The organism is Agromyces allii (assembly GCF_009749385.1).
Classification (GTDB): domain Bacteria; phylum Actinomycetota; class Actinomycetes; order Actinomycetales; family Microbacteriaceae; genus Agromyces; species Agromyces allii.
Map to the genome: position 1 here is coordinate 1 of NZ_WBIN01000005.1, position 56,978 is coordinate 56,978.

Here is a 56,978-nt window from a genome sequence, read left to right on the forward strand (position 1 = left end):
GCCCCCCCCCGGCGCCCCCGCCCCCCCCCCCCCCCCCCGCGGGGGCCGCCCCCCGCCGCGGCGTTCGTGCGTTTCGGCGTCCGCGCGTTGCGGCGCCCGGCGCCGGGCGCCCGGCTACGCGACCGCGGCCGCCGCCTGCTCGCCGACGGGCCGCGGCACCGAGTCGAGGAGCAGCCGCGTGTACGGATGCCGCGGGGCGTCGAGCAGTTCGGACGTGGCCCCGCGCTCGACGATCTCGCCCTGCCGCATGACGAGCGTCTGCTCGCAGACCCGGCGCACGACCGCGAGGTCGTGGCTGATGAAGAGCACCGTGAGCCCGCGCTCGCGACGCAGCGCGGCGACGAGGTCGAGCACCTGCGCCTGCACCGAGACGTCGAGCGCGCTCGTCGCCTCGTCCATGACGAGCACGTCGGGCTCGATCGCGAGCGCCCGGGCGATGGCGACGCGCTGTCGCTGACCGCCCGAGAGGGTGCGCGGTCGGGCGTCGGCGTGCGCGGCCGTGAGTCCGACCTGCTCCAGCAGCTCGATCGCGCGGCCGCGGGCCGCGGCCGTTCGGCGCCCGGTGTGCAGGCGCAGCGCGTCGGAGATCGCCCGACCGGCGGTGATGCGCGGGTCCAGCGACAGGTACGGGTCCTGGAAGACCATCTGCACGCTCTTCGCATGCGCGAGCCGCTCGACGCGGTTGCCCGGTACGGCCGTGCGCTCGCGGCCGTCGATCACCAGCTCGCCCGAGTCGCTCTGCTCGAGCCCCACGATCATGCGGGCGAGCGTGGACTTGCCCGAACCTGACTCCCCCACGACCGCGAGCGCCTCGCCGGCGGCGAGGTCGAACGTGGCCTCCGCGACGGCGACGACCGACGGCTTGCCCCTGCGGTGGTACGTCTTCGAGAGTCCGCGCGCCGAGAGCAGCGGGGCGGTGGACGACGCCGCTCCCGACGGATGGGGCGCGGCCGCGGCATCCGTCGCCGAAGGCTCGTCGTCGACGGCGGGCACGGCCGGCCGCGGCGCCGCGAGCGTCGGCGTGGCCGCGACGAGCTTGCGCGTGTACGCCGCCTGCGGGTCGGTGAAGACGCGGAGCGCCGGTCCGTGCTCCTCGACGCGTCCGGCGCTCATCACGACGACCCGGTCGCAGATCGAGGCCGCGAGGTTGAGGTCGTGCGTGATGAAGAGCATGCCCATGCCACGTCGTTCGCGCTGCTCGACGAGCACGCGGATGATCTCGGCCTGCGTCGTGACATCCAGCGCCGTCGTCGGCTCGTCGCACACGAGGAGCTTCGGCGAGCTCGTGAGCGCGCCCGCGATCATGACGCGTTGCAGCATGCCGCCCGAGAACTCGTGCGGGTACTGCTTCAGGTGCTCGGCAGGTCGCGGCAGCCGCACGGCCTCGAGCAGTTCGAGGGCGCGCTCGTCGGCCGCGGTCCGCGAGAGCCCCTCGCACCGGCGCAGCGTCTCGGTCATGTGGTCGCCGATCGTGCGCATCGGGTTGATGCCCGCTCGCGGATCCTGGAAGATCATCGCCGCGGCGTGCCGGCGGAGGTCGAGCACCTCGCCCTTGGACGCACCGATCACCTCCCGCCCGTCGAGCACGACCCGTCCGCCGAGCTGCGACCGGTCGGGCGTGAGGCCGAGCACCGTGCGGGCGGTGAGCGACTTGCCGGAGCCCGACTCGCCCACCAGGCCGACCGTCTCTCCCGCCGCCACGGCGAGCGAGATGCCGTGCAGGAGTCGCCCGCCGTCGGCGAGGTCGAGGGTCAGGTCGTGGATGTCCAGCAGGCTCGCAGGGCCGGCTTCGGGCAGATTCATGTGCGACTCGTTCTTCATGGGAGGTCGGCGCCTCCGATGCGGTCGGAGAGCTCTTCTCCGATGATGTTCACGGCGACGACCACGATCACGACGGCGACCGCCGGCACGATCGCGGGCAGGAAGTGCCCGCCGACGATGCCGGCCTGCGCCTCGTTGATCATCGCGCCCCAGTCGGGCGTGGGCGGTTGCACGCCGAGCCCGAGGAACGACAGGCCCGCGAGCTCGGCGAGCACGTAGCCGAAGTTGAGGGTGGACTGGGCGCCGACGATCGGCATCACGTTCGGCAGCACCCGGCGCAGCGCGATGAACGCGCCGCCGAAGCCCGCGACCCGATAGGCCGCGACATAGGGCCGCGTACGCTCGGCCTTCACGAGCGCGCGCGTGAGCCGCGCGACGAACGGCGCGTACGCGATGCTCATCGCGATGACCGGGGCGATGAGGCCCTTGCCGAACAGGGCGACCGCGAGGATCGCGAGCAGCAGCGACGGGAACGCGAACAGCACGTCGAACACGCGCCCGAGCACGGCGTCGTACCAACCTCCGCGCCACCCGGCCAGGAGGCCGAGCAGCATGCCGATGATCGTCGAGCCGATCACGACGAGCAGCGGGCCGAGCAGCGCGGTGCGCGCGCCGTACACGAGCCGGCTCAACAGGTCGCGTCCGAGTCCGTCGGTGCCGAGCCAGTGCGCGGCGCTCGGCCCGGCGTTGACCGCGGAGAAGTCCAGCGCATCGGGCGGATACGGGGCGACGAACGGCGCGAACAGCGCCGCGAGGGTCATCGTCGCCAGCACGAGCACCGCGACGACGAAGGTGCGGCTGCCGATGCGGGGGCGCGGAGCGCGGAGCGCCTTCAGCGTGAGCGTGGGGGTCGGGATCATCTGGCAGCAGCTCCTGCGGCGGATCGGGGATCGATCACGGGTTCGAGGATGTCGATGATCGCGTTGACCACGACGAAGGCGGTCACGACGAGCATCACGATCGCCTGCACGACCGGGAAGTCGAGGCGGTCGACCGATTGCACGAGCAGCGAGCCGATGCCCGCGAGTCCGAACGCGGCCTCGACGATCGTGCTCGCCACGAGCAGGCCGGCGACGAGCACGCCGCTGACCGTGAGGATCGGGCCGAGCGCGTTGCGGAAGACGTGCCGCCGGATCACGGTGCCGCGCTTCAGACCGCGACTCGTCGCGACCTCGACGTGCTCGCGGCCGAGCTGCTCGACCATCGAGGACCTCGTCACCTTGCCCACGAGCACGACGAACACGATCGCGAGCGCGATCGAGGGCAGCACCAGGTGGTAGACGGTGTCGCCGAACCCCTCGCCGGTGCCGAACGTCGGGAACCAGCCCGACTGCACGGCGAAGACGGAGATCAGCACGATCGACCCGACGAACGACGGGATCGCGCTCAGCACGGTCAAGCCGACGAGCGTGACCCGATCGAGTGCCCGGCCCTTGTTCAGCGCTGCGACGATACCGGCGGTGAGGCCGACGATCGCGATCAGCAGGCCCGACATCACGACGAGCATGAGGGTCACCGGCAGTCGCTCGCCGACCACGGTCGCGACATCCTGCCGGTACTGCAACGACCGGCCGAAATCGCCGTGCAGAGCGCCCGCGACCCAGTTCAGGTACTGCTGCCACGGCGGCAGGTCGAGCCCGAACTGCGCGGTGACCTGGGCGATCGCCTCGGGGCTCGGCTTGCGCCCGCGGAGCAGGAACGTGACCGGGTCGCCCGGCACGAGGAACCGGGAGAAGAACACGAGCAGCGACGCGAGGAACAGCGTCAGCAGCAGGCCGCCGAGCTTGCCGGCGACGCGGCGGACGCCCGCGGCCGAGAACCGGCCGCCGCCCCCGGGGCCCGCGGCCGCCGCGCGTTGCGCGGCGACCGCGACCGTCGAGCTATCGAGCGCCAATTTCCGCCGCCCAGGGGTAGTAGAGGTAGGCGATCGACGGGGCGACGCCCGTGATGCGCTCACCCTGGTAGACCGTCGTCGGACCGGTGAACAGCGGCAGCCACGGCAGCTGCTCGTTGGCGATCCGCTGCAGCTCGGCCGACTTCTGCGCCCGCGCCTCGGCGTCGTCGATGCCGACGGCCTCGTTCGCGATCGCGTCGAACTCGGGGTCGCTCCAGTTGCCGTAGTTGCTGAACTCCCCCGTGCGGAGCACGGCGTACATCTCGAGCGGGTCTGGGCTCGAGAGGTACCAGATCGTGTAGAACAGGTCGATGCCCTCGCGTGCGCTCGGGTCGGAGAACAGCGCGGTGTACGCGTTGGGCGTGACGGTCTCGATCTCGGCGTCGAGCCCGATCGACTTGGCGGCGGCCACCGTCGCCTGCGAGATGACCGCGAAGTCGTTGCTGATCGGCGCGGTCGCGATGACGATCTTCTGGCCGGTGGCGCCCGCCTCCTCGACGAGCTTCTTGGCGGCCTCGACGTCGTACGGGTACTCCTCGAGCCCGTCGAACGCCGCGGCGCGAGTGGCCTCCGATGCCTCGCCCCAGACCGACTCGGTGGTCAGGGCGTTCGAGACCTCGCCGTAGCCCTTGGCCGCGGCTTCGAGGATGCCGTCGCGGTTGAGCGCCATGAGCAGCGCCTTGCGCACGCGGACGTCGCCGAGCGGGCCCTCGAGGTTCGAGACGATGAGGTCGGATGCCGCGGTGCTGAGGCCGAACGAGACCTCGCCCGACGTGGCCTGCAGCTGGGCGATGCCGTCGACCGGCAGCATCCAGCCGCCGTCGACGTCGCCCGACGTCATGGCGTTCACGCGTGCGGTCGCGTCGTTGAGGAAGACGAACTCCACCTCGCCCGACTTCGCCTTCAGCGCGTCGTCCCAGTAGTCGTCGTAGCGCGTCAGCGTGATCGACTCGCCCGACTTCCACTCGGTGAGCTCGAACGGACCGGTGCAGTTCACGAGCCCGGTCGAGTTGCCGTAGTCGGCGCCCTTCTCCTCGAGCGTCGCCGCCGACTCGACGACGCCGGCCGAGCCGCCCATGCCCAGGTTGAACTGGCTGTCGGGGATCGCGGTCGTGACGGTCACCTCGCGGTCGCCGGTCTGCTCGATCGAGGTCACGTTCTGGTAGACGGAGTACCACGACGAGCCGACCGCAGGGTCGAGGTGGCGGCTCATCGACGCGACGACGTCGGCCGCCGTGAGCGGGGTTCCGTCGTGGAAGGTCACGCCGTCGCGGATCGTGTACACCCAGGTCGTGGGCGTGGGGCGCTCGAAGGACTCCGCCAGGCCCGGGGTGAGCGTGTAGTCGGGGTTCAGTCGCAGCAGCGACTCGCAGACGTTCGCGAGCACCTGGTTGTCGGCGTAGTCGAACGCGTAGGCGTAGTCGAGCGAGTACGGCTCGGCGTAGCTCGCCCAGCTGAACGAGTCGATGTCGCCCGACGGCGCGGCCGTGCGCGCCGTGAGCTCCCATTCGGGTGCCGTCTGCGACGTCGCGGGTTCGGGCGTGCAGCCGGTGAGCGCGAGCGCACCGGCGGAGAGCGCGGCGACGAGCAGGACGCCGCGTCGACCGGCGCGGGATCGGATGATGGTCATGCGGGGCTCCTCAGGTGGTTCTCGGTGCGGACGTAGACGGGTTCGCCGGCGATCCACGTGGAGGCGACCGCGGCGCGGTGCAGCTCGTCGTCGGCGAGGGTGAAGGGGTCGGGCTCGATGACGACGACGTTCGCGAGGTATCCCTCGCGCACATGCCCGGTGTCGTGATCGCGGTGGTTCACGTAGGCGCTGCCCGACGTGTATGCGGCCATCGCCGTGGCGAGGTCGAGACGCTGGTGCGCGCCGCCGAGCGGCTCGGCGTCGATGCCAGGGGCGACGCGTGTGACCGCGATGTGGATCGCGGCGAGCGGGTCGGCCGACGACACGGGCCAGTCGCTGCCCGCCGCGAGCCTGGCGCCGCCGCGCTGGAGGTCGCCGAACGGATACTGCCGCGACTCGGCGCCGTCCTGGAGGAACGGCAGGGTCAGGATGTCGATCTGGTCCTCGTGCGTCGCCCAGAGCGCCTGCAGGTTCGCGACGGCGTCGAGCTCGGCGAACCTGGCCGCGTCGGCCTCGGCGACGACCTGGAGGTGCGCGAGGTGGTGTCGGCCGTCGCTCGGGCCGTTCTCGGCGCGCGCGGCCTCGACCGCGTCGAGCGCCTCGCGCACGGCGCGGTCGCCGAGGGCGTGGAAGTGCACCTGCATGCCCGCGGCATCCAACTGCGTGACGGCGCCCTGGAGCACCTGCGGGTCGATGAACGAGATGCCGCTGTTGTCGGTGTCGTGACCGTGGGCATCGCGGTAGGGGGCGAGCATCGCGGCGGTCTGGTTCTCGGCGACGCCGTCGACCATCATCTTCACGGTGCCGAGCGACAGACGCTCCTGGTGGCCGCGCGCGGCGATCTCGTCGCGGAGGCCCACCATGCGGTCGACCTGGTCGAGTCCGCCCGAGCGCTCCCACCACTGGGCACCGACGACGTGCACCAGGAGGGTGCCCTCGTCGACCGCGCGGAGGTACGCCGCGAGCGGGTCGGTGATGCCCGCCGCGGCACCCGCGACGAGCGCGTCCTGCCACCCGGTGATGCCGAGCGAGATGAGCTGTTCCTGTGCGCGCAGCAGGCCGCGGTACGAGAGGTCGTCGCTGCCGACCGGGCGCACCTCGGCGAACAGGTCGCCGGCCCCCTCGTGGAAGGTGCCGGCCGGGCTGCCGTCGGCTTCGCGCTCGATACGGCCGTCAGCCGGGTCGGGCATCGTCGCGTCGAGTCCGGCGAGCCGGATCGCGGCCGTGTTCGCCCAGGCGCTGTGGTGGTCGCGGCTCATGAGGAACACGGGCCGGTCGGGCACGACGGCGTCGAGCAGCCCCCTCAGGGGTGCTCCCCCGGCGAAGTGGTCCATCGACCATCCGCCGCCGAGGATCCACGGCTCGTCGGGGTTCGCCGCCGCGTACGCGGCCACTCGAGCGACGGCGTCCGCGGCATCCGCCGATCCGGAGAGGTCGCACTGCAGGAGTTCGACGCCGCCGCCGACCGGGTGGATGTGCGCATCCTGGAACCCGGGGGCGAGCAGTGCGCCGTCGAGGTCGACGACACGGGTGTCAGGGCCGATCAGGTCTGCGGTCTCGTGCTCGGGCACGACCGCGACGATGCGGTCCCCCGAGACGCCGACGGCGTGGGCGGTGAGCGGCGAGCCGGTTCCGGTGAACACGGCCCCGCCGGTGAAGAGGACGTCGACAGCCACATCCGCCTCCATTCTTCGTTGGTGTGGTGGCGACAGTAGTTGGCCCGCAACCTGACGTCAACAGTGTTGACATCACTGTTGACCAATCCGTTACACTGACGAAACGACGCGCAGCAGGCCCTCGAAGCCGCGGCCGCGACCCGTGGCAGGATGGTGCCACCCACGCGAACAGAAGGCAGGTGCCATGACGAGCACGACGGGCGCCGCTGCGGCTGCAGCCGCGACTCGGGGCGCCGCGAAGGTGCGCCTCGACCGCGAGAGCATCGTGGCCGCCGGACTCGACCTCGCGGCGAGCACGGGCGCGACGAGCATCTCCGTACGCGAGCTCGGCACCAGGCTCGGCGCCGACCCGACCGCGATCTACCGGCACTTCCGCAACAAGGAAGCCCTCATGCAGGCGCTGCTCGACGAGCTGAACGCGCGCGCCGTCGCCGCCGTCAGCGCCGACCCTGCCGACTGGCGTTCACGCCTCCGCCAACTCTCGGCGGCGACCCTCGACCTGTTCACGGCCCACCCGGCGATCGCGGTCGAGGCCGTGGTGCTCACGACCCACGGGCCCGGCGAGCTCGACGCCGTCGAGCTCATGCTCGACGCGTTCGCGCACGCCGGCCTCACCGACGACGAACTCGTGCGCCACTACGCCCTGCTCGCCTCGAACGTGCTCGCGACCGCCGCCGGCATCGCCCGCAGCCGAAGCGAACGAGGCACGACCGACGACGGCCGGAGCCCCTGGTTCGACGGGCCCATCCTCGCGGACCCCCGCACGCACCCGCGCATCGCCGAGCTCGGCGTCGAGCTCGCCGGGCTCGAGGACCGCGACCTGTTCCTCCTCGGCGTCGAGGCGGTCATCGCCTCGGCGGAGCGCACGGCCGAGGGCGTCGCGATCACGACCCCGGGGTCCGCCTCGGCCTGAACCGAACGGCCGCCGGTCGGCACGTCCACCGCCGTCGGCTTCGAGGGTCGGCATCGACGGTCGCCGTCCGCGTCGAATGGGACGGTGATGCTCGGGATCAGCCTCGCGCGTGGATCCACGATCGATCGATGAGCGACGCGAGCACGTCGAGGTCGATGTTCGCGAGCCGGCCGATCCAGATGCAGTCGACGCCGAGCTTGACCTTGCCCAGTCGCTCGACGAGCTCCTCGCCGCCCGGCAGTTGCAGCCCGTAGAGCGACACGTTCGCCTTGCGCGGCGAGAAGCCCACGATCGGCCAGTCGCCCTGGCGGCCCGTGGCGTAGGTGTAGTGCTGCAGGCCGTAGCCGACGATCGTCGGCCCCCACATCACCGCGTCGGTGTCGGTGACCCGGTCGAACAGCTCGCGCAGCACGAGCGCGTCTTCGCGACGGCCCGCGGGTTCGACCGCGTCGAGGAACTCGGCGACGGACGCGCCGGTCGGAACGGTCTTCGTCTCGGCCATGGCTCAGGGTACCGCCGGGTCGCGGCATCCGTCTGCCCCGACCCGGCGATCCCCTGGGAACGCCCTCCTGCTACTCGCGGATGGCCGCGCCCGTGCGCTCGCCCGCCAGGGCTGCGCCGGCGAGCTTCGCCTCGCTCGCCTCGGCCGCGGTCAGCGTGCGGTCGGCGGCGCGGAAGCGCAGCGCGAACGTGAGGCTCTTCGAGCCTGCCGGCACGCCCTGGCCGCGGTAGTCGTCGACGAGGTGCAGCGCCTCGAGCAGCTCGCCGGCGCCCTCGACGACGGATGCCGCGACGACCGCAGCGGGAACGTCGGCGTCGACCACGAGCGAGAGGTCCTGCGTCGCGGCCGGGAACGTGCCGATCGCGCGCGCCTCGGGCTGTACGGTCGCGAGGTCGATGACGGCGTCGAGGTCGAGCTCGAACACCGCGACCACGCGGGGCAGGTCGGCCTCTTCGGCGATCGCGGGCAGCAGTTCGCCCGCGAACCCGACGGCGCGTCCTTCGACCCGCAGTTCGGCCGTGCGCCCCGGGTGCAGCGCGTGGTGGGCCCCCTGCACGATCTCGAACTCCGCACCGACGGCGAGGCCGATGCGGCGAACAGCGTCGAGCGCGTCGACGATGCCCGCAGGCACGGCGGCCTGACCCGGCTGCTTCGTCACGGTCTCGCCCACGAAGAGCGCGGCGACGTGGCGGGGCTGCGGCGGGATGCCGTCGTTCAGCTCGGCGACGGTCTCGTCGTCGGGCAGCGAGGCGCCGACGGGCAGGTCGCGCGTGCCGTACTCGCGACCGAGCTCCGGCAGGAACACGAGCCCCTGCTCGAACAGGCCGAGGTCGACGAGTCCGCGCGAACGGTTGCGCTTGGCGGCCGCGATGAGGCCGGGCAGCAGCGATCGGCGCAGCACCGGATTCGTCGCGTCGAGCGCGTTCGCCAGGCGCACGGAGGCGACGGGCGAACCGTCGGCACTGCCGTACTGCAGGTTGTCGGCCTCGTTCGCGAAGGGGAACGAGAGCACCTCGGTCGCTCCGCCGACGGCGAGCGCGTCGGACACCCGGCGCCGGATGCGCTGCGAGCGCGTGAGTCCTCGCCCGGGCGGGGCGACGGGCAGCACCGACGGGATGCGCTCGTAGCCGCCGAGGCGTGCGACCTCTTCGACGAGCTCTTCGCGGCCGGTCAGGTCGGGGCGCCACGACGGCGGCACCACCGAGAAGCCGTCGTCGACGCCGTCGTGACCGCCGAGGTCGGCGACGGTCGCGCCGATCTTCTCGAGCGCGGAACGCACCTCGGCGTCGTCGTAGTCGACGCCCGTGACGCGGGTCACGAAGCCGCGCGGCAGCACGATCGCCTGGCGCGCGGGCACGTCGGCGATGACCGACACGCCCTCGGCGGTGCCCCCGGCGAGTTCGACCATGAGCTGGGCGACGCGCGCAGAGGCGGCGGCCGCGATCTCGGGGTCGACGCCGCGCTCGTTGCGCTTGGACGCCTCGCTCGGCAGCTTGTGCCGACGTGCGGAGCGCGCGATCGACACGGGGTCGAAGTTCGCGGCCTCGATGAGCACGTTCGTGGTCGTGTCGGAGATCTCGGTCTCGGCGCCGCCCATGACGCCCGCGATGCCGATGCCGCCGCGGTCGTCGGTGATCAGGAGGTCTTCGGCGTGGAGCGTGCGCTCCTTCTCGTCGAGCGTGGTGATCTTCTCGCCGGAAGCCGCCCGGCGCACGACGATGCCGCCCTGCAGCTTGTCGAGGTCGTAGGCGTGCGTCGGCTGGCCGAACTCGAGCATGACGTAGTTCGTGATGTCGACGAGCAGCGAGAGCGAACGGATGCCGGCGAGCTTCAGTCGCGCGATCATCCACGCGGGCGTCGGGCGGGTCGGGTCGACCCCGCGCACGATCTGCGTCGTGAAGACGCCGACCGCGGCGCGGCCGCGGATCGGTGCGTCGTCGCGGATCTCGACCGGGAACGGCGACGCCGCGGCATCCGGAGCGGGCACGACCAGCGCGGGGTCGCGGAACGCCGCACCCGTCGCGTGCGAGTACTCGCGGGCCACGCCGCGGATCGAGAACGCGTAGCCGCGGTCGGGCGTCACGTTCAGCTCGACCGCCGTGTCGTCGAGACCGAGGAGCTCGATCGCGTCGGTGCCGACGGGTGCGTCGATGCCGAGCGTCGAGAGGCGCAGGATGCCGTCGTGGTCTTCGCCGAGGCCCAGCTCGCGGGCCGACGCGATCATGCCGTCGGACACGTGGCCGTAGGTCTTGCGCGCCGCGATGGGGAACGGGCCGGGCAGCACCGCGCCGGGCAGGGTCACCACGACCTTGTCGCCGACGAAGAAGTTGCGGGCGCCGCAGACGATGCCGTGCACGGCCTCCCCGCCGTCGGCCGCGGTCTCACCGTCGGGCGCGACGCGCACCTGGCACCAGCGGATGGTCTTGCCGTTGGACTGCGGCTCCTCGACGAACTCGAGCACCTCGCCCACGACGATGGGTCCGACGAGGTCGAACGTGTGCACGCCCTCCTCCTCGAGTCCGAGCTCGACCAGGGCGGCGTGCACCTGCTCGGGCGTCGTTCCGGGAACGAGCTCGACGTACTCGGCGAGCCAACTCAGCGGCACTCGCATGTCTTCAGACCACCATTCCGAACTGCTGGGAGAACCGGATGTCTCCCTCGACCATCTCGCGCATGTCCTGCACGCCGTTGCGGAGCATGAGGCCCCGCTCGATGCCCATGCCGAACGCGAACCCCGTGTAGACCTCGGGGTCGATGCCCGCCGAGCGGAGCACGTTCGGGTGCACCATGCCGCACCCGCCCCACTCGATCCAGCGGGGGCCCGACTTGAACGTCGGGTGCCAGAAGTCGAGTTCGGCCGACGGCTCGGTGAACGGGAAGTAGCTGGGGCGGAGTCGCACCTTGGCCTCGTCGCCGAAGATCGACTTCACGAAGTGGTCGAGCGTGCCCTTGAGGTGGGCCATCGTCAGGCCCTTGTCGACCGCGAGCCCCTCGAACTGCATGAAGACCGGCAGGTGCGTGGCGTCGAACTCGTCGGTGCGGTACACGCGGCCCGGCGCGAGCACGTAGATCGGCACCTCGCGGTCGAGCATCGAGCGCACCTGCACGGGGCTCGTGTGCGTGCGCATCACGAGGTGCTCCTCGGGCGGGTCGACGAAGAAGGTGTCCTGCATCGCGCGCGCCGGGTGATCGGCGTCGAAGTTCAGCGCGTCGAAGTTGAACCACTCGCTCTCGACCTCGGGACCCTCGGCGATCTCCCAGCCCATGCCCGTGAAGACGTCGCACACGCGGTCTTCGAGCAGGGCCAGCGGATGCCGCGAGCCGGCGGTGTAGCGCGACGGCAGCGCCGTGACATCCACCGCCTCGGCCTCGAGCGCGGCCGCCGCCTCGGCGGCGACGATCTCGCTCTCGCGGGCGGCGAAGGCCTGGTTGACGCGACCACGGGCCCCGCCGACGAGCTTGCCGAGTACGGCCTTCTGGTCGTTGGGGACGTTGCGGAGTTCTGCGTTCAGCTGGGCGAGTTCGCTCTTCTCGCCGGTGTGCTCGGCGCGGACGGCCTTCAGCGCGGCGGAATCGCCGGCCGAGGCGATCGCGGCGAGCGCCGCGGCGACGGCGGACTCGACGGACTGCTCGGTGATTTCACGGGGCTCGGACACAAGGAACGAGTCTAGTCGTCCCGGCTAGCGTGGGCTGCGGTCTTCGATGGCCGCTGCGTTCGCGTCGGCGACGAGCAGCGCCTGACTCGGATCTTCGGGGGCCGGCCCGCCCTTCGCCGGGTGGTACCGGCGGTCGGTGCGCTTGGCGAGCCAGCGCGCGAACCACGACAGCGTCAGGTTCATCGCGAGGTAGAGCACGAAGGCGATGCACCACAGCGTGAACAGGTAGCGGTTGCCGTAGTAGCTGCCGAGGTTGTTGAGCGTGACGCGCAGCAGCTCGGGGTAGCCGACGATGTACGCGAGCGAGGTGTCCTTCAGCAGCACCACGAGCTGCGCGACGATGATCGGCAGCATCTGGCGGAACGCCTGCGGGAACTCCACGAGCATCTTCGACTGCAGCGGTCGCATGCCGAGGCTGAGCGCCGCCTCGCGCTGGCCCCTCGGCAGGGCGACGAGTCCGGCGCGGAGCGCCTCGCCGATGAGCGCTCCGTTGTACACCGCGAGCGCCGAGACGACGGCCCAGTACTGCCCGGTTCCGGCGACGAGCAGGATGAAGAGCATCATGAGCAGCACGGGCATGCCGCGGAAGAACTCGATGACGACGGCCGTGGGGATGCGGATCCAGGCGATCGGCGAGCTCCGCAGGAGCGAGAGCACCACGCCGAGGGCGATCGCGAGCACGGCCGCGACGATGGCGGCGCGCAGGGTTCCCCACACGCCGACCGTGAAGATGAAGCCCCACATCTCGGGGTCGGTGACGATGTCCCAGCGGGTCGGGTCGAACATGCCGGGCAGCGTGACGCCGCCGGACTCGCGCGGGGCGTTCAGCGTCGCGAACACCCACCCGAGGCCCGCGACCACGACGATCGCCGTGACGACGGAGAAGATGCGGGACAGGCGCCTGGCCTTGGGGCCGGGGGCGTCGAAGAGCACGACGGCACCGCTCATCGCTGCACCACCCACTTCCGCTCGAGTCGGGTCGCGAGGAAGCCGAGCGGCACCGTCACGAGGAGGTAGAAGAACGCGACGCCCACGAGCACGGCGATCACGGCGTCGCCGTGCGCGTTCGCGAGCGTGCGACCGACACCGAACAGCTCGCTCACGAACCCGACGCCGCCCACGACGGACGTGTTCTTGGTGAGGGCGATGAGCACGTTGATGAGCGGCGGGATGGTCATGCGGAACGCCTGCGGCAGCACGATGAGCGACACCGTCTGGCTGAACCCGAGCCCGAGGCTGCGCGCGGCTTCAGCCTGGCCGATCGGCACGCCGTTGATGCCGGATCGCAGCGCCTCGGCGATGAACGGCGAGGTGTAGACCGCGAGCGCGATCATGCCGGCGATCAGGTAGGGCAGCTCCGACCCGAGGATCGGCAGGATGATCGCGCAGAAGATCACGACGAGCGTCAGCGGGGTGTTGCGGATGATCTCGGTGTAGACCGTGGCGACGACGCGGAGCGTCGCGATCGGGGAGATCCGCATCGCGGCGATGACCGTGCCCAGCACGAGCGCCCCGATGCCGCCCACGGCGAGCAGCAGCAGCGTCACGCTGAAGCCCTCGAGGTAGAGCGGCAGGTTCTCGACGACGACGTCCACGCGGTTCCTCTCGGTGGGAGGAACGCGTCCGGACCCCGACGGGCCCGGACGCGTCCGGATCAGTAGCGGTCGACCGCGGGCGGTGCGACGTACGGCAGCACCGTGCCGGCCGTCTTGTTCCACGCCTCCTCGTAGCGTCCGTCTTCGTACGCCTTCTCGAGCACGTCGTTGATGAACATGCGGAAGTCGGTGTCGTCGAGCTTCACGCCGATGCCGTAGGGCTCCTCGGTGAACGGCTCGCCCACGACCTTGAACTCGCCCTCGTTCTGGGCTGCGAGCCCGGCGAGGATGACGTTGTCGGTCGAGACCGCGACGACCTTGCCGCTGCGGAGCGGCTCGAGGCAGTTCGAGTACGTGTCGGTCTCGAGGACCTCGGCGCCCAGCTCCTTGAGGTTCGCTGCGGGCGTCGAGCCCGTGACCGAGCAGACCGGCTGGCCGACGAGGTCGTCTTCACTCGTGATGTCGTCGTTGTCGGCGAGCACGAGGATCGACTGACCGGCCAGGTAGTACGGGCCGGCGAACGAGATGACCTTCTTGCGGTCGTCGTTGATCGTGTACGTCGCGACGACCAGGTCGACCTGGCCGCTCTCGATGAACGGCTCGCGGTTGGCCGAGACCGTCTCGGTCCAGGTGATCTTGTCTTCGGCGATGCCGAGCTCGTCGGCGATGATCTTCGCGATCTCGACGTCGAAGCCCTCGGGGTCGCCCGACGGCCCGACCAGGCCGAACAGCGGCTGGTCGAACTTGGTGCCGATCGTGATGGTGCCGGCCTCCTGCAGCCGCGCCATCGTGGTGCCCGCCTCGAAGGTGGGGGCCGGCTCGTCGGAGCCGGCGTCGTCGCTGCCGCCGGTGCAGCCCGTCAGCGCCAGTGCTGCGGCCGCTGCGGCCGCGACGAGGGCGATTCTCATGCGTGTCATGTCCGTTGCCTCTTTCTGGGTGGTGGTTCCCGGCCGCTCGTGGCGACCAAGGTCTAGTGGTCGAGGATCTTCGAGAGGAAGTCCTTCGCACGATCCGACGTCGGGTGGTCGAAGAACTCCGCCGGGGTCGCCTCCTCGACGATGCGGCCGTCGGCCATGAACAGCACCCGGTCGGCGGCCTTGCGGGCGAAGCCCATCTCGTGGGTCACGACGATCATGGTCATGCCGTCTTTCGCGAGGCCGACCATGACGTCGAGCACCTCGTTGATCATCTCGGGGTCGAGCGCGCTCGTCGGCTCGTCCATGAGGATGAGCTTGGGGTTCATCGCGAGCGAGCGGGCGATCGCGACGCGCTGCTGCTGGCCTCCCGAGAGCTGGGCGGGCAGCTTCTTCGCCTGGTTGGCGACGCCGACGCGGTCGAGCAGCTCCATGGCCTCGGACTCGGCGGCCTTGCGCGACATCCGCCTGACCCGCGTGGGGGCGAGCGTGATGTTCTCGAGCACGGTCTTGTGCGCGAACAGGTTGAACGACTGGAAGACCATGCCGACGTCGGCGCGGAGCTTCGCGAGCGCCGCGCCCTCTTCGGGCAGCTTCTGCCCGTCGATCGAGATGGAACCCGAGTCGATCGTCTCGAGGCGGTTGATGGCCCGGCACAGCGTCGACTTGCCCGAGCCGCTGGGCCCGATGACCACGACCACCTCGCCCCGGTTCACGACCGTGTTGATGTCGTTCAGCACGTGGAGCTCGCCGTAGTGCTTGTCGACGTGCTCGACGACGACCAGGGGCTCGCCCCGACGGACCGTGATGTTCGACGTCGGCGGCGCAGGCTGGGTCGGGTCCATACCCCCCAAACTAGGGTGAGAAGGGTGTCGAAATCAGGAACGGGCCCGGTTGGTTACCTTTTCGTAACCCGCACCGGCGTCACGCACTTCGCTGGGCGAAGGCGCTCTCGTACAGGCAGACGGATGCCGCGGTCGCGAGGTTCATCGACTCGGCATGCCCGTAGATGGGCACCGTGACGACCCGGTCGGCGAGCTCGAGCTGCTCGTCGAGCAGCCCCCTGGCCTCATTGCCGAACAGCCACGCCGTCGGCTTCGCGAGCACGCCGTCGGTGCGGGCGGCCAGCAGGTCGTCGCCCTTCACATCGGCGGCGAGCACCGTCAGGCCCGCGGCGCGCGCACGCACGAGCACGTCGGCGAGGTCGGCCCCGACCGCGACGGGCACGTGGAAGATCGATCCCGTCGAGCTGCGGACGACCTTGGGGTTGTAGAGGTCGACCGCGCGACCCGTGAACACGACCGCGTCGGCGCCCGCGGCATCCGCAGCCCTGACGATGGTGCCGGCGTTGCCGGGGTCGCGCACCTCCTCGAGGATCGCGATGAGCTTCGGGGAGGCCGCGAACACGTCTTTCACGGCGGTCGGGAACTGGCGGCACACGGCGACGAACCCCTGCGGCGTGACCGTGTCGGCCATGGCGTCGAGCACCTCCTCGGTGACGTACTCGATGTCGAGGTCGGCCTCGGACGCCGCCGCCGCGACCTCGGGGTGCCGCTCGAGTGCCGTCGGAGTCGCGAACAGCTCCATCACGAGCTCGGGGCGGAACGCCAGCGCCTCCGACACGGCCTGCGGCCCCTCGAGCAGGAAGAGCCCGCTCTCGGAGCGCGCCGACTTCGACGCGAGCTTCGCGACCGAGCGGACACGGGGAGAGCGTGGGTTCTCGAGCATGAGTCGATTCTAGGGCGCGACCCGCGCCGGAGACGCGGAACGGCCCGGCACCGCCCTGCTGCTGCAGGGGGTGCCGGGCCGTTCGACGTGGTCGAAGCTGCTGCTTACGCGGCGGTCTTCGGAGCCGAGGTGTCGGCCGGGAGGGCCTTCTTGGCCGACTCGACGAGCGCGGCGAACGTCGCGGGCTCGTGCACGGCGAGCTCGGCGAGGATGCGGCGGTCGACCTCGATGCCGGCAAGGCCGAGGCCCTGGATGAGGCGGTTGTACGTCAGGCCGTTCGCACGCGAAGCCGCGTTGATCCGCTGGATCCAGAGACGACGGAAGTCGCCCTTCTTCTTGCGGCGGTCGTTGTACGAGTAGACGAGGGAGTGGGTGACCTGCTCCTTGGCCTTCCGGTACAGACGCGAACGCTGGCCGCGGTAGCCCGCAGCGCGCTCGAGGATGACGCGACGCTTCTTGTGGGCGTTGACCGCCCTCTTCACTCTTGCCATTGCTCTGTTTCTTCCTTAACGGGTCCGCGGCTCAGTGGCCGAGAAGCTTCTTGATGACCTTGGCGTCGGGGGCCGACACGACCTTGTCCTGGTTCAGACGGGCCTTGCGCTTCGAGGCCTTGACCTCGAGGTTGTGGCGCATTCCGGCCTGCTGCTTCTTGATCTTGCCGCTGCCGGTGATCTTGAAGCGCTTCTTGGACCCGGAGTGGGTCTTCTGCTTCGGCATCTCGTGTGTCTCCTTGGTTCTGCCGCCAACTCGTGGCGGACGTGGGTGTCTGGCCTACGCCTCTGCGGCGTCGGCCGTCTGCGTCTCGGTCTCGCCGTCGGCATCCGCCGACGGGCGCGACTTCGCCGCAGCACGCTGTGCATTCGCCTCGGCCTTGGCCTCGGACTTGTTCTTGAGAGGGGCGATCACCATGACCATGTTGCGGCCGTCGATCGTGGGGTTGTGCTCGACCGTGCCGAACTCGGCGACGTCTTCGGCGAAGCGCTGCAGCAGGCGGACGCCCATCTCGGGGCGCGACTGCTCGCGGCCTCGGAAGAGGATCATGGCCTTGACCTTGTCGCCGGACTTCAGGAAGCCGATGGCGCGCTTCATCTTGGTCTCGTAGTCGTGCTTGTCGATCTTGAGACGGAACCGGACCTCTTTGAGGATGGTGTTCGCCTGGTTGCGCCGGGCCTCTTTCGCCTTCTGCGCAGCCTCGTACTTGAACTTGCCGTAGTCCATGATCTTGGCGACCGGGGGCTTGGAGTTCGGAGCGACCTCGACGAGGTCGAGATCGGCTTCCTGCGCGAGCCGCAGGGCCACCTCGATCTTCACGACGCCGACCTGCTCTCCTGCGGGACCAACGAGGCGGACCTCGGGAACGCGGATACGGTCGTTTGTACGGGGATCGCTGATGCGGGTACTCCTCTACTCAAGCTTCTTCACTCGATGGGAGACCGGATGTCGCCCACCGTTCCGAGAGCGAAGATCCACGCACGCCGAACGGAATCACACCGTTCAGCACTGCGGCCCCCTTCGCCTTGCGGCATCTACTCCATGCCCGTTGCGGGCGATGAAGCGGAGGGCATTCAACCCGGTAACCTTGATGAAGCGGTAAGCGCGGGTGGGAGAATCTCCACTTTCGTACTGGGGACAAGCCCCAGTCGTACTGGGGACAGGCCCCAGCAGGCCGGAGCATTGCTCCGGACCGAACGAGTCTAGCAGAGGAAGTCCGTGAGCAAGAATTCAGACCCGGTCGACGACGCCACGCGCGACATCGCAGAGGTGCCGGCGGTCGAGATCATCACCACTGCGGCCGTGCACCTCATGAGTGCCGCCGCCGTGAAGGTCGGCCTCGCCGACGACCCCGAGTCGCAGATCGACCTCGACGAGGCCCGCAAGCTCATCAACGCGCTCGCCGGCCTGATCACCGCGGGCGCACCCGAGATCAGCGACATGCACGCCCGCTCGCTGCGCGACGGCCTCCGCTCGCTGCAGCTGGCGTTCCGCGAGGCATCGGTCATCCCCGACGCCATCGGCCAGGGCCCGGGCGAGAAGTGGACCGGCCCGGTCAACTGACCTCGCCGTCCATGCCCGATGGGGGTCGCCGCAGCTCGCGGCGGCCCCTTCGTCGTTCACGGGCCTCAGCGCATCATCGCTGACAGCTCGGGCACCAGAACGTCACGCGCTCCTCGAGTTCGGTCCGTCCGAGTTCGCCGCGCTCGATGCGCGTGCCGCAGCGACGGCACGGCTCCCCCGCCCGCCCGTAGACCCACAACCGTTGTCCGCGACGATCGACGCCGGTCGTCACCCTGGCGGACCGGTCGCGGTTCGCGAGGATCAGGCGCCGCCCGAGCGACACGACCGCCGGCAGGTCGGGCACGCCGGCCACGGCACGCTGCGGTCGGATGCCGCGGAGGAAGCACAGCTCGTTGGCGTACACGTTGCCGAGGCCGGCGAGGTTGCGCTGGTCGAGCAGAGCGACCGCGATGGGCGTCTCGGGGTTCGCGGCGAGCCGGCGCACGGCCTCGTCTGGATCCCAGTCGGGGCCGAGCAGGTCGGGCCCCAGATGCTCGAGCGCCGCGGGCTCGTCGGCGCGAGCGAGCACCTCGAGCAGTCCGAGCTCGAATCCGATCGCCGTGGCATCCGGCGTCTCGAGCACGACGCGCGCGAGATGCGCGGGCTTCGGCCAGCGCTCCCCCGGCCGCAGGACCCGCCATTCACCCTCCATCTTCAGGTGCGAATGGATGCTCCAGGCAGGCGTTCGGATGAGCAGGTGCTTGCCGCGGGCGACCACCTCCTCGATGCGTTCGCCCGCGAGGTCGATCGTGGCGAACCGCGGCACGCGGAAGTCGGTGCGCACGAGCTCGGATCCTGCGAGCGCCGCGTGCAGTCGGGCGGCCGCGCGGAAGACGGTGTCACCCTCTGGCATCGAGCCGGAGTCCCTTCGGCGTCTCGCCGAACCCGGCGACCCTCAGGGCGTCGCCGAAGGTCGTGCCGAGCACGAACGCCCCGTTGACGCTCTCGACGGCGAGCCGTCGCACGCGGCCGGTGCGCACCAGCGCGGCGACGGCGTCGGCGGCCTGCCGCAGCACGGCCTCGTCGTCGACGTAGGCGAGCATCGTCTTGCCGCCCCGCTCGACGTAGGCGACGAGCTCGCCGTCGGCGACCACGACGAGCGCGCCCGCCTTGCGCGCGGCGCGGTGCGAGCTCTCGCCGGGCGGGTCGGGCCACGGCAGCGCGGCACCGTAGGCGTTCGCGGGGTCGGTGGCCGCGAGCACGTGCACCGCGCGAGCCTCGCTCGGGCGCTCGTCGCGGTCGGCGAACCCGCGCAGGCGGTCGACGGCCCCGGGCCCCGCGAACTGCGCGGCGCCGAGGCCCTCGACGAAGTAGCCGCGCCGAGCCCTGCCCGACTCCTCGAAGCCGCTGAGCGTGCGGTAGAGCAGCGCGAAGCCGCCGAGCACGCCCTCGGCGACGACCGTGCCGCGGGTCACGAGACCGTGCCGGTCGAGCATCGTCTCGGCGAGTGCGTGCGCGCGGCGGGTGGCATCGGAATCGGGCACCGGCAGGATCGACCAGCGGCCCGCGACCGACGGCGGCCCCGAGCGCATGACCGCCGACGAGACGCGCGGCATCGAGCGACCCCGCATCATGCGGGAGCGCGGCGTCGGCCGGGTGGTGCGGTGCGCGCTGCGACCGCCCGAGATGAGCGAGCGCACGGGCGCGAACGTGTCGTTGGTCACGAGGCCCGCCCAGACGAGGCCCCAGAGCGCCTCGACGAGCTCCTCGTCGATGACGGGGGCGTCGAGCCCGCCGAACCGGCCGACCGCATCGGAGAGCTGCCGGAAGAAGTACGCGCCGCCCGAGCCGAGGGCGACGAGCACCTCGCGCTGCAGGGCGGTGGTCTCGACGCCGACCGGCGGGTCGAGCGTCAGCGGCGCGGACTCCGCGAGGTGGAGCGTCACCCATCCGTCGTCGCCCGCGAGCGAACCGGAACCCGCCCAGACGACCTCGCCGGTGGCCATGAGCTCGTCGAGCATCGCGGGGCTGTAGTCGGACACGCGGGACGGCAGCACGAGCGACTCCCAGGCGGATGCCGGCAGGCGCACGCCCTCGAGCTGCTCGACGACCGAGAGCACGCCGTCGAGCCCCTTGAGCCCGCGACCGACCTGCTGCCACTCGGGCAGGAACCGTGCGAGCACGGGCTGCGGAACGGGCTCGACCTCGTGCCGGAGCGCGGCGAGCGAGCGCCGCCGGATCTTTCGGAGCACCTCGGCATCGCACCACTCGGTCGACGTGCCGTTCGGGCGGAACTCCCCCTCGACGACCCGTCGTTCGTCTGCGAGGCGCCGCAGCGCGCCCTTGGCCACCGCGACGCCGATGCCGAACCGCTCGGCGACCTCCTCGGCCGCGAACGGCCCGTGGGTTCGCGCGTAGCGGCTCACGAGATCGCCGAGCGGGTCGCCGACGTGCTCGGCGAACGCGACGGCCACCCCCGGCGGCACGGGCACGCCGAGCGCATCGCGCAGTCGCCCGACGTCTTCGATGGCAGCGACGTGCTCGCGCCCGGCGAAGGTCAGGCGCACCGCCCGCCGTGCCGCCACGAGCTCGTCGACCGCCCCGACCGGGTCGGTCTCGGCCTGCACGCGCTCGGCGAGCTCGGCCGTCGTCAACGGCCCGAGCCACCGCAGCGCGTCGGCGACGCCCTCGGTGCCGCGCACACGTCGGTCGTCGGCGAGCCGCTGCAACTCGCGCTCGGTCGTCGCGATGACCCCCGGATCGAGGAGCTCGCGCAGCTCGACCCGACCGAGCAGTTCGCCGAGGAGGGCCGTGTCGATCGCGAGGGCCGCCGCCCGGCGCTCGGCGAGCGGTGAATCGCCCTCGTACATGAACGCGCCGACGTAGCCGAACAGCAGCGAGCTCGCGAAGGGGCTCGGCGAGTCGGTCGTCGTCTCGACGAGCCGCACGCGGCGCGCCGCGACATCCCGGGCCAACTCGACGAGCGCCGGCACGTCGTAGACGTCTTGGAGCACCTCGCGCACGGTCTCGAGGATGATCGGGAACGTCGGGAACGCACTCGCGACCTCGAGCAGCTGCGCCGACCGCTGCCGCTGCTGCCACAGCGGCGAGCGACGACCGGGCTGGTAGTTGGGGAGCAGCAGCGCACGGGCCGCGCACTCGCGGAACCGGCTGGCGAACAACGCCGAGCCGCCGACCTCCTCGGTGACGAGCTGCTCGAGCTCGTCGGCCTCGAAGACGAACAGATCGGCGCCCGGCGGATCGACGCCCGTATCGGGGATGCGCACGATGATGCCGTCGTCGGCCGCGACCGCGGCTCCGTCGACGCCGTGCCGCTCGCGCACCCGCGCGGCGACGGCGAGCGCCCACGGCGCATGCACGGGCATGCCGAACGGCGAGTGCAGGATGACGCGCCAGTCGCCCAGCTCGTCGCGCGTGCGCTCGACGACGAGCGTGCGGTCGGACGGCACGTGACCCGTGGCCTTCGCCTGATCGGCGAGGAAGGTGACGAGGTTGCGCGCGGCGAACGCGTCGAGCCCGGCCGCCGCCACCCGGTCGCGCGCCTCGACGTCGTCGGCCGCCGCGATCTCGCGCATGAAGGCGCCGAGCGCGCGGCCGAGCTCGGCCGGTCGGCCGAGGCCGTCGCCCTTCCAGAACGGCACCCGGCCCGGTTGCCCGAACGCCGGCACGACGTTGACCCGATCGAACGTGATCTCCTGGATGCGCCAGCTCGTCGCGCCGAGGGCGAACACGTCGCCCACGCGGGACTCGTACACCATCTCTTCGTCGAGCTCGCCCACGCGTCGACCGCCGGACTCGTCGCCCACGAGGAAGACGCCGAACATGCCGCGGTCGGGGATCGTGCCGCCGCTCGTCACGGCGAGACGCTGGGCGCCGGGCCGGCCGACGAGCGTGCCCGCCTCGCGATCCCAGACGAGGCGCGGGCGGAGCTCGCCGAACCGGTCGGACGGGTAGCGGCCCGCGAGCAGGTCGAGGGTCGCCTCGTAGGCCGAGCGCGGCAGCGACCCGAAGGGCGCCGCCCGGCGCACGGCGTCGAACCACGCCTCGACGTCGAGCTCGTCGACCGCCGCGGCCGCGATCGTCTGCTGGGCGAGGATGTCGAGGGGGTTCGCGGGCACCCGCATGGTCTCGATCGCGCCGGCGAGCATGCGCTCGCTCGTGACGGCGGCGTGCACGAGGTCGGCACGCTGCTTCGGGAAGATGACGCCGCGCGAGACCTCGCCGACCTGATGCCCTGCGCGGCCGAGACGCTGGAGCCCGCTCGAGACCGACGGCGGCGACTCGACCTGCACGACGAGGTCGACCGCGCCCATGTCGATGCCGAGCTCGAGGCTCGACGTGGCGACGACGCAGCGCAACCGCCCGCTCTTCAGGTCGTCTTCGATCTCGGCGCGCTGCTCCTTGCTGACCGAGCCGTGATGGGCGCGCGCGAGCAGGGGCGGCGCACCGGAGGTCTGGCCCGACTGCGCCATGACCGCGGCCGGCTGGCCGCTCGCCACGGCCGCGACGAGGAGCGCCTCGCGCTCGGAGGCCTCGAGTGCGAGCTCGTTGAGCCGAGCGGTCAGCCGCTCGGCCAGTCGGCGGGAGTTCGCGAACACGATCGACGAGCGGTGCGCGAGCACCTTCTCGAGGATCGCCTCCTCGACGTGCGGCCAGATCGAGCCGGTCGCGTCGTCGCTCGCGGGCAGCTGCGCCATGTCTTCGACGGGGACGACGACGCGGAGGTCGAACTGCTTCTCGCTCGGCGGTGCGACGATCTCGACCGGTGCACTCGCGCAGAGGAAGCGCGCCACCTCTTCGACGGGCCGCACGGTCGCCGAGAGCCCGATGCGCTGCGCGGGCGTCGGCAGCAGCGCGTCGAGCCGTTCGAGCGAGAGCGCGAGATGCGCGCCTCGCTTCGTCGCGGCCACCGCGTGGATCTCGTCGACGATGACGGTCTCGACCGTGCGCAGCGTCTCGCGGGCCTGCGAGGTGAGCATGAGGAACAACGACTCGGGCGTCGTGATCAGGATGTCGGGAGGCGTGCGCAGCAGCGCCCGCCGCTCGTTCGCCGGGGTGTCGCCCGACCTGACGCCGACGCTCACGTGCGGCGGCTCGACGCCGAGCCGCTCGGACACGCGCGCGATGCCCGTGAGGGGTGCGCGCAGATTTCGCTCGACGTCGACCCCGAGCGCCTTCAGCGGCGAGAGGTAGAGCACGCGGGTTCCGGCCGGACGGGGAGTCGGCTCGGCGGTGCTCGGCTCGGCGGTGCTCGGCTCGGCATGCAGTCGGTCGATCGCCGAGAGGAACGCCGAGAGGGTCTTGCCCGACCCCGTCGGGGCCACGACGAGCGCGTGCGCGCCCCGGCCGATCGCCTGCCACGCGGCGGCCTGCACGGCGGTGGGCGCGCGGAACGACTCCGCGAACCAGATTCGCGTGGCGTCGGAGAAGGCCTCGAGCGCGTCCACCCCTCCATCCTGCCGCCCACGGCCGACAGTCGGGCTGCCGGAGCCGAGATCGGCGCTCGCTCAGCCCGCCAGCACCCGGCGGACGGCGTCGATCGTCGCATCGACGGCCGCGGCATCCGTCCCCCGATTGCTGACCGAGAACCGCAGCACGTCGCGGCCGCGCCACGTCGACGGATGCGCGAGGGCGATGCCGTCGTCGTCGAGGGCTCGGGCGATCGCCGCGACGTCGCGCCCGGCGAACGCGGCGCACACCTGCGTGAACACGACGTCGTTCAGCACCTCCACGCCGTCGAGGCCCCGCAACCCGTCGGCGATCGCGGTCGCCGACGCGGCGAGCCCGTCGACCAGCGCGGCGACCCCCGAGCGTCCCAGCGTGCGCAGGGCCGCGTAGGTCGGCACCCCGCGCGCCCGGCGCGAGAGCTCGAGCACCCGGTCGGATGCATCGACCCCCGTCTCCGCCGCCGGCAGGTAGGCCGCGTGCATGGTCATCGCGGCCACGAGCGGAGCCGGATCGGCGACGGCGACGATGCCCGCGTCGTACGGCACGTTCAGGGTCTTGTGCGCGTCGGTCGCCCAGGAGTCCGCCTGGTCGACCCCCGCGACGAGATGCCGCAGCCGCCCGCTCGCGGCGGCCCACAGCCCGAAGGCGCCGTCGACGTGCACCCACGCGCCCGCCTCGTGCGCGATCGCGACGCATTCCTCGAACGGGTCGGATGCCCCGGAGTGGATGTTGCCGGCCTGGAGGCACACGATCGCGGGGCCGTCGCCGCCGTCGGCCCCGTCGCCACCGCCGCCCCCGGCGCGCGACTCCCCGAGCGCCGCCGCGAGAGCGGACGGCAGGATGCGCCCCTGGTCGTCGCTCGCCACGTCGATCGGCCGGCCGAGCCCGAGCCAGCGGAGCGCGACATCCACGGACGGGTGATGCTCGTCGCCAGCGAACACGCGGATGCGCGGCGCGCCCTGGATGCCGTCGACCGCGTCGTCCCACCCGACCCGCTCGAGCACCGCGTGACGGGCGGCTGCGAGCGCCACGAGGTTCGCGGTGGTCGCACCCGTCGTGAAGCCGGCCACGGTTCCGCCGGGCAGGCCGAGCAGGTCGCAGATCCACTCCGCGGCGAGCTCCTCCGCGGCGTTCACGCCCGGGGTCACCTCCCTGAGCGCGGCGTTCTGATCCCACGAGGTGACGAGCCAGTCGGCGGCGAGCGGCGCCGGCGCGGTGCCGCCGATCACCCAGCCGAAGAAGCGCGGCGACTGCATCGCGATGAGTCCCGGCTCGACGGCGGCGCTCAGCGCCTCGACGACCGCGGTCGCGTCGAGCCCCTCGTCGGCCAGTTCGCGCCCGAGCGCGTCCTTCACCGCGTCGATGCCGACCGTCGGTGCGATCCGGCGTTCGGGTACCGCGTCGAGCCACTCGCGCGCGAGCCGTGCGGCGGCGTCGAGCGGCCGGTGGAATTCGTCTGCGAGTCCGGGCATCGTCGCTCCCCTCCGGCGCGATTCTCCACCCGGGTGCGCGGTGCGGCAACCGGTCGAGGGGTCGAGGGGTCGAGGGGTCGCGCCGAGCACGACCGCTCGGCGATGCAGGTCGAAGCCGCCTGGTCAGGACCGCCGGTTCAGGATGCCGCGCGCAGGCGGACCTTGAGCGAGTCCGCGCCCGTGGCGATGACATCGTCGGCCGCCCACCGCTGCGCGAGGCGCGCGAGCACGGCGTCGAGCTCGGTGCGCTCCAGCCCGGCGACGAGCTCGAGTTCGACCACGAGCTCGGGTCCGACGAGGCGCGCGGCGGGGTCGCCGTCGACGAGCACGACCGCGAGCACGGCGAGCTCGCTCGCGATCGACCGCGCGAACGCCTCGCGCATCGGCTCGGACTCGGAGGCCGGCCGCCAGTCGTGGCTCTGCGCGACGGCCCAGACGGCAGCACGCCGAAGCCCGAACTCGGTCTCGGATCCGGGATCGAGCACGACCCGGTCGGTGCCGTCGTCGGCGGCCGCGAGCGCGACCCGCACGCCGTCGGCCGGCACGGGCCGCGCGACCGGGTTCCAGCGCCGCATCGTCTCGACCGAGCTGAACACGGGCAGCACGGGCCGACCATCGGGCCCCAGCACGGTCACGATCGAGAGCTCCTGGCTCTTCTCGACCGCGAGTCCATGCTCGCCGATCTCGGTTCCGCCGTCGCCGAGCTCGGCGAGCAGCGGGATGAGCAGGCGCGAGGTCGCGAACGCCTGCACGACGTCGACCTTGCCGCCGTCGCCCGCCCGGAACCGCGCGAGCGCGGCGATCAGGTGCGGCGGCGCGCTGCCGTCGTCCTGCGAATGGGCGTTCTGCTCGAACGAGCGGCCCGCCCACGGAGTGCCCGCGGAGTCCGCGCGACCGCCCGGCGTTCGATGGTCTGGAGCGGCCGGCGCGTCGGAGGCGGCAGACACGTCTGCGCCGATCAGCGCGGCGCCGTCGGCGTCGTGCATTCCGGGATCAGTGGGATGCGACATCCAGCGCCTCGGGCAGCGTGAACGCGCCCGCGTACAGCGCCTTGCCGACGATTGCACCCTCGAGGCCGAGCGGCACGAGTTCGCGGAGCGCGGCGATGTCGTCGAGGCTCGAGATGCCGCCGGACGCCACGACCGGGCGGTGCGTGCGGTCCATCACCTGGCGGAGCAGGTCGAGGTTGGGGCCCTGGAGCGTGCCGTCCTTCGTGACATCGGTGACGACGTAGCGCGCGGCGCCGGCCTCTTCGAGGCGGTCCATGACCTGCCAGAGGTCGCCGCCGTCCTTCGTCCAGCCTCGGGCCGCGAGCGTCGTGCCGCGCACGTCGAGCCCGACGGCGATGGCCTCGCCGTACTGAGCGATGACGGAGGCCGCCCACTCGGGGTTCTCGAGCGCCGCGGTGCCGAGGTTGATGCGCTTGGCGCCGATCTCGAGCGCGTGCTCGAGCGACTCGTCGTCGCGGATGCCGCCCGACAGCTCGACGTTCACGCGACCGCGCACCTGGCGGATGGCCTTCTTCAGGATGCCGCCGTTCGAGCCGCGCCCGAACGCCGCGTCGAGGTCGACGAGGTGGATCCACTCCGCGCCCTGATCGGCCCAGTCGACGGCCGCGTCGATCGGGTCGCCGTAGTTGGTCTCGGTACCGGCCTCACCCTGGGTGAGTCGCACGGCCTTGCCGCCCGCGACATCGACCGCCGGCAGCAGTACCAGGCGGGGGGTCTTGTTGAACTCGCTCATCACTGTCCTCGGAATCGGATGCCTCAGAATGCGGCATCGGCACAGTCACAGAATCCTAGTCCGCGCGGCTGGGTGCGCTCGGATCGTGTGACGCGCGTGTGTCGCTCGCGCCGCTCAGCCGAGCGAGCGGAGCCAGTTCGACAGCAGACGGATGCCGGCATCCGACGACTTCTCGGGGTGGAACTGGGTCGCCGACAGCGGCCCGTTCTCGACCGCGGCGAGGAACGGACCGCCGTGCTCGGCCCACGTGAGTCGCGGCCTCGGGAACGGCGGCATGACGTCGAGACTCCAGTGCTGCGCGCCGTACGAGTGCACGAAGTAGAAGCGCTCGTCGGCGATGCCGTCGAAGAGCACCGAGCCCTCGTCGGGCGTGACGGTGTTCCATCCCATGTGCGGCAGCACGGGTGCGGGCAGCTCGGTGACGACGCCCGGCCACTCGCCGAGCCCCTCGGTGTCGGTGCCGCGCTCGACGCCGCGCTCGAAGAGCACCTGCATGCCGACGCAGATGCCGAGCACGTGACGCCCGCCCGCGAGCCTGCGGTCGATGATCTCGTCGCCGCGGACGGCCTTCAGCTGGTCCATGACCGCCTTGAACGCGCCGACGCCGGGCACGAGGAGGCCGTCGGCCTCGAGTGCGGCCGTGCGGTCGGACGTGACCTCGACGTCGGCTCCCGCCCGCTCGACGGCCTTCGCGGCCGAGTGCACGTTGCCCGAGCCGTAGTCGAGCACGACCACGCGTGGGGTGCGGCTCACAGGGCGCCCTTCGTCGACGGGATGCCGCTGACGAGCGGGTCGAACGCCTTGGCCTGGCGGAATGCGCGCGCGAACGCCTTGAACTCCGCTTCGGCGATGTGGTGCGCGTCGCGCCCGCCGAGCACGTTGACGTGCACGGTGAGCCCCGCGTTGAAGGTGATCGCCTCGAAGACGTGGCGCACCATCGATCCCGTGAAGTGCCCGCCGATGAGGTGGTACTCGAACCCGGCGGGCTCGCCGGTGTGCACGAGGTACGGGCGGCCGGAGATGTCGACCACGGCCTGCACGAGCGCCTCGTCGAGCGGCACGAGCGCGTCGCCGTAGCGCGAGATGCCGCGCTTGTCGCCGAGCGCCTGACGGATCGCCTGGCCGAGCACGATGCCCACGTCTTCGACCGTGTGGTGCACGTCGATCTGGATGTCGCCGCTCGCCCGCACCCTGAGGTCGGTCAGCGAGTGCTTCGCGAACGCCGTGAGCAGGTGGTCGTAGAACGGCACCGAGGTCTCGATGTCGCTCGTGCCGGTGCCGTCGAGGTCGATCGAGAGGTCGATGCTCGACTCGCTCGTCTCGCGCTGCACGCGCGCCGTGCGCGCACCGTTCGAAGTCGTCATGATTCCATCCTAGGCAGCGGGGTTCGGGGGCAGCGGGGTGCGGCGCCGGTCATGCCGCGGGCGTCGGCGTCGAGGCCGGCGCGGACGCCGGCGCGAACGCCGCGATCGCCTCGAGGAACGCGGTCGTCTCGGTCTCGGTGCCCGCGGTGACCCTGAGACATCCGGGCAGTCCGATGTCGCGGATCAGGATGCCGCGATCGAGCAGGGCCTCGAACACCGCGTGCGGGTCGTCGACGCCGCCGAAGAGCACGAAGTTCGCACCGCTGCGGTACGGGTGGAACCCGAGCCGGTCGAGCTCGGCCACGATGCGCTCGCGCTGACCGCGGATCTCGTCGACCATCGCCAGCATCTGGTCGGAGTGGGCGAGTGCGCCGAGCGCGGCCGCCTGGGTGAGGGCCGACAGGTGGTACGGCAGGCGCACGAGGCGCAGGGCGTCGACGACCGCCGGATCGGCGGCGAGGTAGCCCACACGGGCGCCGGCGAAGGCGAACGCCTTGCTCATGGTGCGCGAGACCACGAGCCGCGGACGCCCCTCGAGCAGCGTGAGTGCGCTCGGCGTGCCGGGGTCGGCGAACTCGTGGTACGCCTCGTCGACGACGACGATGCCGCGCGCGGCATCGGCGACGGCCTCGACGGTCTCGAGCGAGAGGGGCGTGCCCGTGGGGTTGTTCGGCGCGCAGAGCAGCACGATGTCGGGGTCGTGCTCGCGGATCGCGGCGACGGCGGTCTCGGGCGTGAGCTCGAACTCCCCGTCGCGCGGCGCGGCGATCCACTCGGTACCGGTGCCGGCCGAGAGCAGGCCGTACATGGAGTACGTCGGCGCGAATCCGAGCGACGTTCGGCCTGGGCCGCCGAAGGCCTGCAGCACGTGCTGGAGCACCTCGTTCGACCCGTTCGCGGCCCAGATGTTCGACTCGTCGAGGCCGTGGCCGAGGTAGCCGGCGAACGCATGTCGAAGGTCGGTGAACTCGCGGTCGGGGTAGCGGTTCAGCTGGAGGATCGCGGCCGCGACGCGCGCGACGATGTCGTGCGCGACGGCCTCGGGGATGGGATGCGTGTTCTCGTTGACGTTGAGCGCGACCGGCACGCTCTTCTGCGGTGCGCCGTACGGGGAACGGCCGCGGAGGTCGTCGCGGATGGGCAGGTCGTCGAGAGAGGTCACCTGATCAATGCTACCGAGCACCGACGGGGCGTTCCGCAGCCGTGACGCCCGACGACGAGGAGCGTCGAGCCGTCTACGGCTGCGCCGGGAGCGCGAGTCGCTGCCCGGGCTGCACGATGCTGTCGTCGAGTCCGTTGAGGCGCATGATCTCGTCGATGACCTCGCGGGGATCGGCCTGCGGCGCGAGCGACTCGGCGATGCTCCACAGGGATTCGCCGTCGGCGACCGTGAGGTACGCGAGGCTCGCGCCAGCGGCGCCCTCGACATCGGCCGCGGCACCCCCGCTGCCGAGCACGAGGGAGGCGACGAGGAGCACGATCGGCACCGCGGCGAGCATGGTGAACACGGCACGCCCGCGACGCGTGAGACGCAGCCGGCTTCGCCCGCCCGCAGTCTCGCGCGCGGCATCGAACATCGTGGAGCTCTCGGCGTACGAACCGTATGACCCGTACGAACCGGCGACCAGTACTGCACTCATCTCGCACCTCCTGAGGTGAATCGCATCCGGCCCTCGGCCGAGAGGGCCGGATGCGAAACTCTGTTCCGAACATACCTTCGAATTTCGAACGACGCAAGCATCTGGCGCATGCGGACTTCGGCCCCGGATCTCGCGACACACTCGAACAGATGTTTGCCGCACCCCTGCAGGGCGGATACAGTTTCGAATGTCCGACGACAGTCGAACAGACACCACCGACATCCGTTCGCGGGCAGCCGTCCGAGTCAACGGAGATCAAGAGGAGCGACGACGATGAGCACCGAACTCGACGACCTGCGCGAGTCCGGCCGCAGCCGCCGTCGCAAGAGCCTCAGCGCGAAGCAGATCTCGATCCTCGAGGTCATCCAGCGGTCGGTCGCCGGGCGCGGCTATCCGCCGAGCATGCGCGAGATCGGCGATGCGGTCGGCCTCTCTTCGCTCTCGAGCGTGACCCACCAGCTCAACCAGCTCGAGCTCGCCGGCTACCTGCGCCGCGACCCGAACCGCCCCCGCGCCCTCGAGGTGCTCATCGAGCTCCCCGGCGTCGAGTCGCGTACATCGTCGAGCAGCGATTCGTCACCGGTCGTCGGCGACGCCGCGATGGTGCCGCTCGTCGGCCGCATCGCCGCGGGCGTGCCGATCACGGCCGAGCAGCAGATCGACGAGGTGTTCCCGCTCCCCCGCCAGCTCGTCGGCAAGGGCGAGCTCTTCATGCTCAAGGTCGTCGGCGACTCCATGATCGACGCGGCGATCTGCGACGGCGACTGGGTCGTCGTACGTTCCCAGCGCACGGCCGAGAACGGCGAGATCGTCGCGGCCATGCTCGACGGCGAGGCTACGGTCAAGGTCTTCCGCCAGCGCGACGGCCACACGTGGCTGCTCCCCCGCAACAGCGCCTTCGAACCGATCCTCGGCGACGCGGCCGAGGTGCTCGGCAAGATCGTCGCGGTGCTCCGCGCGGTCTAGTCGTCCCGACCCGAGTCAGGGGCCGAGCTCGGCGACGGCCTCGGCACGTACCGCATTGCCACGACGCCCGAACGGTACTCCTCACGGCCCACGAGCTCGAGGTCGAGCGGTTCGTCGAGCCCGGCGAGGAGCGTCGGCCCGTGGCCGACGACCCGCGGATGCACGACGAACTCGTACTCGTCGATGAGCCCGAGCCGCGCGAGCTCGGTGGGCAGCATCACGCCGCCCGTGACGATGGGCCCGCCGGGCGCCCGCTTGAGGGCTCGCACGGCCTCCTCGAGGCCGCCCCGCACGAGTTCCGCATTCCAGTCGACCGAGTCGAGCGTGCTCGAGACCACGACCTTCGGCGCCGCGTCGATCACCTCGGCGAACGGACGTGTCCACTCCGGCATGCCCGGAGCGCCGGGCAGCCGCCACGCCCCCTCCATCATGAGGTACGTGACGCGCCCGAAGAGCAGCACGCCCGCCTGCGCGAGCAGGTCCGCCGAGCGACGGTGCAGCTCCTCGTCGACCAGGCCGACCCGATGGTCCACGCAGCCGTCGAGCGTGACGTTGATCGAGTACATGAGCGATCGCATGACGCCGAGGGTACGCGCCCGCCGCGCGCACGGCGAGGGGCGGATGTCGCGTGGCCCGCGACATCCGCCCCTGCAGGTTCCGGCCGCAGGGGCCGGCTGCGCTACACCGCGGCGACGCTGAGCGACGCGCGCACCGCCCTGGTCGCCGCGATGATGTGCTCGAGCGAGGCCACGGTCTCGTCGTACCCGCGCGTCTTCAGGCCGCAGTCGGGGTTGACCCAGAGCCGGTTCGCCGGGATCTCGCCCACCGCGCGTTCGAGCAGGGTCGTGACCTCGTCGACGCTCGGCACGCGCGGCGAGTGGATGTCGTAGACACCCGGGCCGATGCCGTGATCGAAGCCGCTCGTCGCGAGGTCGTCGACGACCTCCATGCGGCTGCGCGCGGCCTCGATCGACGTGACGTCGGCGTCGAGGTTCTTGATGGCGTCGATGATCACGCCGAACTCCGAGTAGCAGAGGTGCGTGTGCACCTGGGTCGCGGATGCCGCGCCGGCCGTCGCGAGCCGGAACGACCCGACCGACCAGTCGAGGTATGCCGGCTGGTCGGCGAGCTTCAGCGGCAGGAGCTCGCGCAGGGCGGGCTCGTCGACCTGGATGATGCGGATGCCGGCGCCCTCGAGGTCGGCGATCTCGTCTCGGAGCGCGAGCGCGACCTGGCGTGCGGTGTCGCCGAGCGGCACGTCGTCGCGCACGAACGACCACGCGAGGATCGTGACCGGCCCGGTGAGCATGCCCTTGACGTGCTGCCCGGTGAGCGACTGGGCGTACTCCGCCCACGCGACGGTCATGGGCGCCGGCCGCGAGACGTCGCCCCAGAGGATCGACGGGCGCGTGCAGCGCGAGCCGTACGACTGCACCCAGCCGTGCTCGGTGACCGCGAATCCGTCGAGCAGCTCGGCGAAGTACTGCACCATGTCGTTGCGTTCGGGCTCGCCGTGCACGAGCACGTCGAGGCCGAGCTCCTCCTGGAGGCGGACGACGCGCTCGATCTCCTCGCGCATGAGGCCCGCGTACTCGTCGGCCGTGAGCGTGCCGTTCGTGACGCCCGCGCGGGCGCGGCGGATCTCGCCGGTCTGCGGGAACGAGCCGATCGTGGTCGTCGGCAGCTCGGGCAGGTCGAGCGAATCCTGGGCGAGCAGGCGCTCGTCGTAGTCGGCACGGGCGAAGTCGCCGGGCTGCAGGGCCGCGAGGCGCTCGCGCACGGCGGGCACGCGCACGCCGGGTGCGCCGGCTCGGTCGGCCAGGGCGACGGATGCCGCGTCGAGCGCCTCGGCGATGGCCTCGCGTCCGTCGGCGAGCCCGCGTGCGAGCGTCGCGACCTGGGCGACCTTCTGGTCGGCGAACGCGAGCCAGCTCACGAGTCGGGGGTCGAGCTTGGACTCGTCGTCGACGTCGTGGGGCACGTGCAGCAGCGAGGTCGAGGTCGAGACGGAGACCGAGCCCGAGAGCGACTGCACGGCCTCGACCCGGGCGAACGCCGCCGCGAGGTCGCCGCGCCAGATGTTGTGGCCGTCGACGACGCCCGCGACGAGCGTCTTCGCGGCGAGCGATTCGGCGGTCGCCGGGTCGAGGTCGTCGAGCGCGTCGGGCAGCGAGCCGCGCACGAGGTCGAGGCCGATCGCCTCGACGGGTGCGGCCGCGAGCGCGGGCAGGGCGTCGTCGAGCGAGCCGTAGGGGGCCGCGACGAAGATCGCCGGGCGGTCGTCGACGGCGCCGAGCACGTCGTAGGCGGCGGCGATCGCGGCGATGACGCGAGCGCGAGGCTCGTCGATGCTCTCGCTCACGAGTGCGGGCTCGTCGAGCTGCACCCACTCGGCACCGGCCGCGGCGAGTTCGGCGAGCAGCTGCGCGTAGACGGGCACGAGCTCGTCGAGGCGGTCGATGGGGCGGAACCCGGCGGGCGCGTCATCCGCCGCTTTCGCAAGGAGGAGGAACGTGATCGGGCCGACGACGACCGGACGGGTGAGGAAACCGGCGTCGCGCGCCTCGACGAACTCGGCCACGATGCGCTCGGCGTGCAGCTCGAAGCGCGTCGCGGGCGAGATCTCGGGCACGAGGTAGTGGTAGTTCGAGTCGAACCACTTCGTCATCTCGAGCGGGGCGTCGTCACCCTCGCCGCGCGCGATGGTGAAGTACCCGGCGAGGTCGACGCCGCCGTCGGCTGCGCGCAGGCGCTCGAACCGGGCGGGGATCGCGCCGACGGCGACGGCGGCGTCGAGCACCTGGTCGTAGTAGGAGAACGACTCGGGGATCGCCGAGTCGGCGCGTCCGAGCCCCAGGTCGGCGAGGCGCTCACGGGTCGCCGCGCGAAGGCCCGCGGCCGTGGCCTCGAGCTCCGCGGCGTCGATGCGGCCGGCCCAGAACGACTCCACCGCCCGCTTGAGTTCGCGGCGGCGCCCGATCCTCGGGTAGCCGAGGATCGTTCCGGTGGGGAAGGGTCGTACAGTCATCGTGCGGTGTTCCTCTCGTTGGCGAGCTGGCGTGGTACGGCGATCCCGAGCCGGTCGACGACGTCGAGCACGGCTTCGTGACGGTTGTAGGTGTAGAGGTGCAGGCCCGGCGCTCCGCCGTCGAGCACCTCGGCGGCGAGCCGGGCGGCGAAGTCGATGCCGAGCTCGGTCTGCGCCGCGGCGTCGGACTCGAGCTCGAGCGCGAGGGCGAAGTCGGCGGGCGGCTGCACGCCCGTGAGCTCGGCGAGCCGCGCGAGACGGGCCGGCGTCGTGGTGGGCATGATGCCCGGAAGGATCGGCATCGTGACGCCGGCCGCACGAGCGAGCTCGACGAAGCCGAGGTAGTCGTCGGCCTCCCAGAAGAGCTGCGTGATCGCGAGGTTCGCCCCGGCGACCTCCTTCGCGAGCAGGATGTCGACGTCCTGCGAGAGGTCCTTCGACCGAGGATGTCCGCTCGGGAACGCCGCGACCGCGACCCGCGTCGTGCGCGAACGCTCGCGGATGCGACTCGCACCCGGGTTGCCCGCGACGGCGACCTGCTGGAACGGCTCGCGCTCCTGCTGCACCCGGTGGATGAGCTGCACGAGCTCGGCCGCGGTGGCGAGGTCGCCGAGCGGCGCGTCGGGGTCGGCGCCGACGGGCGGGTCGCCGCGCAGGGCGAGGAAGCTGCGGATGCCCGCATCGAGGAACCGGCGCACGAGCTCGTTCGCCTCGACGTGCGAGGAGCCCACGCACGTGAGGTGCGCCATCGGCTCGATGTCGGTGTGCTCGAGGATGTACCGCAGCACGGTGAGCGACCGGTCGCGCGTGCTGCCGCCCGCGCCGAACGTGACGGAGATGAACGCCGGGTCGACGTCGGCCAGCCGGTCGATCGTGCGGCCGAGGGCGATCGCCGCGGCATCCGTGCGGGGCGGGAACAGCTCGAACGACAGCGGGGTGCGGTCTGCCGCTGCCCCCGTCGGGTCGGTCGCGATCGGTGCCATGCTGCGCTCCAGGGTCCGTGAACCGTGGGCGGGACGGGCACACGGGCCGCGTACCCCGGCCGTCACGGCTGGTGGTCTCGCGGGCGGGTGCCGGGCTCGGCTGTCGCTCCAGGTGATCGGCATCGGGCCGATCACGTTCGATCAGGGGCGACGATACGCGCGTTTGACGGCAGCCGGGGAGCACTGTGACATTCGGTGACGCGTCATGACCCGAGAAGTCTCAGTTGACTGATATAAGCCGCCTGAAAGATCGGATGCCTCAGCGCGCCGTTCCGGGGATCCTCACGGTCGTCCGTCCGCGCTCGCACACGGACGCTCGGGCAGCGTCGACGGCACCGACGCGGGTGCCGCCGACGCAGGCCCGACGTGCGCTCAGACCGAAGCGGATGCCGCGGCGAACCCGGCGAGCTGTGCAGCCTGCTCGGGCGACGCGAACGCCCGCACGCGAGTGCCGGCGTCGACGTACTCGACCGAGACGACGCGACCGGACTCGTGCAGCAACGAGACGATGTCGCCGCGGTCGTACGGCACGAGCAGGTCGATCTCGACCGCGGGATCGGGCAGCATGCGCGTGATCGCCTCGAGCACCTCGTCGATGCCCTCGCCCGTGCGCGCCGAGGCGAACACCGCATCGGGTGCGAGCCCGCGCAGCACGAGCCGCTCCTCGGGCCCGACCAGATCGGCCTTGTTGAAGACGATGAGCTCGGGAATGTCACGGGCGCCGACGTCGCCGATGACGTCGCGGACCGTCGCGATCTGCCCGGCGGGGTCGGGGTGCGCCGCGTCGACCACGTGCACGATGAGGTCGGAGTCGCCGACCTCTTCGAGCGTCGAGCGGAACGCCTCGACGAGCTGGTGCGGCAGGTTGCGCACGAAGCCGACGGTGTCGGCGATCGTGTAGATGCGGCCGTCGGCCGTCGTGTTGCGGCGGACGGTCGCGTCGAGGGTCGCGAACAGGGCGTTCTCGACGAGCAGGCCCGCACCCGTGATGCGGTTGAGCAGGCTCGACTTGCCGGCGTTCGTGTAGCCCGCGATGGCCACCGAGGGGATCGCGTTGCGGCGACGGTTCGCGCGCTTCGCGTCGCGTGCGGGCTTCATGCCGACGATCTGCTTGCGGAGCTTCGCCATGCGGGTGTGGATGCGACGACGATCGAGCTCGATCTTCGTCTCACCGGGACCACGCGAACCCATGCCCGCGCCCGCGCCGCCGACCTGGCCACCGGCCTGGCGGGACATCGACTCGCCCCAGCCGCGCAGACGCGGCAGGAGATACTCGAGCTGCGCGAGCTCGACCTGGGCCTTGCCCTCTCGGCTCTTCGCGTGCTGGCTGAAGATGTCGAGGATCACCGCCGTGCGGTCGATCACCTTGACCTTCACGACGTCTTCGAGCGCACGCCGCTGGCTGGGCGCGAGCTCGGTGTCGGCGATCACGGTGTCGGCGCCGACGGCCGCGACGATGTGGCGAAGCTCCTCGGCCTTGCCCTTGCCGAGGTACGTGCTGGGATCGGGGTGCGGGCGTCGCTGCAGGAGGCCGTCGAGCACACGTGCACCCGCGGTCTCGGCAAGGGCCGCGAGCTCGCGCATCGAGTTGTCGGCGTCGGCCTGCGAGCCCTGCGAGTACACGCCGATGAGCACGACGTTCTCGAGGCGCAGCTGCCGGTACTCGACCTCGGTGACGTCTTCGAGCTCGGTCGACAGGCCCGCCACGCGCCGCAGGGCCGCGCGGTCTTCGCGCTCGAACTGGTCGCCGTCGGTCGAGGAGCCGCCCGCGGCATCCGTTCGCATGATCGACGTCGCCTCGCCCGCGCCGAACCGTGCCACGCTCGCGGCTGAGTCCGCGGTGCGCAGCACCCGCTCGACGGCGTCGTCGGTGGGGTGGTTCTCGGCTTCGTTCATTCTCTCAACCCTACTTCGCTCTGCGTGCTTCTGCTTCGTCGTGCGGTGGCGACACATCCCTGTGCGCTACCGTGCTGGCATGGGCTCCGACCACTACTTCTCCGCGACACCTCGGAGCAATGCCAGCACCCGCACCATCCGCGTCCGTCTCGCCGGACGCGACCTCGACCTCGTGACCGCCGCCGGGGTGTTCAGCCCCGAGCACCTCGACCAGGGCACTGCGCGCCTGCTCGAGACGGTTCCCGTGCCGCCCGCGACCGGAGACCTGCTCGACCTCGGCACCGGTTGGGGGCCGATCGCCCTGTCGCTCGCGCTGCAGGCGCCGGATGCCACCGTGTGGGCCGTCGACGTCAACGAACGTGCGCTCGAACTCGTGCGCACCAACGCCGCACGTCTCGGCCTCACGAACGTCAACGCGGTGCTGCCCTCGGATGTTCCCGCCGACGTCGTGTTCGCCACGATCTGGTCGAACCCGCCCATCCGGGTCGGCAAGCAGGAGTTGCACGCGATGCTCGAGCACTGGCTCCCCCGTCTCGCCGACGACGCGACCGCCTGGCTCGTCGTGGCCAAGCACCTGGGCGCCGAGTCGCTCCAGCGCTGGCTCGCCGACGACCTCGGCCTCGACGTGGAGCGTGCGGCGAACACCAAGGGGTTCCGCGTGCTCGCGGCGGAGCGCCGAACCGCCTGACGCCGCACCCTGCACCGCAGCTCGGGCATGCGGCATCCGATCGCCGCGAAGGATGCTGCGCCGGATGTCGCGGCTCAGGCCAGCGCGAGCACCCCGTCGAACACGAGCTCGGCGGGCCCCGAGAGGGCCACGTGCTCGCCGTCGGCAGCCGCGAACATGCGCACGCCGACGACGCCGCCCGGTACCTGCACGCGCCACGCGTCGGGCGCACCGGCCCCGGCCCAGAACCGCACGGCCAGCGCGGACGCCACCGCACCCGTGCCGCACGAGAGCGTCTCGCCCGAACCGCGCTCGTGCACGCGCATGCGGATGCGACCGACGCCCGCCTCGACGAGCGGCTCGGCCGGCACCACGAACTCGACGTTCGCACCGGCAGCCGGCACCGGGTCGAGGATCGGGAGGTAGGCGAGATCGAGGCCGGCGAGCTCGTCGTCGTCGGCGAGGGCCACGACGACGTGCGGGTTGCCGACGTCGATGCCGAGGCCCGGACGCGCGACCGAGAGCCCCTTGGCGCGCACGAGCGGCTCGCCGCCGGCCCGCCGCCAGAGGCCCATGTCGACCTCGAAGCCGTTCTCGGCGAGGGTCACCCGCCGCACACCCGCGCGAGTGCCGATCGCGATCGACTCACCGGGTGCGAGCTCGACGAGCCCCTGATCGATGAGGAACCGCGTGTACACGCGCACGCCGTTGCCGCACATCTCGGAGACGGAACCGTCGGCGTTCCAGTAGTCCATGAACCAGACCGCGTCGGGGTCCTCGTCGAGGGCGGATGCCCCGTCGCCGAGGTTCTCCGAACGCACCGCGCGGATCAGCCCGTCGCCGCCGACGCCGAAGTGGCGGTCGCACACGGCCGCGATCTGCGCGGGAGAGAGCACGGTGTCGCCGTCGGGGTCGGCGAACAGCACGAAGTCGTTGCCGGTGCCGTGGCCCTTGGTGAAGCGCAGGTCGAAGGACATCTGCTCAGTCTATGGCGGCCTGGAGGGCGAGCTGGCGGCCTCTGGCGACCGGGTCGGCCGCGTCGAGTTCGACCGCGTCGCGGTACCGACGGAACCAGCCCACCTGGCGGCGCGCGTACGTGCGGGTGAGCTGCTGCGTCTCGGCGATCGCGTCGTCGCGCGACATGCGCTCCTGCAGTTCGGCGAGGGCCTGCGCGTAGCCGATCGCCCGCCGCGCGGTGACGCCCCGCTCGAGGCCGAGCGGCACGAGGTCGCGCACCTCGTCGACGAGCCCGTCGTGCCACATGCGCGCGGCCCGCGCGTCGAGGCGTTCGACGAGCTGCGCCCGCTCGGTTCGAAGATGCACGATGCGGTGCGGGCGCCACGGCACCGGCTCGTCGGGCAGGCGCGCGGCCTTCGGCTCCCCCGTGACCTCGATGACCTCGAGGGCCCGGACGATACGACGCCCGTTCGCAGCATCGACGCCGGCGGCGGTCTCGGAGTCGATCTCGCGGAGCCGGGCGTGCAGCAGGCCGGGACCGAGCTCGACGAGCTCGGCCTCCAGCCGGGCGCGCACGACGGCATCGGTGCCCGGGAACCGGAAGTCGTGGATCACCGACGACACGTACAGGCCGGAACCGCCCACGAGCAGCGCGACCCGCCCGCGCGCGATGATGTCGTCGATGCTCGCGCGCGCGTCGCGTTGATACGCGGCGACGGATGCCTCGTCGGTGACGTCGAGCACATCGAGCAGGTGGTGCGGAACACCGCGTCGCTCGTCGAGCGGGAGCTTGGCCGTGCCGATGTCCATGCCGCGGTACAACTGCATGGCGTCGGCGTTGACGACCTCGGAACCGCGCCCGACGCGCGCGAACGCCTCGGCGAGGTCGAGCGCGAAGTCGGACTTGCCGGTGCCGGTCGCGCCGACGACCGCGATGAGGGTCACAGGTGTTCCGTCGCGCTCAGCGGAGGTCGTCGTCGACGTCGTAGATCGGGAACGTGCCGAAGCCCGGCTTGATGAGTGGCTCGCTCGTCGACGGCAGCACGCGCACCGACGGCAGTCCGAGCGAGACGCGAGCCGCGCCCCCGCCCGACGTGCCGGTGCCCGGAGCGGCGGGCACGGCGCAGCTCTCGGCCTGCGAGCGATCCCACGCATCGCCCGACCGGGTGCGGCGGATGACGAGCGGCGCATCGTCGGTCGAGTCGGCAATGAGGTGGAACGGCGCGGCCTGCGTGATCGTCACGCTCACGACGTCGCCAGGGCGGGGCTGGTCGCTGCCGACCGGGACCTCGAAGTGCACCAGTCGGCTGTCTTCGGCACGACCGCTGAGGCGGTGCGTCTCGGCATCCTTCTTGCCCTCGCCCGTCGAGACGAGCACCTCGACACGGCGACCGATGAGCTTCTGGTTCTCCTCCCACGAGATGCGGTCCTGCAGCGCAGTGAGGCGCTCGTAGCGCTCCTGCACGACCTCCTTCGGCACCTGCTCGTCCATGGTCGCCGCGGGCGTTCCGGGTCGGATCGAGTACTGGAACGTGAACGCCGAGGCGAATCGGGCGGCCTCGACGACGCGCATGGTCTCGAGGAAGTCCTCCTCGGTCTCGCCGGGGAACCCGACGATGATGTCGGTCGAGATCGCCGCGTTGGGGATCTTCGCGCGAACGCGGTCGAGGATGCCGAGGAACTTCTCGGAGCGGTACGACCGGCGCATGGCCTTCAGGATGCGGTCGGAGCCCGACTGCAGCGGCATGTGCAGCTGCGGCATCACGGCCGGCGTCTCGGCCATGGCATCGATCACGTCGTCGGTGAAGGCGGCCGGGTGCGGGCTCGTGAAGCGGATGCGCTCGAGCCCGTCGATCTCGCCGGCTGCGCGCAGCAGCTTGCCGAACGCCTGCCGGTCGCCGAACTCGACGCCGTAGGAGTTGACGTTCTGGCCGAGCAGGGTGACCTCCATGGCGCCGTCGTCGACGAGCGCCTGAACCTCGGCGAGCACCTCGCCCGGGCGGCGGTCCTTCTCCTTGCCGCGGAGCGAGGGCACGATGCAGAAAGTGCACGTGTTGTTGCAGCCGACCGAGATCGAGACCCAGCCGCTGTACGTGGAGTCGCGCTTGGTGGGCAGGGTGGACGGGAAGACCTCGAGCGCGTCGAGGATCTCGAGCTGCGCCTCGTCGTTGTGGCGCGCGCGCTCGAGCAGGCTCGGCAGGGATCCCATGTTGTGCGTGCCGAAGACGACGTCGACCCACGGGGCCTTCTCGAGGATGACGTTCTTGTCCTTCTGGGCGAGGCAGCCGCCGACGGCGATCTGCATGCCCGCGTGGCGCCGCTTGACGCCCGCGAGATGGCCCAGGTTGCCGTAGAGCTTGTTGTCGGCGTTCTCGCGCACGGCGCACGTGTTGATGACCACGATGTCGGGCTCGGTGCCGTCGGCTGGCACGTACCCGGCCGCCTCGAGCGAACCCGAGAGTCGCTCGGAGTCGTGCACGTTCATCTGGCAGCCGAACGTGCGCACCTCGTAGGTGCGCGGAGCAGCGGTGTCGTCGATCTGCGCGGCAATGAGATGCTCGGCCTCGGCGGATCCGCCGACCACGGCCTCGTGAATGGTGCTCATGATCGCACCAGTTTACGAGCCATCGGCCGAGAGAACCTCCGTCACCACCTGCCGGACCACGTCGCCGCCGTACCCACGGCGCTGCAGGAACGCCGACAGGCGTCGCTCGGCCGTCTGGCGGTCGAGCCCGCGCAGCTGCCTGGCCCGCCGTTCGGCCGTCGTTCGCGCGTTGTCGAACTCCGTCTCGGGGTCGAGCTCGGAGATGGCCTCCCTCGCAGCCTCGGCGCCGATGCCCCGTCGCGTCAGCTCTTGGACGATCGCACCGCTGCCCTTGCCGCGACGCTCGGAGTTCACGTGAACGAGCTGTTCGGCGAGGCGCGCATCGTCGAGATACCCGAGCCGCTCGTAGCGTTCGATCCACTCGTCGATCTCGATCTCGTCGAGCCCGTGCTCGGCGAGGACCTTGCGCACCTCGGACACCGAGAGCGCCGACCGCCGCAGGCGCGACACGACGAGCCGGTCGATGCGATCGTCGCGCTGCTGGCCGGTTTCGAGGACGGCTTCGCGCTCGGCCCCGAGTTCGCGCTCCTCGAGTTCGCGCTCGCGTGCGCTCACGCCGTCGGGTCTGGCGAACCGGCCGGACGACGAACCGCGGACGGATCGCCTGGCCGGACCGAACTCGCTGACCCGACCGGCGCGTTCGCCGCCTCGGGTGCGTTCGGCACGACCGCTACCGCTCGTGCGCTCTGGGGATGCAGCGTCTGACGGCGATGCGGCATCCGGCTGCTCGGTCGCATCGGCCCCGCCCGCCGGCGTCACCCCGGGAGTCGCCCACGGAAGATACGAGACCGGGGCGAGGTGCTCCGACGCGTCAGTCATCTCGGCTCCTCTCCCCGGTCTCGTTCGTCACAGCGTCTCAGGCGCCCTTGCGCGCCTGCTTGGGCGCGATCGGCTCGACGTTCGACGGAGCGGCTGCGGCCGCCTCGGCGCCGGCCTTGCCGATGCCGAGCTTGACGAGGATCTTCTTCTCGATGTCGGCCGCGATGTCGGGGTTGGACAGCAGGAAGTTGCGGGCGTTCTCCTTGCCCTGGCCGAGCTGGTCGCCGTCGTAGGTGTACCAGGCGCCGGACTTCTTGACGATGGCCTGATCGACGCCGTAGTCGATGAGGCTGCCCTCGCGCGAGATGCCGACCCCGTAGAGGATGTCGAACTCGGCCTGCTTGAAGGGCGGCGCCATCTTGTTCTTGACGACCTTGACGCGGGTGCGGTTGCCCACGGCCTCGGTGCCGTCCTTGAGGGTCTCGATGCGACGGATGTCGAGACGCACCGACGCGTAGAACTTCAGCGCCTTGCCACCCGCGGTGGTCTCGGGGCTGCCGAAGAACACGCCGATCTTCTCTCGCAGCTGGTTGATGAAGATCATCGTGGTGTTCGTCTGGTTGAGGCCACCCGTGAGCTTGCGGAGCGCCTGCGACATGAGGCGGGCCTGCAGACCGACGTGGGAGTCGCCCATCTCGCCCTCGATCTCGGCACGGGGCACCAGCGCCGCGACCGAGTCGATCACGATGAGGTCGATCGAGCCCGAGCGCACGAGCATGTCGGCGATCTCGAGCGCCTGCTCACCCGTGTCGGGCTGCGAGACGAGCAGCGCGTCGATGTCGACGCCGAGCTTCTTCGCGTACTCGGGGTCGAGAGCGTGCTCCGCGTCGACGAAGGCCGCGATGCCGCCGGCGCGCTGCGCGTTGGCGATGGCGTGGAGCGTGAGCGTGGTCTTGCCCGAGGACTCGGGACCGTAGATCTCGATGATGCGGCCGCGGGGCAGGCCGCCGACGCCGAGCGCGACGTCGAGCGCGATGGAGCCGGTGGGGATCACCTCGACCGGGGCGCGGTCTTCGCTGCCGAGCCGCATCACCGAGCCCTTGCCGAACTGGCGGTCGATCTGGGCGAGTGCGGTCTCGAGTGCTTTCTCGCGGTCTACTGCGGATGGCATGTGGGGCTCCTTCGGTGGATGATGCGGCTGCCTCTAGGCTGTCGTTGCTCGTGCGGGCCGTGACCTGCGACGTCTGGCGACAAGGCGGTTGCGGTGTGTTCCGACGCTTCGACCGTATGGTCGGCCACCGACATCCGTCACGATGATCACGGCGGATGTGGAAGCAGCGTCGTTCCTCCTGCTTGTTGAGGAGCCTATCCTCGAATCCGAACGGATGTTCGAACGACGCGCCGCGTGTCGAACACGTGTTCCCTCGGTGGCCTACGCCTCGCTCGGGCCTACGCCCCGCTCGCGGGAGTCGGGCGCCCGGCGCCGTGCCGGCGCTCCTCGGGCACGTCGGCGGCGTCGCAGAGCGCGAACCACACCGTGCGGGCCGGCACCCCGGCGGCCAGCGCCTCGCGGGCCGTGCGGCCCCCTGCCCCCGCGAGCACGAGGTCGTTGACCACGACCGCGCCGTACCCGGCGCCGAACTCGTGTTCGACGGCGATCTGGAACTCACTCAGCTTCAACGGGTCTCCTGGGGATCGCGGAGGCGGAACGAACGAACGGCCGGTCTGTCGACCGGCCGTTCTGAATCGTGTGGATGTCGTGGATCAGCGCACCATCAGGCCGGCGTCGAACTCGGCGACGAGCTCGTCGGGAAGGCTGTCGGGCACGACCGAGAGGCTCTCGAGCACCGCGAGGCGGTCTCCGACCTCGTGCATGATCACCGAGATGGGCGTGTCGAGCGCATCGGCGACCGATGCGAGGATCTCGGAGGAGGCCTCCTTCTGACCGCGCTCGACCTCGCTGAGGTACCCGAGCGCGACGCTGGCCTTGGACGCCACCTGACGGAGCGTGCGGCCCTTCTGCAGTCGGAAGTCCCTCAACACATCGCCGATCTCCTGTCGAACCAGAACCATCGGGAACCTCCTTCAATCTGCCTGCGACTCCGCCGGAGTCGGAAACGGGAGCGTCAGTCTACCTGAAACTCGGTGCTTCCAACCTAGCGTCGCACACTGGGGCTTTCGTGTGAACCTGCAGGATGTAACAGGGTCTTCATCTGGAGTATTCCGGCGAGGAGCGACCTTCTCCGGCACGGCGCGCCGGGTCTTCGATCGGCTGTCTCAGGACGACGGATCGCGTGCCTCGTCGGCCGTGAGCACAGCCTCGAGGGCCATCGCGATCGCGGCATCGACCGTCGCGCGGCGGATCTCGTCGCGCCCTCCGGAGAGCGCGAGCTCCCGCACCTCCGTGCGCTCGCCGACCGACACGGCCACGAACACGACGCCGGGCGGATGGCCGTCCTGCGGATCGGGTCCGGCGACGCCGGTCGTCGCGATGCCGACCGACGCCGGCGCGCCGTCGACCGCGAGCACGCCGCGAACCCCCTCGGCCATCGCGGCCGCGACGTCGGGGTGCACGGCACCCTCGCGCGCGAGCAGGTCGGCCGGGACGCCGAGCACCGAGTGCTTGACCGGCGTCGCGTAGGCGACCACTCCCCCGTGCACGACGGCGGAGGCTCCGGGCACCCGCACGAGCTCGGCCACGACGAGCCCGCCCGTGAGCGACTCCGCCGCCGCGACGCCGAGGCCCCGGGCGGCGAGCAGGGCGATGAGCTCGGCCGCCGCGTCGACGCCGGCCCGCGGCATCCGCTCGCCCATGTACCTCAACGCCCCGTCGTGGATCAGCGGCCGGCGTCGGCCGCGCCGTCGGTGCGCTGGCTCCGGGCCAGGCGGATCGCGTCGCGCACGTACAGCAGGCCCGACCAGAGCGTGAGCACGACGGCCGCGGTCATGAGCACGACGTTGACCCAGTGGATCCAGTCGCCGAACACCGTCCAGAGCGGCACGAGCGCGAACGAGATCGCGACCGCCTGCACGACGGTCTTCAGCTTGCCGCCCGACGATGCGGGCACGACGTTGCCGCGACGCAGCTCGACGAGGCGCCACACCGTGATGCCGACCTCGCGCACGACGATGATCGCCGTGACCCACCAGGGCAGCTCGCCGAGGATCGAGAGGCACACGAGCGCGCCGCTCGTGAGGAGCTTGTCGGCGATCGGGTCGAGGATCTTGCCGAGATCGGTGACGAGCCCGCGCGAGCGCGCGATGTGCCCGTCGATGCCGTCGGTCGCGATCGCGACGATGAACAGCAGCGCCGCCCACCACCGCAGCGCGCCGTCGGCTCCCGCGTCGGCGAGGAGCATCCAGAAGAAGATCGGCGCGAGCAGGATGCGAACGATGGTGATCGCGTTCGGAAGGTTCCAGTTCGCCGATCGCGAGGGGCTTCCGGCGGAGGAGGTCATACCGGCAAGGATAGCGGGATGCCGCAGGCGGGCCCTCGCCCGGCCCCGGAGGGTCGTGCGAGCCGCGCGCCGGAGGCGAGCGCTCAGTCGCGGCCGGTGAGGCCCCAGGCGTCTTCGTCGGCGTCGCCCTCGACCTCGGGAAGGCCCTGGGTCGCGCGCGCCACCGGGTCGCCGTCGTAGCGGTCGTCGGGTTCGAACGCCTCGGTCGGCGACGGGCCGCCGGCGGCCGGCGGGGCGGGCGACGCGGCAGCGGCGGGCGCTGCGGGTGCGGCGGGCCGCCCCGCGGGCTCCTCGCCGCGCAGGCGAGCGAGCACGCCCGGCAGCTGGTCGGCGGACACGAGCAGGTCGCGCGCCTTCGACCCTTCGGACGGGCCGACGATCTCCCGCGACTCGAGGAGGTCCATGAGACGGCCGGCCTTGGCGAATCCGACGCGGAGCTTGCGCTGCAGCATCGACGTCGAGCCGAACTGCGTCGAGACGACGAGTTCTGCCGCGGCGAGCAGCAGTTCGAGGTCGTCGCCGATGTCGGCGTCGATCTCCTTGCGCTCGACCGCAGCGGCGACATCTTGACGGTAGTCGGGTCGCGCCTGACGCGTGACGTGCGTGACGACCTTCTCGATCTCGGCCTCGCTGACCCACGCGCCCTGCACGCGGACCGGCTTCGACGCACCCATGGGCAGGAACAGGCCGTCGCCCTGGCCGATCAGCTTGTCGGCTCCGGGCTGGTCGAGGATGACGCGCGAGTCGGTGACGCTCGTGACCGCGAACGCGAGCCTCGACGGGACGTTGGCCTTGATGAGACCGGTGACGACGTCGACCGACGGGCGCTGCGTGGCCAGCACGAGGTGGATGCCCGAGGCGCGCGCGAGCTGCGTGATGCGCACGATCGAGTCCTCGACGTCGCGCGGGGCGACCATCATGAGGTCGGCCAGTTCGTCGACGACGACGAGCAGGTACGGGTAGGGCTTCAGCTTTCGCTCGCTGCCGGGCGGCAGCACGATCTCGTTGTTCACGACGGCCTTGTTGAAGTCGTCGATGTGGCGGAAGCCGAACGACGCGAGGTCGTCGTAGCGCATGTCCATCTCTTTGACGACCCACTGCAGCGCCTCTGCGGCCTTCTTGGGGTTCGTGATGATGGGCGTGATCAGGTGCGGAACGCCCGCGTAGGGGGCGAGCTCGACGCGCTTCGGGTCGATGAGCACCATGCGCACGTCGGACGGCTTGGCGCGCATGAGCAGCGACGTGATCATCGAGTTCACGAAGCTCGACTTGCCGGAGCCGGTGGATCCGGCGACGAGCAGGTGGGGCATCTTCGCGAGGTTGGCGACGACGTGGCCGCCGCCGACGTCTTTGCCGACGCCGATGGTCATCGGGTGCTTGGCGTGCGCCGCGGCGCCCGAGCGCAGGATGTCGCCGAGCGTGACGATCTCACGGTCGGCGTTCGGGATCTCGACGCCGATCGCGCTCTTGCCGGGGATCGGCGAGAGGATGCGCACCTCGTTCGAGGCGACCGCGTAGGCGAGGTTCTTCGAGAGGGCGATGACCCGCTCGACCTTGACGCCCGGCCCGAGCTCGATCTCGTACTGGGTGACCGTGGGGCCGCGGCTGAAGCCGGTGACCTTCGCGTCGACGCCGAACTGGTCGAGCACGCCCGTGATCTGCCGGACGACCTCGTCGTTCGCCGCGGAACGCGACTTGGCGGGTGCCCCGGCGGCGAGCGTCGACGCCGCAGGAAGGTTGTAGGGGCGGTCGGGCTCATCGGCGTCCGGAGCGCCGGCGACGGCCGTACCCGGCGCCGCTGTGCCGCCTGCGACTGCAGCCGCACCGAGTTCATCGGCCGCCGCAGCGTCGAACACCGAGAGCACGCCCGTGGCACCGGCGTCGTCGTCTTTGAGGGCCGTGCCGCCGCGCGGCACGTCGCCCGTGAAGTGCTGCAGTGCGGACTCGGCCCGCTGCAGGTCGTCGAGCACCTCGGCGCCGTAGGCCGTGCCGCCGCCCGCGGAGTCGATCGGCGAGTCGAACGCACCCGCACCGGAGGCTTCGCCGAACACGGCGGTGAGCCCGTCGACGCCGGGAGCCTCGAATTCGGGGTCGACCTCGCGGTTCGACTCGTTGCGGCGCCACCACGGGAGCATGCCGGACTTGCCGCCCTCGGCACCCTCGCCGTCTGCGTCGAGCGCCTCGAGCCCGTCGAGCTCGACCGGCACCGACTTGCGCCCGCGTTTGGGCTTCTCGACGGTCGCACGCTCGGCGACCGCGGCCTCGTCGGGCTCGGGAGCGCCGAACAGCCAGGCGTAGAGCTCGCGGAATCGGGCCGGGATGCGGTTCGGCGGGGTCTTCGTGATGATCAGCAGCGAGAGCAGGAGCAGCACGATCACGGCGATCGTCGCCCCGACCTGGGTGATCAGCAGTGCGAGCGGCTCGGCGAGCATCCACCCGAGGATGCCGCCGGCGCGCGCGAGGACGGGCATGCCCTCGCTCGGCGCAGGACGGCCGCCGAAGAGGTGGCACAGCGCCGAGACCGACAGCAGCAGGATGGCGAGACCGATGCCGATGCGGGTGTTGTCGTGCACCGAGCTCGGGTGGCGGAACAGCCACACCGCGAACACGAGCAGGATCACGGGCAGCGCGAAGGCCACTCGGCCGAAGAGCCCGCCGAAGGTCCAGGTGTCGAACGCCTGCGCGACCGGCTCGTTGATGAAGAACCACTCCACGACGGCGCCGACGACGGCGAGCAGCACGAGGAAGAACGGCAATCCGTCGCGCCGCTCCTCCTTGCTCAGCGTCTCGGGGCCGAGCGCGCGCGCGGCGCCACCCGTGACGTGCGCCAGGCCCATCCACATGCGCACGAGGAGATTCGGACGATCGGATGCCGCGGCCGCCCCCTTCGCGGAGGTCGCGCGCGTGGTCGTGGCGGGCAGCTTCTTCGTCGGCGCGGTCTTCGCGCTCGACGCCTTGGCACTCGTCGACCTCGAACCCGCGCGCGCAGGCGTGCCGGAGGCACGTCCGTTCGACCTGGTGCTCGTAGCCATGGGCTCTACGTTAGGGCCGACCGCCGACGTGCACCGCCAGGCAGCCGCGAGTGTCCGCGATCCGCGCCACCGCACGGAATTCGCGCCGCGACCGCGCGCACGGCACCGGACCGCGGCCTCGCACTGGGGCTCGGCTCAGGACAACGCCGGAACCCGACTCAGGACAGCAGCCGCACCATCGTGTCCCGGTTGCCGCGCGACGCGACCACCGAGAACCCCTCGCTCCGGTACAGGCTCTCGGCGTGGTTGCCGTGCTCCACGCTCAACGCCAGACGCGCGTAGCCTGCGGCGCGCGCGACATCCGCCAATGCCTGGATGAGGGCCCGTCCGACGCCCTGCGCACGCCAGACCGGGCGCACGCCGATGATGAGCTCCGGCACGCCGGCGGCGACGAACCCGTGCGCCGCGACGTCGGAGGCCAGCAGCCGGTACCACGCGGCGCCGATCGGACGACCCTGCGCGTCGACCGCGACGAACCCGCGATCGGCCGGGCGCTGCCAGCCCGCGATGTAGTTGCGATACACCGGATCGCTCAGCACGGAGGGGCGAGGGCGCGTCGCGCCCGCTCGCCAGTTCGCAGCCTCGACCACCATGTCGGCGAGGAAGGATCCGTCGCTCACGACAGCCGGGCGAATCGTGAAGTCCGCCATGGGCGGATGCTACGCCGCGCCCGTTTCGGGCGTGTTTCGCGGCATCCGCCCGCCGGATGGGGAGGCCGGGCGCTTCAGAACCGGATCGCGTCGATCACGCGCACCCGCACCGCGGTGAGCGCCGGCAGCAGGCCGGCCAAGGCGCCGACCAGCACCGACGAGCCGATGCCGATCAGCGCCGCCTCGATCGGGAACGGCGGGAAGTCCTCGACCATGCCCTGCCCCACCAACTGCTCGAACAACGGGCTCTTCACGGCGACGATCGCGAGCGCCACGCCGATGCCGCCCGCGACGGCCGTGCCGACGACGCTCTCCATCATCACCGAGAAGAAGACGCGACCGCTCGTGGCGCCGAAACTGCGCCTGATGCCGATCTCGCGGATGCGGTACTTGACCGTGACGAGCGAGATCGTCACGAGCCCGAGCGCGCCGAGCAGCAGGATCACCACGGCGACGCCCGCGACCACGAGCTTCAGCACGAGCAACGGGTCGCCGCCGCCCCACGAGAGGTAGTCCTGGCGATAGACCTCGGCCTGCAGGTCGGGCACCGCCGACTGCATCTCGGCGCGCAGGCGCTCGGCGAGGTCGTCGCCGACGTCGACCGGCACCCAGGCCTCGAACTGGTAGCCGTTCTGGTTCGCACCGACGAGGCCGAGCCGGTCGACCGCATCGGCCAGCACGAACGAGCGCGGGTACGTCTCGAAGTCCGAGGTGCGCACGACGCCGACCACGACCGCCGTCACGGGCCCGTCGGAGCCGCGGAGCTCGACCGTGGGGTGCGTCGCGATCGGGGGCGAGCCGAGGCTCTGCCAGAACGGCACGTTGACCACGAGGGCCGGGGCGAGCCGGTCGCCGTCGGACTCGGCGAACCAGGCCCCCTCCTGCATGGCCGTGCGGTGCATGATGCCGTAGTCGGGGTCGACGATCGTCGAGTCGACCGGCGTCACGCCGTCGACGAACTGCGCCGTGAGCGCGCCGTATCCGACGCGCGACTCGTACTCGATCTCGTGGCGCGCCACCGCCGCCCGCCAGGCGTCGGTGATGCGATCGGGATCGGCGACGGACCCGTCCATCGACGTCGAGTACACGTTCGCGGAGAGCATCGCCGGTCGACCGGAGTTGCGCTCGTTGCTCTCGTTCAGCGCCTGCTGCGCGACGGCGGCCGCACCCAGCACGGTCGTGAGCGCGAACACGGCGATCGCGACGCCGACGAGCGAGAGCAGCACGCGCGTGCGGTGGATGCGCAGTTCTTCGGCCGACTCGACGAAGGTCGACACGATGCCCGTGAGCGAGCGCCCGACGAACGACATCATGCGCGCACCTCCTCGGGTTCGGATTCGAACTCGCGTCGTCGTTCGGGAGCCGAGACGGCTTCGGATGCCGCGGGCGCGGCGCCCGGCGCCTCGGCACCGTCGAGCGGAACCAGCCGCCCCGCCTCGAGCCGCAGGTGCCGCACCGCGCGACGGGCGATCGCCGGATCGTGCGTGATCGTCACGAGCGCCGCCCCCGTCTCGCGGGCGACCTCCTCCATGAGCTCCATGACGGTCGACCCGGTCTCGAGGTCGAGCGCGCCGGTCGGCTCGTCGGCCAGGATCAGCCTCGGGCGACGCACGAGCGCCCGGGCGATCGCCACGCGCTGCTGCTCGCCGCCCGACATGCGATCGGGCATCGAGGTCAGTCGCGCACCGAGTCCGACCCGCTCGAGCATCGCCGCAGCGAGTCGCTCGCGCCGCCAGAACGCCGCGCCGCGATCGTAGAGCAGCGGCGTCATCACGTTCTCGATCGCCGTGCGCCCCGGCAGCAGGTTGAACTGCTGGAACACGAACCCGATCGACGCGCCTCGCAACCGCGCCAGCCGCGCGTCTGACAGCCGCCGCACCTCTGCACCGTCGAAGCGGATCTCGCCGTGCGTCGGCCGGTCGAGCAGTCCGAGCAGGTTCAGCAGGGTGGACTTGCCCGACCCCGAGCGCCCGACGATCGACACCCGGTCGCCGTCGTCGATCACGAGATCGACCGCGGAGAGGATCTGCAGCGGCGGCGCGTCGGGGAGCTCGACGGTGCGACCGACGCCGTCGAGGGCGATCAACGTCACTTGCCGAGCCCCATGACCATGCCGCCGCAGGCCGCCGGATCCATCTCGCAGTCGGGCTGCGCCGGCGCGCCGGGCACGAACTGGAGCACCGCGTCGCCCTCGGCGAGCCCGTCGACGATCTGCACGTTCACGCCGTCGGTCAGGCCCAGCGTCACCGGGTGCTCCGCACCCTCGCCGTCGTCGCCCACGAGCCACACCACACCGGTCTCGGCGCCGCCCTCGACCGCGGTGGTCGGCACGGCGAGCACGTCGTCGGCGCTGCCGGCGGCGATCGTCACCTGCGCGGTGAGCCCCGAGAAGACCTTCACCTCGGCCGGCACGGAGCACCTGACCGTCGCGCTGCCCGGAGCTCCGCCGGCCGCCCCCGCGGCCGCGGTGTCCGCATCGTCGCCGGCCGCGACATCCGTCGTCGAGATCGTGAGCGACGTGCAGGAGAACGGCGCAGGGCCGCCCGCGATGACCACCTCGGCCTCGGTCGGCATCTGCGTGAGGCGGTACTGCTGCTCGGCGCCGAGCGGCGCCGAGACCTCGAACGACGGCGGCGCGACCCGGCCGGCGGCCTGGCCGACCGCCATCGGCTGCTCCGAGAGCACGTCGAAGCCGACGAGCACTCCCGAGGTCGGCGCGAGCACTTTCTCGAAATGGTGGCCCGGCTGGCCGAGCGAGACGATCGGGACGCCATCAGGACCGACGGTCGTCGTCTCGACCGGTTCGTCGACGACCTTGATGTCGAAGAGCACGTCGCCCTGGCCGACTACCTGGCCCGGCTTGACGAACACCTCGTCGACCGTGCCGTTGGCCGTCGCCTTGATCGCGACAGCAGGAACGGGCCCCACGGTTCCGGCGAGCACGACGTCGTTGCGGATCGACGCCCGCTCGACCTGCACCTGCGGTTCGCTGATCGTGCCCGTCGGCTGCAGCGACGCGTCGGCCTGCGGGGCGTCGGGGAAGAACGCGAGCTTCACCAGCGCCACGGCGATCGCCGCCACCAGCACCATTCGGAGAATCGGGAAGATCCATTTGCGCCAGACACCCACGGCTGCGCCTCCATCGGTAGGGTTCGGGAAGGGTCGCCCAAACCTACCGGCGCGCATGCCGCGAGCGGTATCCGTCTCGGGGATGATTCAGGGGCGGGTCGGGGATGTCCCGACCCGCCCCTGTGAACGAACCCCGCGCCCCGCCGGCAGCCGACCTGCGCAAGCGGCGGCGGGCGTCGGCTGCTACGCCTCGATGACGAGCGGCACGAGCATCGGACGACGACGCAGGCGACGGTTCACCCACGTGCCGACCGTGCGGCGCACGATCTGCTGCAGCGCGTGCGAATCGCGCACCCCGCTCTGCGCGGCCTCGAGCAGCGCCGCCGAGATCTTCGGCTTGACCTCCTCGAACACGGCGTCGTCTTCGGCGAACCCGCGCGCGTGGATCTCGGGGCCGACGATGATGCGACCGGTCGTGGCATCGACCACGATGATGACCGAGATGAAGCCCTCCTCACCGAGGATGCGGCGGTCCTTGAGGTCGGCGTCGGTGATCTCGCCCACCGTCGAGCCGTCGACGTAGACGAAGCCGAGGTCGAGTTGACCCGCCACCTTCATCTCGCCGTCGAGCAGGTCGTAGACGGTGCCGTTCTCGCCGATGAACGTGTTGCGCTCGGGGATGCCGGTGTCCTGAGCCAGCTTCGCGTTCGCGAACAGGTGACGGTACTCGCCGTGGATCGGGAGGACGTTCTTCGGCTTCAGGATGTTGTAGCAGTAGAGGAGCTCGCCCGCGGCCGCGTGGCCCGAGACGTGCACCTTCGCGTTGCCCTTGTGCACGACGTTCGCGCCGAGCTTGGTGAGGCCGTCGATGACGCGGTAGATCGCGTTCTCGTTGCCCGGGATCTGGCTCGAGGCGAGGATGACCGTGTCGCCCTGGCCGACCTCGATCTGGTGATCGCGGTTCGCCATGCGGCTCAGCACCGCCATCGGCTCGCCCTGCGACCCCGTCGACATGTAGACGATCTTGTCGTCGGGGATGTCGCCGGCCTTCTTGTAGTCGACGAGCACGCCCTCGGGCACCTTGAGGTAGCCGAGGTCGGCCGCGATGGTCATGTTGCGCACCATGCTGCGACCGAGGAGCGCGACGCGGCGTCCGTTCTGGTGGGCGGCGTCGAGCACCTGCTGCACGCGGTGCACGTGGCTCGAGAAGCTCGCCACGATCACCCGACGCGGCGCCCGCGCGATGACCTCGTCGAGCACGGGGCCGATCGCACGTTCGAGCGGCGTGAATCCCGGGACGTCGGCGTTGGTGGAATCGACCATGAACAGGTCGACGCCCTCTTCACCGAGGCGCGCGAACTCGCGGAGGTCGGTGAGCCGGCCGTCGAGCGGCAGCTGGTCCATCTTGAAGTCGCCCGTGGCGAGCACGGTGCCGGCGTCGGTGTGGATCGCGACGGCGAGCGCGTCGGGGATCGAGTGGTTGACCGCGATGAACTCGAGGTCGAACGGCCCGATCTCCTCGTCTTGCCCCTCCTTCACCGTGAGGCTGTACGGCTTGATGCGGTGCTCCTTGAGCTTCGCCTCGACGAGCGCGAGGGTCAGCTGCGAACCGATCAGCGGGATGTCGGCGCGCAGGCGCAGCAGGTACGGCACTCCGCCGATGTGGTCTTCGTGGCCGTGCGTGAGCACGACGCCGACGATGTCGTCGATGCGGTCGCGCAGGAAGCCGAAGTCGGGCAGGATCAGGTCGACGCCCGGCTGGTGCTCTTCAGGGAAGAGCACGCCGCAGTCGACGATGAGGATCTTGCCGTCGATCTCGTAGCTCGTCATGTTGCGGCCGACCTCGCCGAGGCCGCCGATGGGGATGACGCGAAGCGTTCCCGGGGTCAGCGGGGCAGGTTCGATGATGGAATCGGGCATGGGCCCTCCTTCACGTTCGGTGTTCAGTTCGGTGCCGGCCCTGTGACCGGCGGATGTCTCGGGGCGGATGTCTCGCGCAGGCGTGCGCCGCGACATCCGCGGGTCTAACGGGTGGTGCCTGCGACCTTCGGCAGCGCGCCGCCGGCGGCGGCGTTGCGGTCGGGTCGGAAGTTTCGGAAGTCGACGCCCTCGACGCCGCGCACGTGGTCGATCTCGTCTTCGATGAGTGCGGCCTCCCACTCCTCGGGGCCGACGAGGGGCAGGCGCACGCGCGGGCTGCCGATGCGGCCGAGGCCGTGCAGGATGTACTTCGCCGCGACCGTGCCCGGCACGTGCGTCATGACGGCGCGCACGAGGGGTTCGAGCTGCTGGTGGGCGGCCGTCGCGGTGGCCAGGTCGCCGCGGTTCACGGCGTCGACGATCGTGCGGTACGGCGCCGGGGCGATGTTCGCCGTGACGCCGATGAGCCCCGATGCGCCGATCGAGAGGTGCGGCAGCACGTTCGCGTCGTCGCCCGAGAAGTACATCAGGTCGGTCTGGTTCAGCACCCGGCTGACCTCGCTGAAGTCGCCCTTGGCGTCTTTCACGGCGAGGATGTTCGGGTGCTTGGCGAGCCGCAGGATCGTCTCGTACTTGATCGGCACGCCCGTGCGACCCGGGATGTCGTAGAGGATCACGGGCAGGTCGGTCGCGTCGGCGACCATGCGGAAGTGCGTCAGGATGCCGGCCTGCGTGGGCTTGTTGTAGTACGGCGTGACGATCATGATGCCGTCGGCGCCGGCCTGCTCGGAGTGCTTGTAGAGCTCGATCGCGTGGGCGGTCTCGTTCGAGCCGCCGCCCGTGATGATCTTCGCGCGGCCCGAGGCCACGTCTTTCGCCACCTCGACGAGGCGGATCTTCTCGGGGTCGGTGAGCGTCGACGTCTCACCCGTCGTGCCCGTGACGACGATGCCGTCTGCGCCGCCCTTGATCAGGTGGTCGATGTGCTTCTCGACCCCGGGCCAATCGACCTCGCCGTCAGCCGTGAACGGGGTGACGAGCGCGACGAGTACCTGTCCGAAGGGGTTTTCCTGAGTCACGCCCTCAAGGCTATCGGGTCGAGCGGATGCCGCGTGCTGCCGTCGCCCGGGGGCGTCGCCACGGCCGGCCGGCCGAGAGGGCGGGGTCAGCGGCGGCGGTAGGTGACGAAGCGGTAGCGGATGCCGGTGGCCGAGGTGTGCTCGTCGTCGCGCGCGGCCGCGAACTCCGGCCCGACGGGCGGGGCGAGCACATCGCCGTCGAGCGGCCGGAAGGAGCCGTCGGCGTGCCGCAGCTCGGTCACCTCGACGCGGTCGGCCAGGGCGAGGGCCGTGCGGAACAGCTCGGAACCGCCGATCACCCAGACCCGGTCGACGTCGTCGAGGAGGGCGAGGGCCGCGTCGAGGGACGCGGCCGCCTCGGCGCCGTCTGCGGCCCAGTCGACCTGGCGCGTCACGACGACGTTGCGGCGACCCGGCAGCGGCCGGTAGCGCGGGTTCAGGGAGTCCCACGTCTTGCGCCCCATGACCACGGGCGCGCCGAGCGTGACGGCCTTGAAGTGCGCGAGGTCTTCGGGCACGTGCCACGGCATGCCGCCGTCGCGGCCGATGACGCCGCCCTCGGCCTCGGCCCAGACGAGCCCGATCGCCGGACGCGGCGGGCCCGCGGCATCTGCCTCGGAACCGCTCATACGGCGACGGCGCCGCGGATCGCGGGGTGGTGCTGGTAGTCGACGACCTCGAAGTCGTCGTACTCGTAGTCGAAGATCGAGTCGGGCGTGCGCGTGAGCCGCAGTGTCGGCGGGGCGAACGGTGCGCGGGTGAGCTGCTCCCGCACCTGCTCGACGTGGTTGTCGTAGATGTGGCAGTCGCCGCCCGTCCAGACGAAGTCGCCGACCTCGAGCCCGGTCTGCGCGGCGACCATGTGGGTGAGCAGCGCGTACGAGGCGATGTTGAACGGCACGCCGAGAAAGAGGTCGGCGCTGCGCTGGTAGAGCTGGCACGACAGCTTGCCGTCGGCCACGTAGAACTGGAACACCGCGTGGCAGGGCGCGAGGGCCATGTCGGGGATGTCGGCCGGGTTCCAGGCCGAGACGATGAGCCGGCGCGAATCGGGGTTCGTGCGGATCTGCTCGACGACCTCGGCGATCTGGTCGATCGTCTCGCCGTTCGCGGTGGGCCAGGAGCGCCACTGCACCCCGTAGACGGGACCGAGCTCGCCGGCCGGATCGGCCCATTCGTCCCAGATGGTGACGCCGTTCTCGCGCAGCCAGGCCACGTTGGACTCGCCGCGGAGGAACCAGAGCAGCTCGTACGCGATCGACTTGAAGTGCACGCGCTTCGTCGTGACGAGCGGGAACCCCTCGGCGAGGTCGAAGCGCAGCTGGCGGCCGAACACGCTGGTGGTGCCCGTGCCGGTGCGGTCGGTCTTGCGCGTGCCGTGCTCGAGCACGTCGCGCAGGAGGTCTTCATACGGGGTGCTGATCGTCTCGGACATCGCATCGATGCTAACCTGGCTCGCCGACATCAGGGCCGACATCGGGGCCGACATCGGGGCCGACATCGGGCGGATGCCGCGGCGCGGCGCCGTGCGACCCCCGGCGCGCCGCGGCATCCGCCCGATCGGCCGGTCGTCGCCCGTCATGCGTCGTCACACTCGACACGCCGTGACGGAGCGCTCGTACCCTTGCCCCATGGACTGGCAGGCGGCGCTCATCGTCGGCCTCGGCCTGCCCGCGCTCGCCACCGCCCTCGGTCTCGTCTGGCGGGCGAGAACGGGTCGGGTCCGGTCGGCCGCCGGCCTCACCACGACGACGGATGCCGTGTCGACGCGCAGCACGTCGGCCGCCGCGCTCGGGCTCGCCGACGCCGACCTCGGCGACACCGCGACGCTCGTGCAGTTCTCCACCGAGTACTGCAGCCGTTGCCCGGCGACCGCCCGGCAGTTGGGCGAGGTCGC

General features: G+C 71.3%; 52 protein-coding genes (1 of these 52 running past the window's edge). 5 read left to right on the forward strand and 47 right to left on the reverse strand.

Annotated features, from left to right (window positions below; genetic code table 11):
• Positions 1–114: 114 nt before the first annotated feature.
• The 5 genes from GQR16_RS07305 to GQR16_RS07325 are packed head-to-tail and all read right to left on the reverse strand — an operon-like array spanning position 115 to position 7,021.
• On the reverse strand, positions 115–1,803 hold the full coding sequence (locus tag GQR16_RS07305; RefSeq protein ID WP_157414506.1) for a dipeptide ABC transporter ATP-binding protein: 1,689 nt from the start codon (positions 1,801–1,803) through the stop codon (positions 115–117).
• Between the two features lie 14 nt (positions 1,804–1,817).
• Positions 1,818–2,681, reverse strand: coding sequence for an ABC transporter permease (locus GQR16_RS07310; protein ID WP_157414507.1), 864 nt, complete (start codon positions 2,679–2,681; stop codon positions 1,818–1,820).
• Positions 2,678–3,715 carry an ABC transporter permease gene (locus GQR16_RS07315; RefSeq protein WP_157414508.1) on the reverse strand — a complete coding sequence of 346 codons (1,038 nt, stop codon included), beginning with the start codon at positions 3,713–3,715 and terminating at the stop codon, positions 2,678–2,680. The genes GQR16_RS07310 and GQR16_RS07315 overlap by 4 nt, the downstream gene beginning before the upstream one ends.
• Positions 3,702–5,345 (reverse strand): ABC transporter substrate-binding protein, encoded by a 1,644-nt coding sequence (locus GQR16_RS07320; RefSeq protein ID WP_157414509.1) that lies wholly within the window; start codon positions 5,343–5,345, stop codon positions 3,702–3,704. The genes GQR16_RS07315 and GQR16_RS07320 overlap by 14 nt, the downstream gene beginning before the upstream one ends.
• Positions 5,342–7,021, reverse strand: a complete 1,680-nt coding sequence (locus tag GQR16_RS07325) for an amidohydrolase (RefSeq protein ID WP_246200626.1) — start codon at positions 7,019–7,021, stop codon at positions 5,342–5,344. The genes GQR16_RS07320 and GQR16_RS07325 overlap by 4 nt, the downstream gene beginning before the upstream one ends.
• A 184-nt stretch (positions 7,022–7,205) precedes the next feature.
• On the opposite strand from GQR16_RS07325, the gene GQR16_RS07330 reads away from it, so the two are divergent.
• A complete protein-coding gene (locus tag GQR16_RS07330) occupies positions 7,206–7,934 on the forward strand; it encodes a TetR/AcrR family transcriptional regulator (protein WP_157414511.1) in 729 nt (242 codons plus the stop codon).
• A gap of 97 nt (positions 7,935–8,031) precedes the next feature.
• Here GQR16_RS07330 and GQR16_RS07335 read toward each other — a convergent pair whose 3' ends face one another.
• The 11 genes from GQR16_RS07335 to infC all read right to left on the reverse strand — a co-directional run bounded on the left by GQR16_RS07335 (position 8,032) and on the right by infC (position 17,721).
• On the reverse strand, positions 8,032–8,436 hold the full coding sequence (locus GQR16_RS07335) for a DUF1801 domain-containing protein (RefSeq protein WP_157414512.1): 405 nt from the start codon (positions 8,434–8,436) through the stop codon (positions 8,032–8,034).
• A 70-nt stretch (positions 8,437–8,506) separates the two neighbouring features.
• Positions 8,507–11,047 carry a phenylalanine--tRNA ligase subunit beta gene (gene pheT / locus GQR16_RS07340; RefSeq protein WP_157414513.1) on the reverse strand — a complete coding sequence of 847 codons (2,541 nt, stop codon included), beginning with the start codon at positions 11,045–11,047 and terminating at the stop codon, positions 8,507–8,509.
• A 4-nt stretch (positions 11,048–11,051) separates the two neighbouring features.
• A complete protein-coding gene (gene pheS / locus GQR16_RS07345) occupies positions 11,052–12,092 on the reverse strand; it encodes a phenylalanine--tRNA ligase subunit alpha (protein ID WP_157414514.1) in 1,041 nt (346 codons plus the stop codon).
• A 24-nt stretch (positions 12,093–12,116) separates the two neighbouring features.
• A complete protein-coding gene (locus GQR16_RS07350; RefSeq protein ID WP_157414515.1) occupies positions 12,117–13,040 on the reverse strand; it encodes an amino acid ABC transporter permease in 924 nt (307 codons plus the stop codon).
• On the reverse strand, positions 13,037–13,687 hold the full coding sequence (locus GQR16_RS07355; RefSeq protein WP_157414516.1) for an amino acid ABC transporter permease: 651 nt from the start codon (positions 13,685–13,687) through the stop codon (positions 13,037–13,039). Before GQR16_RS07355 ends, GQR16_RS07350 begins: the two co-directional genes overlap by 4 nt.
• A 59-nt stretch (positions 13,688–13,746) precedes the next feature.
• On the reverse strand, positions 13,747–14,604 hold the full coding sequence (locus GQR16_RS07360) for a glutamate ABC transporter substrate-binding protein (RefSeq protein WP_157414517.1): 858 nt from the start codon (positions 14,602–14,604) through the stop codon (positions 13,747–13,749).
• A gap of 53 nt (positions 14,605–14,657) precedes the next feature.
• The gene (locus GQR16_RS07365) at positions 14,658–15,446 is read right to left on the reverse strand and encodes an amino acid ABC transporter ATP-binding protein (protein ID WP_157414518.1); all 789 of its coding nucleotides are present in this window, start codon (positions 15,444–15,446) and stop codon (positions 14,658–14,660) included.
• Positions 15,447–15,525: 79 nt separating this feature from the next.
• Positions 15,526–16,329, reverse strand: coding sequence for a TrmH family RNA methyltransferase (locus GQR16_RS07370; RefSeq protein ID WP_157414519.1), 804 nt, complete (start codon positions 16,327–16,329; stop codon positions 15,526–15,528).
• A gap of 104 nt (positions 16,330–16,433) precedes the next feature.
• Entirely contained in the window at positions 16,434–16,820 is a 387-nt protein-coding gene (gene rplT / locus GQR16_RS07375) for a 50S ribosomal protein L20 (RefSeq protein WP_055858830.1), read from the reverse strand.
• 31 nt (positions 16,821–16,851) lie between these two features.
• A complete protein-coding gene (gene rpmI, locus GQR16_RS07380; RefSeq protein WP_092968518.1) occupies positions 16,852–17,046 on the reverse strand; it encodes a 50S ribosomal protein L35 in 195 nt (64 codons plus the stop codon).
• 54 nt (positions 17,047–17,100) lie between these two features.
• The gene (infC, locus tag GQR16_RS07385) at positions 17,101–17,721 is read right to left on the reverse strand and encodes a translation initiation factor IF-3 (RefSeq protein ID WP_157414520.1); all 621 of its coding nucleotides are present in this window, start codon (positions 17,719–17,721) and stop codon (positions 17,101–17,103) included.
• A 318-nt stretch (positions 17,722–18,039) separates the two neighbouring features.
• Between infC and GQR16_RS07390 the strand changes: the two genes are divergently transcribed.
• Positions 18,040–18,384 (forward strand): DUF1844 domain-containing protein, encoded by a 345-nt coding sequence (locus GQR16_RS07390; RefSeq protein ID WP_067877575.1) that lies wholly within the window; start codon positions 18,040–18,042, stop codon positions 18,382–18,384.
• Positions 18,385–18,457: 73 nt separating this feature from the next.
• Here GQR16_RS07390 and GQR16_RS07395 read toward each other — a convergent pair whose 3' ends face one another.
• From GQR16_RS07395 to GQR16_RS07435, 9 genes are all read right to left on the reverse strand, one after another.
• A complete protein-coding gene (locus GQR16_RS07395) occupies positions 18,458–19,237 on the reverse strand; it encodes a DNA-formamidopyrimidine glycosylase family protein (RefSeq protein ID WP_157414521.1) in 780 nt (259 codons plus the stop codon).
• A complete protein-coding gene (locus GQR16_RS07400; RefSeq protein ID WP_157414522.1) occupies positions 19,224–23,792 on the reverse strand; it encodes an ATP-dependent helicase in 4,569 nt (1,522 codons plus the stop codon). The genes GQR16_RS07395 and GQR16_RS07400 overlap by 14 nt, the downstream gene beginning before the upstream one ends.
• 60 nt (positions 23,793–23,852) lie before the next feature.
• Positions 23,853–25,265 carry a pyridoxal phosphate-dependent decarboxylase family protein gene (locus GQR16_RS07405; RefSeq protein ID WP_157414523.1) on the reverse strand — a complete coding sequence of 471 codons (1,413 nt, stop codon included), beginning with the start codon at positions 25,263–25,265 and terminating at the stop codon, positions 23,853–23,855.
• Between the two features lie 137 nt (positions 25,266–25,402).
• Complete coding sequence (locus tag GQR16_RS07410; RefSeq protein ID WP_157414524.1) at positions 25,403–26,251, reverse strand: SseB family protein; 849 nt, start codon at positions 26,249–26,251, stop codon at positions 25,403–25,405.
• Between the two features lie 7 nt (positions 26,252–26,258).
• Positions 26,259–27,008, reverse strand: coding sequence for a bifunctional 1-(5-phosphoribosyl)-5-((5-phosphoribosylamino)methylideneamino)imidazole-4-carboxamide isomerase/phosphoribosylanthranilate isomerase PriA (gene priA, locus GQR16_RS07415; RefSeq protein ID WP_067877590.1), 750 nt, complete (start codon positions 27,006–27,008; stop codon positions 26,259–26,261).
• 114 nt (positions 27,009–27,122) lie between these two features.
• Positions 27,123–27,761, reverse strand: coding sequence for an imidazole glycerol phosphate synthase subunit HisH (hisH, locus tag GQR16_RS07420; protein WP_157414525.1), 639 nt, complete (start codon positions 27,759–27,761; stop codon positions 27,123–27,125).
• Positions 27,758–28,372 (reverse strand): imidazoleglycerol-phosphate dehydratase HisB, encoded by a 615-nt coding sequence (hisB, locus tag GQR16_RS07425; protein WP_157414526.1) that lies wholly within the window; start codon positions 28,370–28,372, stop codon positions 27,758–27,760. Before hisB ends, hisH begins: the two co-directional genes overlap by 4 nt.
• Before the next feature lie 49 nt (positions 28,373–28,421).
• Positions 28,422–29,534, reverse strand: coding sequence for a histidinol-phosphate transaminase (locus GQR16_RS07430; RefSeq protein ID WP_157414527.1), 1,113 nt, complete (start codon positions 29,532–29,534; stop codon positions 28,422–28,424).
• A gap of 73 nt (positions 29,535–29,607) precedes the next feature.
• A complete protein-coding gene (locus tag GQR16_RS07435; RefSeq protein WP_246200627.1) occupies positions 29,608–30,012 on the reverse strand; it encodes a LysM peptidoglycan-binding domain-containing protein in 405 nt (134 codons plus the stop codon).
• 273 nt (positions 30,013–30,285) lie between these two features.
• Here GQR16_RS07435 and lexA point away from each other — a divergent pair, with 273 nt between their 5' ends.
• Positions 30,286–30,978 (forward strand): transcriptional repressor LexA, encoded by a 693-nt coding sequence (gene lexA / locus GQR16_RS07440; protein ID WP_157414528.1) that lies wholly within the window; start codon positions 30,286–30,288, stop codon positions 30,976–30,978.
• Here lexA and GQR16_RS07445 read toward each other — a convergent pair.
• From GQR16_RS07445 to hflX, 4 genes are all read right to left on the reverse strand, one after another.
• Entirely contained in the window at positions 30,975–31,556 is a 582-nt protein-coding gene (locus GQR16_RS07445) for a dihydrofolate reductase family protein (RefSeq protein WP_157414529.1), read from the reverse strand. The two genes, lexA and GQR16_RS07445, sit on opposite strands and share 4 nt — an antisense overlap.
• A gap of 101 nt (positions 31,557–31,657) precedes the next feature.
• Positions 31,658–34,006, reverse strand: coding sequence for a 5-methyltetrahydropteroyltriglutamate--homocysteine S-methyltransferase (gene metE, locus GQR16_RS07450; RefSeq protein WP_157414530.1), 2,349 nt, complete (start codon positions 34,004–34,006; stop codon positions 31,658–31,660).
• Positions 34,003–34,989 (reverse strand): methylenetetrahydrofolate reductase, encoded by a 987-nt coding sequence (locus GQR16_RS07455; RefSeq protein WP_157414531.1) that lies wholly within the window; start codon positions 34,987–34,989, stop codon positions 34,003–34,005. The genes metE and GQR16_RS07455 overlap by 4 nt, the downstream gene beginning before the upstream one ends.
• A gap of 372 nt (positions 34,990–35,361) precedes the next feature.
• Positions 35,362–36,885, reverse strand: a complete 1,524-nt coding sequence (gene hflX, locus GQR16_RS07460) for a GTPase HflX (RefSeq protein ID WP_157414532.1) — start codon at positions 36,883–36,885, stop codon at positions 35,362–35,364.
• A gap of 79 nt (positions 36,886–36,964) precedes the next feature.
• Between hflX and GQR16_RS07465 the strand changes: the two genes are divergently transcribed.
• Entirely contained in the window at positions 36,965–37,573 is a 609-nt protein-coding gene (locus tag GQR16_RS07465) for a class I SAM-dependent methyltransferase (protein ID WP_157414533.1), read from the forward strand.
• Positions 37,574–37,647: 74 nt separating this feature from the next.
• On the opposite strand, the gene dapF is transcribed toward GQR16_RS07465, so the two are convergent.
• The 18 genes from dapF to GQR16_RS07555 form a co-directional block, all read right to left on the reverse strand.
• On the reverse strand, positions 37,648–38,529 hold the full coding sequence (gene dapF, locus GQR16_RS07470; RefSeq protein ID WP_157414534.1) for a diaminopimelate epimerase: 882 nt from the start codon (positions 38,527–38,529) through the stop codon (positions 37,648–37,650).
• A 4-nt stretch (positions 38,530–38,533) separates the two neighbouring features.
• Positions 38,534–39,454, reverse strand: a complete 921-nt coding sequence (gene miaA, locus GQR16_RS07475; RefSeq protein WP_157414535.1) for a tRNA (adenosine(37)-N6)-dimethylallyltransferase MiaA — start codon at positions 39,452–39,454, stop codon at positions 38,534–38,536.
• Positions 39,455–39,470: 16 nt separating this feature from the next.
• A complete protein-coding gene (gene miaB / locus GQR16_RS07480; RefSeq protein ID WP_157414536.1) occupies positions 39,471–41,114 on the reverse strand; it encodes a tRNA (N6-isopentenyl adenosine(37)-C2)-methylthiotransferase MiaB in 1,644 nt (547 codons plus the stop codon).
• 12 nt (positions 41,115–41,126) lie between these two features.
• A complete protein-coding gene (locus tag GQR16_RS07485; RefSeq protein ID WP_157414537.1) occupies positions 41,127–41,933 on the reverse strand; it encodes a regulatory protein RecX in 807 nt (268 codons plus the stop codon).
• 37 nt (positions 41,934–41,970) lie between these two features.
• The gene (gene recA / locus GQR16_RS07490) at positions 41,971–43,044 is read right to left on the reverse strand and encodes a recombinase RecA (protein WP_157414538.1); all 1,074 of its coding nucleotides are present in this window, start codon (positions 43,042–43,044) and stop codon (positions 41,971–41,973) included.
• Positions 43,045–43,322: 278 nt separating this feature from the next.
• Positions 43,323–43,553 (reverse strand): DUF3046 domain-containing protein, encoded by a 231-nt coding sequence (locus GQR16_RS07495; RefSeq protein ID WP_157414539.1) that lies wholly within the window; start codon positions 43,551–43,553, stop codon positions 43,323–43,325.
• A gap of 84 nt (positions 43,554–43,637) precedes the next feature.
• Entirely contained in the window at positions 43,638–43,946 is a 309-nt protein-coding gene (locus tag GQR16_RS07500; protein WP_055858886.1) for a helix-turn-helix domain-containing protein, read from the reverse strand.
• Positions 43,947–44,150: 204 nt separating this feature from the next.
• Positions 44,151–44,687: a CinA family protein gene (locus GQR16_RS07505; RefSeq protein ID WP_246200629.1), complete on the reverse strand. Its 537-nt coding sequence runs from the start codon at positions 44,685–44,687 to the stop codon at positions 44,151–44,153.
• A 23-nt stretch (positions 44,688–44,710) separates the two neighbouring features.
• On the reverse strand, positions 44,711–45,331 hold the full coding sequence (gene pgsA, locus GQR16_RS07510; protein ID WP_157414540.1) for a CDP-diacylglycerol--glycerol-3-phosphate 3-phosphatidyltransferase: 621 nt from the start codon (positions 45,329–45,331) through the stop codon (positions 44,711–44,713).
• Positions 45,332–45,414: 83 nt separating this feature from the next.
• A complete protein-coding gene (locus tag GQR16_RS07515; RefSeq protein WP_157414541.1) occupies positions 45,415–48,363 on the reverse strand; it encodes an FtsK/SpoIIIE family DNA translocase in 2,949 nt (982 codons plus the stop codon).
• A gap of 158 nt (positions 48,364–48,521) precedes the next feature.
• The gene (locus GQR16_RS07520; RefSeq protein ID WP_157414542.1) at positions 48,522–49,013 is read right to left on the reverse strand and encodes a GNAT family N-acetyltransferase; all 492 of its coding nucleotides are present in this window, start codon (positions 49,011–49,013) and stop codon (positions 48,522–48,524) included.
• Positions 49,014–49,087: 74 nt separating this feature from the next.
• Entirely contained in the window at positions 49,088–50,326 is a 1,239-nt protein-coding gene (locus tag GQR16_RS07525) for an ABC transporter permease (RefSeq protein WP_157414543.1), read from the reverse strand.
• Complete coding sequence (locus tag GQR16_RS07530) at positions 50,323–51,105, reverse strand: ABC transporter ATP-binding protein (protein WP_157414544.1); 783 nt, start codon at positions 51,103–51,105, stop codon at positions 50,323–50,325. Before GQR16_RS07530 ends, GQR16_RS07525 begins: the two co-directional genes overlap by 4 nt.
• Positions 51,102–52,094 carry a permuted SH3 domain-containing protein gene (locus tag GQR16_RS07535; RefSeq protein ID WP_425482616.1) on the reverse strand — a complete coding sequence of 331 codons (993 nt, stop codon included), beginning with the start codon at positions 52,092–52,094 and terminating at the stop codon, positions 51,102–51,104. Before GQR16_RS07535 ends, GQR16_RS07530 begins: the two co-directional genes overlap by 4 nt.
• A gap of 231 nt (positions 52,095–52,325) precedes the next feature.
• Positions 52,326–54,002 carry a ribonuclease J gene (locus GQR16_RS07540; RefSeq protein ID WP_157414546.1) on the reverse strand — a complete coding sequence of 559 codons (1,677 nt, stop codon included), beginning with the start codon at positions 54,000–54,002 and terminating at the stop codon, positions 52,326–52,328.
• A gap of 104 nt (positions 54,003–54,106) precedes the next feature.
• Positions 54,107–55,081, reverse strand: a complete 975-nt coding sequence (gene dapA / locus GQR16_RS07545; RefSeq protein WP_157414547.1) for a 4-hydroxy-tetrahydrodipicolinate synthase — start codon at positions 55,079–55,081, stop codon at positions 54,107–54,109.
• Positions 55,082–55,167: 86 nt separating this feature from the next.
• Positions 55,168–55,710, reverse strand: coding sequence for a dihydrofolate reductase (locus tag GQR16_RS07550; protein WP_157414548.1), 543 nt, complete (start codon positions 55,708–55,710; stop codon positions 55,168–55,170).
• Complete coding sequence (locus tag GQR16_RS07555) at positions 55,707–56,516, reverse strand: thymidylate synthase (RefSeq protein WP_157414549.1); 810 nt, start codon at positions 56,514–56,516, stop codon at positions 55,707–55,709. The genes GQR16_RS07550 and GQR16_RS07555 overlap by 4 nt, the downstream gene beginning before the upstream one ends.
• Positions 56,517–56,712: 196 nt before the next feature.
• Here GQR16_RS07555 and GQR16_RS07560 point away from each other — a divergent pair, with 196 nt between their 5' ends.
• Positions 56,713–56,978, forward strand: partial view of a thioredoxin family protein gene (locus GQR16_RS07560; protein ID WP_157414550.1) — the 5' portion only. The gene runs 208 nt beyond the window's last position; only the first 266 of its 474 coding nucleotides appear in the window; the start codon lies at positions 56,713–56,715; the stop codon falls past the right edge of the window.

Excerpts from the sequence above, each read along its gene's own strand:
- GQR16_RS07500 (WP_055858886.1), bottom strand. The coding sequence starts at position 43,946 with ATGGTTCTGGTTCGACAGGAGATCGGCGATGTGTTGAGGGACTTCCGA.
- GQR16_RS07310 (WP_157414507.1), bottom strand. The coding sequence starts at position 2,681 with ATGATCCCGACCCCCACGCTCACGCTGAAGGCGCTCCGCGCTCCGCGC.
- GQR16_RS07465 (WP_157414533.1), top strand. The coding sequence starts at position 36,965 with ATGGGCTCCGACCACTACTTCTCCGCGACACCTCGGAGCAATGCCAGC.
- GQR16_RS07395 (WP_157414521.1), bottom strand. The coding sequence starts at position 19,237 with ATGCCAGAGGGTGACACCGTCTTCCGCGCGGCCGCCCGACTGCACGCG.
- pgsA (WP_157414540.1), bottom strand. The coding sequence starts at position 45,331 with ATGACCTCCTCCGCCGGAAGCCCCTCGCGATCGGCGAACTGGAACCTT.
- GQR16_RS07365 (WP_157414518.1), bottom strand. The coding sequence starts at position 15,446 with ATGGACCCGACCCAGCCTGCGCCGCCGACGTCGAACATCACGGTCCGT.
- metE (WP_157414530.1), bottom strand. The coding sequence starts at position 34,006 with ATGACTGTACGACCCTTCCCCACCGGAACGATCCTCGGCTACCCGAGG.
- GQR16_RS07330 (WP_157414511.1), top strand. The coding sequence starts at position 7,206 with ATGACGAGCACGACGGGCGCCGCTGCGGCTGCAGCCGCGACTCGGGGC.
- rpmI (WP_092968518.1), bottom strand. The coding sequence starts at position 17,046 with ATGCCGAAGCAGAAGACCCACTCCGGGTCCAAGAAGCGCTTCAAGATC.
- GQR16_RS07525 (WP_157414543.1), bottom strand. The coding sequence starts at position 50,326 with ATGATGTCGTTCGTCGGGCGCTCGCTCACGGGCATCGTGTCGACCTTC.
- GQR16_RS07555 (WP_157414549.1), bottom strand. The coding sequence starts at position 56,516 with ATGTCCGAGACGATCAGCACCCCGTATGAAGACCTCCTGCGCGACGTG.
- GQR16_RS07410 (WP_157414524.1), bottom strand. The coding sequence starts at position 26,251 with ATGCACGACGCCGACGGCGCCGCGCTGATCGGCGCAGACGTGTCTGCC.
- hflX (WP_157414532.1), bottom strand. The coding sequence starts at position 36,885 with ATGAACGAAGCCGAGAACCACCCCACCGACGACGCCGTCGAGCGGGTG.
- GQR16_RS07350 (WP_157414515.1), bottom strand. The coding sequence starts at position 13,040 with ATGAGCGGTGCCGTCGTGCTCTTCGACGCCCCCGGCCCCAAGGCCAGG.
- lexA (WP_157414528.1), top strand. The coding sequence starts at position 30,286 with ATGAGCACCGAACTCGACGACCTGCGCGAGTCCGGCCGCAGCCGCCGT.
- GQR16_RS07540 (WP_157414546.1), bottom strand. The coding sequence starts at position 54,002 with ATGCCCGATTCCATCATCGAACCTGCCCCGCTGACCCCGGGAACGCTT.
- GQR16_RS07435 (WP_246200627.1), bottom strand. The coding sequence starts at position 30,012 with ATGAGTGCAGTACTGGTCGCCGGTTCGTACGGGTCATACGGTTCGTAC.
- GQR16_RS07550 (WP_157414548.1), bottom strand. The coding sequence starts at position 55,710 with ATGAGCGGTTCCGAGGCAGATGCCGCGGGCCCGCCGCGTCCGGCGATC.
- rplT (WP_055858830.1), bottom strand. The coding sequence starts at position 16,820 with ATGGCAAGAGTGAAGAGGGCGGTCAACGCCCACAAGAAGCGTCGCGTC.
- recA (WP_157414538.1), bottom strand. The coding sequence starts at position 43,044 with ATGCCATCCGCAGTAGACCGCGAGAAAGCACTCGAGACCGCACTCGCC.
- dapF (WP_157414534.1), bottom strand. The coding sequence starts at position 38,529 with ATGTCCTTCGACCTGCGCTTCACCAAGGGCCACGGCACCGGCAACGAC.
- GQR16_RS07405 (WP_157414523.1), bottom strand. The coding sequence starts at position 25,265 with ATGCCCGGACTCGCAGACGAATTCCACCGGCCGCTCGACGCCGCCGCA.
- hisB (WP_157414526.1), bottom strand. The coding sequence starts at position 28,372 with ATGACGACTTCGAACGGTGCGCGCACGGCGCGCGTGCAGCGCGAGACG.
- pheT (WP_157414513.1), bottom strand. The coding sequence starts at position 11,047 with ATGCGAGTGCCGCTGAGTTGGCTCGCCGAGTACGTCGAGCTCGTTCCC.
- GQR16_RS07505 (WP_246200629.1), bottom strand. The coding sequence starts at position 44,687 with ATGGGCGAGCGGATGCCGCGGGCCGGCGTCGACGCGGCGGCCGAGCTC.
- priA (WP_067877590.1), bottom strand. The coding sequence starts at position 27,008 with ATGAGCGAGTTCAACAAGACCCCCCGCCTGGTACTGCTGCCGGCGGTC.
- GQR16_RS07520 (WP_157414542.1), bottom strand. The coding sequence starts at position 49,013 with ATGGCGGACTTCACGATTCGCCCGGCTGTCGTGAGCGACGGATCCTTC.
- GQR16_RS07445 (WP_157414529.1), bottom strand. The coding sequence starts at position 31,556 with ATGCGATCGCTCATGTACTCGATCAACGTCACGCTCGACGGCTGCGTG.
- GQR16_RS07485 (WP_157414537.1), bottom strand. The coding sequence starts at position 41,933 with ATGACTGACGCGTCGGAGCACCTCGCCCCGGTCTCGTATCTTCCGTGG.
- GQR16_RS07370 (WP_157414519.1), bottom strand. The coding sequence starts at position 16,329 with ATGCTCGAGAACCCACGCTCTCCCCGTGTCCGCTCGGTCGCGAAGCTC.
- GQR16_RS07515 (WP_157414541.1), bottom strand. The coding sequence starts at position 48,363 with ATGGCTACGAGCACCAGGTCGAACGGACGTGCCTCCGGCACGCCTGCG.
- GQR16_RS07320 (WP_157414509.1), bottom strand. The coding sequence starts at position 5,345 with ATGACCATCATCCGATCCCGCGCCGGTCGACGCGGCGTCCTGCTCGTC.
- GQR16_RS07360 (WP_157414517.1), bottom strand. The coding sequence starts at position 14,604 with ATGACACGCATGAGAATCGCCCTCGTCGCGGCCGCAGCGGCCGCAGCA.
- GQR16_RS07335 (WP_157414512.1), bottom strand. The coding sequence starts at position 8,436 with ATGGCCGAGACGAAGACCGTTCCGACCGGCGCGTCCGTCGCCGAGTTC.
- GQR16_RS07455 (WP_157414531.1), bottom strand. The coding sequence starts at position 34,989 with ATGGCACCGATCGCGACCGACCCGACGGGGGCAGCGGCAGACCGCACC.
- miaB (WP_157414536.1), bottom strand. The coding sequence starts at position 41,114 with ATGAGCACCATTCACGAGGCCGTGGTCGGCGGATCCGCCGAGGCCGAG.
- GQR16_RS07305 (WP_157414506.1), bottom strand. The coding sequence starts at position 1,803 with ATGAATCTGCCCGAAGCCGGCCCTGCGAGCCTGCTGGACATCCACGAC.